Origin of the sequence: Kribbella sp. NBC_01484 (genome assembly GCF_036227145.1) — a bacterium.
Taxonomy (GTDB): Bacteria; Actinomycetota; Actinomycetes; order Propionibacteriales; family Kribbellaceae; genus Kribbella.
Genome location: NZ_CP109437.1, coordinates 5,538,184 through 5,595,250, shown reverse-complemented (window position 1 = coordinate 5,595,250; position 57,067 = coordinate 5,538,184). Strand labels below are relative to the sequence as shown.

53 protein-coding genes, 2 tRNA genes and 2 pseudogenes (2 of these 57 running past the window's edge) are annotated in these 57,067 nt (G+C 67.4%); 24 read left to right on the top strand and 33 right to left on the bottom strand.

The genetic code is table 11. The annotated features are described in order from the left end of the window. Window positions 1-84, bottom strand: the start of a protein-coding gene (locus OG555_RS27575) for a DUF5995 family protein (protein ID WP_329475450.1). It extends 693 nt beyond the left edge of the window; 84 of the gene's 777 nt are visible here — the first part of the coding sequence; the start codon lies at window positions 82-84; its stop codon lies beyond the left edge, outside the window. Window positions 85-110: 26 nt separating this feature from the next. Between OG555_RS27575 and OG555_RS27570 the strand changes: the two genes are divergently transcribed. Continuing rightward, entirely contained in the window at window positions 111-701 is a 591-nt protein-coding gene (locus tag OG555_RS27570) for a hypothetical protein (protein ID WP_328522176.1), read from the top strand. Here OG555_RS27570 and OG555_RS27565 read toward each other — a convergent pair. Together OG555_RS27565 and OG555_RS27560 are read right to left on the bottom strand one after the other, a co-directional pair. Beyond that, the gene (locus OG555_RS27565; RefSeq protein WP_329475449.1) at window positions 698-2,221 is read right to left on the bottom strand and encodes a phospholipase C; all 1,524 of its coding nucleotides are present in this window, start codon (window positions 2,219-2,221) and stop codon (window positions 698-700) included. The genes OG555_RS27570 and OG555_RS27565 overlap by 4 nt on opposite strands. A gap of 105 nt (window positions 2,222-2,326) precedes the next feature. Continuing rightward, window positions 2,327-3,409, bottom strand: a complete 1,083-nt coding sequence (locus OG555_RS27560; RefSeq protein ID WP_329475448.1) for an aldo/keto reductase — start codon at window positions 3,407-3,409, stop codon at window positions 2,327-2,329. Between OG555_RS27560 and OG555_RS27555 the strand changes: the two genes are divergently transcribed. Further along, entirely contained in the window at window positions 3,408-3,908 is a 501-nt protein-coding gene (locus OG555_RS27555) for a mycothiol transferase (protein ID WP_329475447.1), read from the top strand. The two genes, OG555_RS27560 and OG555_RS27555, sit on opposite strands and share 2 nt — an antisense overlap. Here OG555_RS27555 and OG555_RS27550 read toward each other — a convergent pair. From OG555_RS27550 to OG555_RS27540, 3 genes are all read right to left on the bottom strand, one after another. Continuing rightward, the gene (locus OG555_RS27550) at window positions 3,901-5,019 is read right to left on the bottom strand and encodes a hypothetical protein (protein ID WP_329475446.1); all 1,119 of its coding nucleotides are present in this window, start codon (window positions 5,017-5,019) and stop codon (window positions 3,901-3,903) included. The two genes, OG555_RS27555 and OG555_RS27550, sit on opposite strands and share 8 nt — an antisense overlap. Next, window positions 5,019-5,888, bottom strand: coding sequence for an exodeoxyribonuclease III (locus tag OG555_RS27545; protein WP_329475445.1), 870 nt, complete (start codon window positions 5,886-5,888; stop codon window positions 5,019-5,021). Before OG555_RS27545 ends, OG555_RS27550 begins: the two co-directional genes overlap by 1 nt. A 71-nt stretch (window positions 5,889-5,959) precedes the next feature. Then, window positions 5,960-6,736 (bottom strand): uracil-DNA glycosylase family protein, encoded by a 777-nt coding sequence (locus tag OG555_RS27540; RefSeq protein ID WP_329475444.1) that lies wholly within the window; start codon window positions 6,734-6,736, stop codon window positions 5,960-5,962. Between the two features lie 79 nt (window positions 6,737-6,815). Here OG555_RS27540 and OG555_RS27535 point away from each other — a divergent pair, with 79 nt between their 5' ends. From OG555_RS27535 to OG555_RS27510, 6 genes are all read left to right on the top strand, one after another. Then, window positions 6,816-8,381 carry an amidohydrolase family protein gene (locus tag OG555_RS27535; RefSeq protein ID WP_329475443.1) on the top strand — a complete coding sequence of 522 codons (1,566 nt, stop codon included), beginning with the start codon at window positions 6,816-6,818 and terminating at the stop codon, window positions 8,379-8,381. Between the two features lie 117 nt (window positions 8,382-8,498). After that, window positions 8,499-9,383, top strand: coding sequence for a sigma-70 family RNA polymerase sigma factor (locus OG555_RS27530; protein ID WP_329475442.1), 885 nt, complete (start codon window positions 8,499-8,501; stop codon window positions 9,381-9,383). A gap of 46 nt (window positions 9,384-9,429) precedes the next feature. Continuing rightward, a complete protein-coding gene (locus OG555_RS27525) occupies window positions 9,430-9,969 on the top strand; it encodes a hypothetical protein (RefSeq protein ID WP_329475441.1) in 540 nt (179 codons plus the stop codon). 103 nt (window positions 9,970-10,072) lie between these two features. Further along, window positions 10,073-10,145: transfer RNA gene (locus OG555_RS27520), tRNA-Asn, on the top strand. A gap of 88 nt (window positions 10,146-10,233) precedes the next feature. After that, window positions 10,234-10,809 carry a DUF4232 domain-containing protein gene (locus tag OG555_RS27515; protein WP_329475440.1) on the top strand — a complete coding sequence of 192 codons (576 nt, stop codon included), beginning with the start codon at window positions 10,234-10,236 and terminating at the stop codon, window positions 10,807-10,809. A 126-nt stretch (window positions 10,810-10,935) separates the two neighbouring features. Next, entirely contained in the window at window positions 10,936-11,592 is a 657-nt protein-coding gene (locus tag OG555_RS27510) for a hypothetical protein (RefSeq protein WP_329475439.1), read from the top strand. Between the two features lie 90 nt (window positions 11,593-11,682). Here OG555_RS27510 and OG555_RS27505 read toward each other — a convergent pair whose 3' ends face one another. Next, window positions 11,683-11,820 (bottom strand): hypothetical protein, encoded by a 138-nt coding sequence (locus tag OG555_RS27505; protein ID WP_328522188.1) that lies wholly within the window; start codon window positions 11,818-11,820, stop codon window positions 11,683-11,685. Between the two features lie 143 nt (window positions 11,821-11,963). Between OG555_RS27505 and OG555_RS27500 the strand changes: the two genes are divergently transcribed. Continuing rightward, window positions 11,964-12,037, top strand: a tRNA-Ile gene (locus OG555_RS27500). Between the two features lie 156 nt (window positions 12,038-12,193). Here the strand turns inward: OG555_RS27500 and OG555_RS27495 are convergent. The 3 genes from OG555_RS27495 to OG555_RS27485 all read right to left on the bottom strand — a co-directional run bounded on the left by OG555_RS27495 (window position 12,194) and on the right by OG555_RS27485 (window position 14,496). Next, window positions 12,194-12,544: a hypothetical protein gene (locus OG555_RS27495; protein WP_329475438.1), complete on the bottom strand. Its 351-nt coding sequence runs from the start codon at window positions 12,542-12,544 to the stop codon at window positions 12,194-12,196. Window positions 12,545-13,522: 978 nt separating this feature from the next. Then, window positions 13,523-14,122, bottom strand: coding sequence for a dihydrofolate reductase family protein (locus OG555_RS27490; RefSeq protein ID WP_329475437.1), 600 nt, complete (start codon window positions 14,120-14,122; stop codon window positions 13,523-13,525). A 74-nt stretch (window positions 14,123-14,196) separates the two neighbouring features. Continuing rightward, window positions 14,197-14,496 carry a hypothetical protein gene (locus OG555_RS27485; RefSeq protein ID WP_329475436.1) on the bottom strand — a complete coding sequence of 100 codons (300 nt, stop codon included), beginning with the start codon at window positions 14,494-14,496 and terminating at the stop codon, window positions 14,197-14,199. A gap of 179 nt (window positions 14,497-14,675) precedes the next feature. On the opposite strand from OG555_RS27485, the gene OG555_RS27480 reads away from it, so the two are divergent. Further along, window positions 14,676-15,743, top strand: a complete 1,068-nt coding sequence (locus OG555_RS27480) for a sigma-70 family RNA polymerase sigma factor (protein WP_329475435.1) — start codon at window positions 14,676-14,678, stop codon at window positions 15,741-15,743. A gap of 514 nt (window positions 15,744-16,257) precedes the next feature. Here OG555_RS27480 and OG555_RS27475 read toward each other — a convergent pair. After that, window positions 16,258-17,088 carry an alpha/beta hydrolase gene (locus OG555_RS27475; RefSeq protein ID WP_329475434.1) on the bottom strand — a complete coding sequence of 277 codons (831 nt, stop codon included), beginning with the start codon at window positions 17,086-17,088 and terminating at the stop codon, window positions 16,258-16,260. A 264-nt stretch (window positions 17,089-17,352) separates the two neighbouring features. Between OG555_RS27475 and OG555_RS27470 the strand changes: the two genes are divergently transcribed. Next, complete coding sequence (locus tag OG555_RS27470; protein WP_442914449.1) at window positions 17,353-17,502, top strand: hypothetical protein; 150 nt, start codon at window positions 17,353-17,355, stop codon at window positions 17,500-17,502. A 525-nt stretch (window positions 17,503-18,027) separates the two neighbouring features. Here the strand turns inward: OG555_RS27470 and OG555_RS27465 are convergent. From OG555_RS27465 to nadA, 7 genes and pseudogenes are all read right to left on the bottom strand, one after another. Beyond that, the gene (locus OG555_RS27465) at window positions 18,028-19,014 is read right to left on the bottom strand and encodes a DUF6884 domain-containing protein (protein WP_329475433.1); all 987 of its coding nucleotides are present in this window, start codon (window positions 19,012-19,014) and stop codon (window positions 18,028-18,030) included. A 153-nt stretch (window positions 19,015-19,167) separates the two neighbouring features. Beyond that, a pseudogene (locus OG555_RS42970) lies at window positions 19,168-19,314 on the bottom strand (DUF7662 domain-containing protein); the annotation flags it as partial. Window positions 19,315-19,789: 475 nt separating this feature from the next. Next, a complete protein-coding gene (locus OG555_RS27460) occupies window positions 19,790-20,737 on the bottom strand; it encodes an alpha/beta fold hydrolase (RefSeq protein WP_329475432.1) in 948 nt (315 codons plus the stop codon). A 1,067-nt stretch (window positions 20,738-21,804) separates the two neighbouring features. Next, complete coding sequence (locus OG555_RS27455; protein WP_329475431.1) at window positions 21,805-23,088, bottom strand: alpha/beta hydrolase; 1,284 nt, start codon at window positions 23,086-23,088, stop codon at window positions 21,805-21,807. 545 nt (window positions 23,089-23,633) lie between these two features. Beyond that, window positions 23,634-23,927 carry a DUF1330 domain-containing protein gene (locus OG555_RS27450; protein ID WP_329475418.1) on the bottom strand — a complete coding sequence of 98 codons (294 nt, stop codon included), beginning with the start codon at window positions 23,925-23,927 and terminating at the stop codon, window positions 23,634-23,636. A gap of 139 nt (window positions 23,928-24,066) precedes the next feature. Further along, a complete protein-coding gene (nadB, locus tag OG555_RS27445) occupies window positions 24,067-25,578 on the bottom strand; it encodes an L-aspartate oxidase (RefSeq protein ID WP_329475430.1) in 1,512 nt (503 codons plus the stop codon). Next, the gene (gene nadA / locus OG555_RS27440; RefSeq protein ID WP_329475429.1) at window positions 25,575-26,555 is read right to left on the bottom strand and encodes a quinolinate synthase NadA; all 981 of its coding nucleotides are present in this window, start codon (window positions 26,553-26,555) and stop codon (window positions 25,575-25,577) included. Before nadA ends, nadB begins: the two co-directional genes overlap by 4 nt. 70 nt (window positions 26,556-26,625) lie before the next feature. Here nadA and OG555_RS27435 point away from each other — a divergent pair, with 70 nt between their 5' ends. Then, window positions 26,626-27,330 (top strand): NUDIX hydrolase, encoded by a 705-nt coding sequence (locus OG555_RS27435; protein WP_132195477.1) that lies wholly within the window; start codon window positions 26,626-26,628, stop codon window positions 27,328-27,330. A 6-nt stretch (window positions 27,331-27,336) separates the two neighbouring features. Here the strand turns inward: OG555_RS27435 and nadC are convergent, their stop codons facing one another. Then, entirely contained in the window at window positions 27,337-28,224 is an 888-nt protein-coding gene (gene nadC, locus OG555_RS27430; protein ID WP_329475428.1) for a carboxylating nicotinate-nucleotide diphosphorylase, read from the bottom strand. A 452-nt stretch (window positions 28,225-28,676) separates the two neighbouring features. Between nadC and OG555_RS27425 the strand changes: the two genes are divergently transcribed. Then, entirely contained in the window at window positions 28,677-29,495 is an 819-nt protein-coding gene (locus OG555_RS27425) for an LLM class flavin-dependent oxidoreductase (protein WP_329475427.1), read from the top strand. A 213-nt stretch (window positions 29,496-29,708) separates the two neighbouring features. Beyond that, window positions 29,709-32,939 carry a S8 family serine peptidase gene (locus tag OG555_RS27420; protein ID WP_329475426.1) on the top strand — a complete coding sequence of 1,077 codons (3,231 nt, stop codon included), beginning with the start codon at window positions 29,709-29,711 and terminating at the stop codon, window positions 32,937-32,939. Here OG555_RS27420 and OG555_RS27415 read toward each other — a convergent pair. Continuing rightward, a complete protein-coding gene (locus OG555_RS27415) occupies window positions 32,924-33,145 on the bottom strand; it encodes a hypothetical protein (protein WP_329475425.1) in 222 nt (73 codons plus the stop codon). The genes OG555_RS27420 and OG555_RS27415 overlap by 16 nt on opposite strands. 123 nt (window positions 33,146-33,268) lie before the next feature. Then, window positions 33,269-34,996: a hypothetical protein gene (locus OG555_RS27410; protein WP_329475424.1), complete on the bottom strand. Its 1,728-nt coding sequence runs from the start codon at window positions 34,994-34,996 to the stop codon at window positions 33,269-33,271. A gap of 472 nt (window positions 34,997-35,468) precedes the next feature. On the opposite strand from OG555_RS27410, the gene OG555_RS27405 reads away from it, so the two are divergent. Further along, a complete protein-coding gene (locus OG555_RS27405) occupies window positions 35,469-35,873 on the top strand; it encodes a nitroreductase family deazaflavin-dependent oxidoreductase (RefSeq protein WP_329475423.1) in 405 nt (134 codons plus the stop codon). A gap of 90 nt (window positions 35,874-35,963) precedes the next feature. On the opposite strand, the gene OG555_RS27400 is transcribed toward OG555_RS27405, so the two are convergent. Further along, on the bottom strand, window positions 35,964-36,929 hold the full coding sequence (locus OG555_RS27400; RefSeq protein WP_329475422.1) for a cyclase family protein: 966 nt from the start codon (window positions 36,927-36,929) through the stop codon (window positions 35,964-35,966). A 364-nt stretch (window positions 36,930-37,293) separates the two neighbouring features. Further along, on the bottom strand, window positions 37,294-37,833 hold the full coding sequence (locus tag OG555_RS27395; protein ID WP_329475421.1) for a GNAT family N-acetyltransferase: 540 nt from the start codon (window positions 37,831-37,833) through the stop codon (window positions 37,294-37,296). 351 nt (window positions 37,834-38,184) lie between these two features. Between OG555_RS27395 and OG555_RS27390 the strand changes: the two genes are divergently transcribed. From OG555_RS27390 to OG555_RS27380, 3 genes are read left to right on the top strand one after another with little or no spacing between them, the layout of a single operon-like run. Then, window positions 38,185-38,643 carry a MarR family winged helix-turn-helix transcriptional regulator gene (locus OG555_RS27390; protein ID WP_329475420.1) on the top strand — a complete coding sequence of 153 codons (459 nt, stop codon included), beginning with the start codon at window positions 38,185-38,187 and terminating at the stop codon, window positions 38,641-38,643. After that, window positions 38,640-40,067 carry an MFS transporter gene (locus tag OG555_RS27385; RefSeq protein WP_329475419.1) on the top strand — a complete coding sequence of 476 codons (1,428 nt, stop codon included), beginning with the start codon at window positions 38,640-38,642 and terminating at the stop codon, window positions 40,065-40,067. The genes OG555_RS27390 and OG555_RS27385 overlap by 4 nt, the downstream gene beginning before the upstream one ends. A gap of 33 nt (window positions 40,068-40,100) precedes the next feature. Further along, complete coding sequence (locus OG555_RS27380) at window positions 40,101-40,394, top strand: DUF1330 domain-containing protein (protein WP_329475418.1); 294 nt, start codon at window positions 40,101-40,103, stop codon at window positions 40,392-40,394. Between the two features lie 298 nt (window positions 40,395-40,692). Here the strand turns inward: OG555_RS27380 and OG555_RS27375 are convergent, their stop codons facing one another. Beyond that, entirely contained in the window at window positions 40,693-41,238 is a 546-nt protein-coding gene (locus tag OG555_RS27375) for an adenylyl-sulfate kinase (protein WP_329475417.1), read from the bottom strand. A 445-nt stretch (window positions 41,239-41,683) separates the two neighbouring features. Here OG555_RS27375 and OG555_RS27370 point away from each other — a divergent pair, with 445 nt between their 5' ends. From OG555_RS27370 to OG555_RS27360, 3 genes and pseudogenes are all read left to right on the top strand, one after another. Next, complete coding sequence (locus OG555_RS27370) at window positions 41,684-42,601, top strand: aminoglycoside phosphotransferase family protein (RefSeq protein ID WP_329484881.1); 918 nt, start codon at window positions 41,684-41,686, stop codon at window positions 42,599-42,601. A gap of 257 nt (window positions 42,602-42,858) precedes the next feature. Further along, window positions 42,859-42,990 (top strand): annotated as a pseudogene (locus tag OG555_RS27365) (IS701 family transposase); the annotation flags it as partial. Window positions 42,991-43,000: 10 nt separating this feature from the next. Continuing rightward, on the top strand, window positions 43,001-43,351 hold the full coding sequence (locus tag OG555_RS27360; protein WP_442914539.1) for an AMP-binding enzyme: 351 nt from the start codon (window positions 43,001-43,003) through the stop codon (window positions 43,349-43,351). Window positions 43,352-43,419: 68 nt separating this feature from the next. Here OG555_RS27360 and glnII read toward each other — a convergent pair whose 3' ends face one another. After that, on the bottom strand, window positions 43,420-44,439 hold the full coding sequence (gene glnII / locus OG555_RS27355; RefSeq protein WP_329475416.1) for a glutamine synthetase: 1,020 nt from the start codon (window positions 44,437-44,439) through the stop codon (window positions 43,420-43,422). Window positions 44,440-44,573: 134 nt separating this feature from the next. Here glnII and OG555_RS27350 point away from each other — a divergent pair, with 134 nt between their 5' ends. Next, window positions 44,574-46,169 (top strand): amidase, encoded by a 1,596-nt coding sequence (locus tag OG555_RS27350; protein ID WP_329475415.1) that lies wholly within the window; start codon window positions 44,574-44,576, stop codon window positions 46,167-46,169. 145 nt (window positions 46,170-46,314) lie between these two features. On the opposite strand, the gene OG555_RS27345 is transcribed toward OG555_RS27350, so the two are convergent. Further along, window positions 46,315-46,671 carry a phosphotransferase gene (locus OG555_RS27345; RefSeq protein ID WP_329475414.1) on the bottom strand — a complete coding sequence of 119 codons (357 nt, stop codon included), beginning with the start codon at window positions 46,669-46,671 and terminating at the stop codon, window positions 46,315-46,317. A gap of 361 nt (window positions 46,672-47,032) precedes the next feature. Between OG555_RS27345 and OG555_RS27340 the strand changes: the two genes are divergently transcribed. Next, a complete protein-coding gene (locus tag OG555_RS27340) occupies window positions 47,033-47,914 on the top strand; it encodes an alpha/beta fold hydrolase (protein WP_329475413.1) in 882 nt (293 codons plus the stop codon). 121 nt (window positions 47,915-48,035) lie between these two features. Here OG555_RS27340 and OG555_RS27335 read toward each other — a convergent pair whose 3' ends face one another. The 5 genes from OG555_RS27335 to OG555_RS27315 form a co-directional block, all read right to left on the bottom strand. Next, window positions 48,036-48,914: a hypothetical protein gene (locus OG555_RS27335; protein WP_329475412.1), complete on the bottom strand. Its 879-nt coding sequence runs from the start codon at window positions 48,912-48,914 to the stop codon at window positions 48,036-48,038. Then, window positions 48,911-49,405: a SigE family RNA polymerase sigma factor gene (locus tag OG555_RS27330; protein WP_329475411.1), complete on the bottom strand. Its 495-nt coding sequence runs from the start codon at window positions 49,403-49,405 to the stop codon at window positions 48,911-48,913. Before OG555_RS27330 ends, OG555_RS27335 begins: the two co-directional genes overlap by 4 nt. A 254-nt stretch (window positions 49,406-49,659) precedes the next feature. Next, on the bottom strand, window positions 49,660-53,568 hold the full coding sequence (locus tag OG555_RS27325) for a carboxypeptidase regulatory-like domain-containing protein (protein ID WP_329475410.1): 3,909 nt from the start codon (window positions 53,566-53,568) through the stop codon (window positions 49,660-49,662). Between the two features lie 190 nt (window positions 53,569-53,758). Continuing rightward, window positions 53,759-54,733, bottom strand: a complete 975-nt coding sequence (locus OG555_RS27320) for a phage baseplate protein (protein WP_329475409.1) — start codon at window positions 54,731-54,733, stop codon at window positions 53,759-53,761. Between the two features lie 235 nt (window positions 54,734-54,968). Further along, the gene (locus OG555_RS27315) at window positions 54,969-55,514 is read right to left on the bottom strand and encodes an AAA family ATPase (RefSeq protein ID WP_329475408.1); all 546 of its coding nucleotides are present in this window, start codon (window positions 55,512-55,514) and stop codon (window positions 54,969-54,971) included. A gap of 151 nt (window positions 55,515-55,665) precedes the next feature. On the opposite strand from OG555_RS27315, the gene OG555_RS27310 reads away from it, so the two are divergent. After that, entirely contained in the window at window positions 55,666-56,241 is a 576-nt protein-coding gene (locus tag OG555_RS27310; RefSeq protein WP_329475407.1) for a GNAT family N-acetyltransferase, read from the top strand. Window positions 56,242-56,360: 119 nt separating this feature from the next. Here the strand turns inward: OG555_RS27310 and OG555_RS27305 are convergent, their stop codons facing one another. Both OG555_RS27305 and OG555_RS27300 read right to left on the bottom strand, forming a co-directional pair. Then, complete coding sequence (locus tag OG555_RS27305) at window positions 56,361-56,741, bottom strand: RidA family protein (protein ID WP_329475406.1); 381 nt, start codon at window positions 56,739-56,741, stop codon at window positions 56,361-56,363. Window positions 56,742-57,021: 280 nt separating this feature from the next. Then, window positions 57,022-57,067: the final stretch of a YggT family protein gene (locus OG555_RS27300; protein WP_329475405.1), read on the bottom strand. It continues 230 nt past the right edge of the window; 46 of the gene's 276 nt are visible here — the last part of the coding sequence; the start codon falls outside the window, past its right edge; its stop codon occupies window positions 57,022-57,024.

Sequence of the window (57,067 nt, the reverse complement as noted above, 5' to 3'; positions counted from 1 at the left end):
CCGGTGCGTGAGTTCGGCCGGCAAGTCGTCCAGCCGCTGCCGCATTCGCGCGACGACACCGGCCACCGGTTTACCATCGTTCATCGGATCTCCCAAGGGGGGAGGGATCAATGCGGGGCAGAACAGATCCACTGTCCTTCGACCCGGTGGTCGTCGGCAACCGTGAGACGGACGCCTGGGCGGCCTACTACCGGCACGAGTGGCGGCGGTTCATGGTCGCGTCCGTCGGGATGGTCGCGGCCGGCTTCGGGATGTCACCGGGCCGCACACTCGCCGGAGCCTGGTATGTACTGCGCGCGAACCAGATGTGGTCGCCGTACCCGGACAACCAGCCGGATGCGGCCCGTGCGTACATGCGCCGCTTCTACGAGCTGGTCGCACGCGCCAACGGTCTCCACTTCGACCCGGCGCGAGCCGCGCGCCTGGAGGTCGAGTGGTGGCGCGTCCACCGGGCGAACCAGCACGACGAGTCGGTCACCGAGGAGCAACTCGAGGACGCGCTGATCGATCTCTACGCCTACGTGTACGGCGCCGCCGACCGTGAGACGCTCCGCCCGGCCGCGAGCAAACGGGTCGAGGCGATGCTCCTGTCCGACCAATGGGTCCAGGCAGGCCGGCATCGCGACGACCCGTTGCTCGCGGCCGAGCGGCGTGCGCTGGTTGCGTCGTACGCCGCTCTCCGCGCTGCTGTCGAGCGTTAGTGCTGCACGGGCTGGCCGGAGACCGGGTCCAGGTAGAGCGACTTGTTCTTGTGGTGGAAGTCGAACAGGTTGCCCAGTGAGCCGGCCTTCTCGTCGAACGAGTAGTTACCGATCGGACCGGTCTTCCAGTTCTCCTCGACGAACTTCAGGATCGACGTCTGGTCGGTCGTGCTGTGGTCGACGAAGTTCTGCTTCGCGTACGGCGAGACGACGAGCAGCGGCAGCCGGGGACCGTAACCGCAACGGTCCTGGTAGCCGCCGGCGATCCGGGCGGCGTTCGTACCGCAGGTCCTGTCCATGGTGAGCCCGTCGTGCGCGGGGTCGTTGGACTGGTTCACGACCGGGCCGACCTGGTGGTCGTACCAGCCGTCGCTGTCGTCGTACGCGATGACGACCGCGGTGTTCTTCCAGTCCTTGGTCTTCTGCAGCCGGTTGATCGTGTCGACGACGAAGTTCTGCTCGTCCAGCGGGGTCGAGTAGCCGGCGTGACCGTCCTGGTACGCCGCCGCCTTCAGGTAGCTGACCGCCGGCATGCTGCCATGGTCGACGGACGCCCAGAAGTCCGTCAGGTCGTACTGGTGGTTCGCCGGGCCGTTGTTCCCGATCTCCGTGACCGACGCCGGACGGACGTGCTGCAGGTTCTGGGTGCTCTGGTAGTACTGGAACGGCTCGTGGTGCGGGATGTAGTCGACGCTGCTGACCCCGCCGATGTCGGTGTGCTTCGCCGTACAGTCCGCGAAGCCGCCCTGGAACCAGCCCCAGCTCACACCCTTGGCGTTGAGCAGGTCACCGACGTTCTTGTTCTTCTGGTCCGTCACCGTCGAACTGTCCCGGGTGTTGCACTTGTCGCCCGCCGGCTGCGGGTCACCGATCATCGTGCCGGTCGCGGCGGGCACGGCCTCCCCGTCGGCGCTGAAGCCGTGGGTCTGACCCGACACCAGGTTGATCGCGCCGGGCGACGACGGACCGTAGTTGGTCCCGTACGAATTGTCGCTCATCGCAAAGTGCTGCGCGTAGTTCCACAGGCCGGTGACGGTGTTGCCGTCGTAGTACCCCATCACCAGGCCCTTGCCGTGGCCATAGTCCGCGCAGGTGCCGGCACCGCGGCCGACCGTCTCGACCACCTTGTCCATCAGGCCGGAGTGCACCGCCAACTGCTCGTCGGTGTAGCTGTGGTCCTGGTCGCAGGTCTGCGCCTGGTCGCGGCCGAGGCGGAACGGCTGGGCGGAGTTCGGGTTGTTCGGCGCGGCGAGCGGGGTGTTCAGCCCGTTCACACTCGGCGTGCCGGCGGCGGCCGCGAACCGCGGTTCGCCCGCGGGGTTGGCGGCGTTCGGGTACGTGGCGAAATAGTGGTCGAACGACACGTTCTCCTGGAAGATCACCACGAGGTGCTTGATCGGGGTGGCGGTCGGCGCCCCCTGATCGTGGCCCAGGGCAACAGCCGGCACCGTGGCGGCGGCGACCAGTACCGCCCCGAGCCCGGCGGCCAGGGGGATCCTGCGTTTGGTCCGGACGAACACGTCTGACTCCTTCGAGGTGTCGCGGGCCGGGAGCCACCGGATTGATGGCTCGTCAGCCCACCTAGCCTCTCCCCCATACCCCGGCCGGACCCAAGCCATTCCAGGTCAGGCGCGCCCACCGATGATCGGCCGGCCCCGCTGGGTCACGCCGGGGCCGCCGTACGGGTAGTCGGCCGCGCCGGGGTCGCTGGCCTGGTCGAGCTTCGCCGTCTCGTCCGCCGTGAGGTGGAGATCCGCGGCGGCGAGGTTGTCGTCGAGCTGTTCCAGGGTGCGGGCGCCGAGGATCACCGAGGTCATCGCGGGACGGTCGACCAGCCAGGCGAGAGCGACCTGCGCCATCGAGTTGCCGCGTGCCACCGCGATCTCCCGGACCGCTTCGACGACATCACGCACCCGCTGGTTGCGGCTCCGGCGGTGCCATGACTCGACCCCGCGGTCCGGATTCTCCCCGAGCCGGGTCGCGCCGGTCGGCTCCTCGTCGAAGGAGTACTTCCCGGTCAGCCAGCCACCGCCCAGCGGCGACCACGGCAGCAGGCCGAGTCCGTTCTCCTGCGCGGCCGGCACGACCTCCCACTCGATCTCCCGCACCAGCAGGTTGTACTGCGGCTGGAGGGTGACCAGCCGGGACCAGCCGCGGTGCGCGATCAGGTCGCACGCCTTCTGCAGTTGCCACCCGGTGAAGTTCGACAGACCGCCGTACGAGATCTTCCCTCCGCGTACGGCGTCCTCCAGGAAGCCGAGCGTCTCCTCGAGCGGCGTGACCGGATCCCACGCGTGCAACTGGTAGAGGTCGATGTGATCGACGCCGAGGCGCTGCAGCGACGCGTCCAGGGCGCGGCGGAGGTGCCGGCGGGACGTCCCGACGTCGTTCGGTCCGCCGCCGGTCGGGAACCGGCCCTTGGTGGCGAGGACGACGTCGTCGCGCGCGGAGCTCTTCGCGAGCCAGCGGCCGACGATCTCCTCGGACCCGCCACTCGAGTACACATCCGCGGTGTCGATGAAGTTGCCGCCGGCCTCGACGTACCGGTCCAGCTGCACGTGTGAGCCGGCCTCGTCGGTCTCGCTGCCGAACGTCATGGTGCCGAGCGCGTAGGTGGAGACGACTGCGCCGCTCGTGCCCAGGGTGCGATATTCCACGATGATCCCTTTCTCGGAACTGTCCCACCCGCAGACTACGGTGGCGGTCATGAAGACGAGTGAACTGCTGATCGACGCACACAGCCGGATCCAGGAGGTGCTGCACGACGTCGTGGAGGGTCTCGACGACAAGACGCTCGCGACCCGGCCCGGTGACACGGCCAACTCGATCGCGTGGCTGGTCTGGCACCTGACCCGGGTGCAGGATGACCATCTGGCCGACGCCGGTGGCTACGAGCAGGTGCACACCGCGGACGGCTGGCACGAGCGGCTCGGCCTCCCGCTGTCCGCCGGCGACACCGGGTACGCGCACAGCTCGGAGCAGGTCGCGCTGGTCCAGCTCTCGGCCGAGCAGCTGCTCGGGTACTACGACGCCGTGCACGCGCGCACGGTCGAGTTCCTGAAGACGGTCACCGACGAAGGTCTGGACCGGATCGTCGACCGCCGGTGGACCCCGCCGGTCACGCTCGGCGTGCGACTGGTCAGCGTGATCGACGACTGCGCCCAGCACGCCGGCCAGGCGGCGTACGTGAAGGGTCTGCTCAGCTGAGGGTGGTCTGCCAGAGCGAGGTGCCGGCGATCAGGTAGAGCTTGTGATCCGGCATCTGCACGGTGTCGGTCACCTGACCTTCCGGGCCTTGTGACTCCTGGACGGTCCAGTGCCCGTCCTGGCCGGTGAGCACCTTCACCTTGTTGTCCTGAGCAACGATCTGGACGATCTTGCCGCCGTCGACGACCGGCGGCGGCAGTTTGTCCTTGTCACCCACCGGGATCGACGGGACACCCGGGAGCCGCTTCGCCGTACCGGAGGCGTCGAGCTGCCAGATCGCGAGCTGACCGTCGACGTACCCGGAGATCACACAGTCCTTGCTGCAGGTCGCGGTGATCGCCTGGCTGCGGTTGCCGGGCTCCGGCAGCGCGATCCGGGACCAGCCCTGGTTGAGCTTGGTGGATCGCCAGACGGCCGCCTCCTGGGCGACCACGTTCGGCGCGAGGCGGACCTGGGACCCGACCAGGACGATGCTCTCGCCGAGCGTCGTACCGAAGCCGGGACCGACCAGGAGGGACGGCGTGCTCTGGAGCGCGGTCTTCGCCGGGTCCTGCCGGGTCCATTTGGCGTCGCCCTGCGGCAGCCACACCATGGCGTCGTTGCCGGTCTCCACACCGCCCCACGAGCCGAGCAACGCGCGGCCGCTCGGGGTGATGACCGCGCTGTAGAGGTCGCCTGCGGTCTCTCCGCCGAAGGTCCAGAATTCCTGTGGACGCTCGATGAGTCCGGTCTGCGGCGTGCCGGTCCACACCGTCCAGCGGGTGTTGGAGTGGGCTCCGCCGGCTGCTCCACCGAGGGCGAGCAGCTGCTTGCCGTCGTACGCGATCGAATACCAGATGGCCTCGAAGGCGTACGGGCTCGCGCGGTTGGGCTTCACGACGATCGACTTGCGCTGACCGGTGTGGTCGAGGAGCTGGAGCTCGGGGACGACCTCGGCACCGCGATGGCGCAGGCCGATGAGCAGCTGGTCGTCGTAGGCGGTGAGCGTGACGGGCTCCGCCGTACCGACGTCGACCTTCGACCAGGCGACCGCCGCCGGGGCGGCGGGCTTCTCGTGACTACAGGCGGCGATGGTCGCGAGCAGCAGCGCGACTGCGAACAGGCGTCGCATCAGCGGCTCTGCGGGAGTTTGGTGGTCTTCTTCCGGCCGGTCCGCGGCGCGGACGGCGGTGGTACGACCGGGCCGATGTCGCCGTCCGGCGCGGTGTCGAGGTCGATGATCACCGGCGCGTGGTCACTCGGCCCGGTCCCCTTGCGAGCCTTGCGATCGATCCACGCCGCCTTCACCCGCGCGGCGATCGGATCGGTCGCGAGCATCAGGTCGATCCGCATCCCGAGGTCCTGGTGGAACATGCCGGCCCGGTAGTCCCAGTAGCTGAACACACGCTGATCCGGCCACCGGTCACGGACGACGTCGTGCAGATCCTTCGCGGCCATCAGGTCGGCCAGCGCCTGCCGCTCGGGCGGGGTCACATGGGTCTGGCCGACGTACGCCGCGGGGTCGAAGACGTCGGCGTCGGCCGGGGCGATGTTCATGTCGCCGCAGACGATCTGGTCAGCCGGGCCGGAGGAGACGACGTCTCTGAGGGCTTTGAGCCAGGCCAGCTTGTACTGGTAGTGATCGGAGTCCGGGACGCGGCCGTTGGGCACGTAGAGCGAATGGATCCGGATGCCACCGCACGTCGCCGCGACCGCCCGGGCCTCGGGATGCGGGAACCCGGGCGCTCCGGCGATGCCGGTGACCACGTCCTCCAATCCGGTCTTGGACAGCAGGGCGACGCCGTTCCACTGTGGTTCGCCGTACAGGGCCGTCTCGTAGCCGCGGCCGGCCAGCTCGTCGCCGAGCAACGCGGTGAACGCGTCGTCGGCCAGCTTCGTCTCCTGCAGGCACACCACGTCGGGCTGCCGTTCGTCCAGCCAGCCCAGCAATCGGGGCATCCGCTGCTTCACCGAGTTCACATTCCAGGTCGCCACTCGCACTGGACCAAGGTAGACCCGACTACGGACCATTTTCATGGTTCCGTCGTCTGACGAGGGACAGCCGAGCGTGATCAGCCGAGCTTTGGTGCCCGCCAGACCAAGGTGTTGAGGAGATCGGTCGACGGTCGTTCGACGCTGTTGTTGTGCTTCGGCTTGTCCTTGCGGCCCCACGCGTCGTCGCCCAGCCACGGCGGTACGCCGAACGGCAGGTCGCGGGCCGGGATCGGTGCGTAGTCCGACTCGAGGAACTTCGGGCCATAGTTCGGTACGGCGAGATCACCGTCGGGATCCGGGGTCACGATGGCCCGCAGGTCGGTGATCGCCTGCCGCCAACTGTCGACCAGCTTCTGGGGCTCGCGGCTCGACGGATGTGGCACCTCGAACACCGGCACGTCCGGCTTCCTGTCCCACAGCCGCACCGCGGACCGAGCCTGCGCGCCGAACGCGACGATGGCCTGCAACTGCTCGCCGGTGATCATCTGGAGCAGGGTGTTCCGCCAACTCAGGTGATCTGGCTGCGACAGCAGCGGCGCGGCTTGCTGGGCAAGCGACGGCCGCAGCGCGTACGCGTAGGCGTTGACGAGCGAGTAGCTGCGGGTCAGGCCGAGCTTCGTCAGGAAACCCTGCACCCGTTGGCCCGCGTCGCCGACCAGCGTGCGCCCGGCGACACGTTCGGTCGGGCCGGGATCGGAGGCGATCGCGAGCAGCCGGGCGCTGCGGTTCAGCCGGCCGCGGTAGAACACCGGGCCCCAGTCGTACCAGAACAATTCCTGGAAGTCCGCATAACTCGGCACTTTCGCGAAGTGCCGCGCCACCACGGCGGGCGGGCCGGGATCGAAGTCAGCCATCGCAAATACCTCCCCCTCGACGATTCGTGACCTACTCTCGTGATCAGGGGCGGCAAGGGGATTCTACGGGAGGGAAGCCATGTTCGTACTGCGTGGAACCGTGGTGACGATGCGGCCGGACGGGCAGGTTCTCCCCCAGGGCGAGGTGTACGTCGGCGACGACGGACTGATCGCGGCCGTCACCCCGATCGACGCCGTACCCGCTGGTTTCGAGAACGCTCCACGGATCACGGCCGGTGGTCTGATCTATCCCGGGCTGATCGATCTACACAATCATTTGATGTACAACAGCCTGCCCTTGTGGACCGAGCCTTCGCGCACGAAACCGTGGACCTCGCACAACCAGTGGGGAAAGGCGCCGACGTACAGCGCGCAGATCAGTCAACCGGCCCGGCTGCTCGGTGCAGCGGCCGGTCGAGCACTCCTCAGGTACGTCGAGACCCGGGCGATCGTCGGCGGTACGACGTCGATCCAGGGCAACCCGCGAGGCGCCGTACCACCGGACAACGACCTGATCCGGAACGTCGACTCCGAGAAACTCGGCACCCACGACGATTTCATCCGGGTCAGCACACTGGTTGCCGACAGCAAGGAAGCGCTGGCGCCCTATGCGGCGGCGGTCGCGCAGGGGCGCGGATTCATCGCGCATTCGGCCGAGGGCTCGGATCCGAAGCTGCGCTCGGAGTTCGAGTTGCTGGACCAGGTCGGGGTGGTCAAACCGCAACTGGTCGCCATTCACGGTGCCGCGCTGAACGCGGAAGACTTCGCGAAAATGAAGGCGGGAAATTCAAGCCTGGTCTGGTCACCTTTCTCCAACTTCTGGCTGTACGGCGCGACCGCGGACGTTCGTAGCGCAAAGACTGCCGGAGTGCGGTTGTGCATCGGCTCGGACTGGGGTCCGTCGGGGACGCGCAATGTGCTCTGGGAGTTGAAGGTCGGCGATCTCTGGAACAAGGCCCACTCGGTGTTCACCGATGAGGAACTGGTGCGGATGGCGACGTCCAACCCGGGCGAGGCGTTGTCCGAGGTCTGGCCGCATCCGATCGGACGCCTGGAACGCGGCGCGCTGGCCGATCTGATCGTCGTACGGCGATCCGGGGCCGATCCGCACCGCAACTTGATCGAAGCCACCGAGGCCGACATCCGGCTCGTGGTCGTCGGCGGACGGGTCCGGTACGGACTGCGGTCCTTGATGAAGCCGCTGGCTCCGACGGCGACGCAGATCTCGGTCGGCAAGCTCTCCCGCTCGATCGACTACGGCGACGCCGCGGTCACCTGGAAGACAGTCGTCGCCGAGCTCGAGCGGATCCGGAGGGATCCCGCCGGTGCCGCGGCTCGGGCTGCGGAAACCTTCGCCGCCCTGGCCGCCGCCGACGAGGCCGGCTTCACCGACCTGGTCACTGCGGACGCCTCCCCCGGCGGAGCTCCGGCCTTGCTGGCGGCCGGCACCTTCGTGCTGCTTCCGGACATGCCGGCGCCGGAGCTCAACGTCGAGCTTCGCCGCCGCGGCGCGGCCGGCGCCACGCCGGAAGCCGTGACCATCCCACCGCTCGAGCCCCTGACCACCGGCGACAGCTGGTTCGACGCGGTCGACGCGAATCCCTTCCACGACGGGTTGCTGAGCGGACTCCGCGCGTACGCCTGAGAGCGCGAGCGCCTGCGACTTCCGGTTGTCACGTCAGGTAGTTATCCACATACCGAAAGTCGTTGCGTTCCGGCGGGTCCGATCACGGCACTCTCTTTGACAAGGAGAGGGGCACGGATGGCTGAACTGGACTGTGAACCGGCGGACGTTTCCGCGCTGGTGGCCTACCTGCGCGACATCGGGCGGCACGAACTACTGACTCTGGAGGAGGTGAGCGAGCACTCGTACTGGATCGAGGCCGGGCTGCTGGCGGCCGAGTGGCTGCGCGTCGATCCGGGCCGGCACGATCCGGCCGACCTGCGGCAGGTCGTCGCGCTCGGGAAGCACTCGTGGCGGCGGATGGTCGAGGGCAACCTGCGGCTGGTCGTCTCGCTGGCCCGGCGGTACACCGGGAAGGGCATCTCACTTCTGGATCTGATCCAGGAGGGCAACATCGGGCTGATGCGAGCGGTCGAGCGGTTCGACCACCGGCTCGGTCACCGGTTCTCGACGTACGCGATCTGGTGGATCCGGCAGTCGATCGGCCGCGCCATCTCGGACCGGTCCCGATTGGTGCGGATGCCGGCGCAGGCGTACACCGACGCCTGCCGCCTCGCGTCGCTGCGCCACGACCTGACCCAGTCCCTTGGCCGCGAGCCCACGACCGCGGACCTCGCCACGGCAAGCGGCCTCACCGCGGCCCGGGTCGAGCGCGCCGAGGCCTGGCGAATCCACCCCGACACCCTCGACGCCGACGACTCCGAACCAGTCATCGACGACGCCCCGATCGTTCTCCGCGCCGCCCTCCGCCGCGACATCGCCCACCACCTCCAGTTCCTCGACGACCTCCACCAGGCCGTCCTCGTCCACCGCTACGGACTCCAGGACCACGCCCCCTGCACCCCTGAAGAAACCGCCAGCGCCCTCCATCTGACCCCCGACCAGGTCCGCACCCTCGAAAAGGAAGCCCTCCGCCACCTCCGCCGCCAAGCCATCCCCCACCTCCGCGACTACGCGGCCTGATCTGCCCCCCACACACAGCGTTTGGAGCAACTGGAATGATGAAGATGTGAAACTCCGGCGTACGTCCTGGCCGCGCGAGTTGGCTGACGCAGTGACGGTCGCCTCGCGCGACGCGTCCGGCGCGAAGGACGACATCCTCGCGGCGGTCCAACTGACGGACGGGCACTGGGTCGCCGGCACGAGGTCTGCCGTCTACCTGCCGACCGACTCTCCGGACACCTTCCGCCGGGTCGGCTGGGAGAAGATCGAGCGCGCCGGGTGGGACTCTGAGGCGTCGATCCTGAACATCTTCGAGACCACCGACTTCGGTACGCCGTTGCGCGCGACGGAGCTCAAGGTCGACGACCCCGGCCGCTTCGGCCAGCTCCTGCGCGAACGCGTCGACGCGAGCATCGTCATCCAGCGCCACGTCCCGCTCGCCGGCAAGCGCGGCGTCCGGATCATCGGCCGCCGCAACCCGTCCACCACCGACGCCGCGGTCACCTGGAACTTCGTTCTGGACAAGGGATTGGAGCCCGACCACCCCGGCGTACTGGACGCCGCGGAAGCAGCCCTCCGAGAAGTCCGCGAGGAGTTCGGAATCTGATGCAGAAGCCAGCCTCCAGGTGGGCGAATCCCGTTTTTGTAGTTCGGGTCGCGCCTGCTAACCTACTCAGGTCCTCGGGGTTCGGGGCAGGAAACACCCACGATCCCGCGTAGCTCAATTGGCAGAGCAGCCGGCTGTTAACCGGCAGGTTACTGGTTCGAGTCCAGTCGCGGGAGCAACACACCAAGCCGGTCTCCTCAGGAGCCGGCTTTCTTCATGCCCGCACCCAGCGGCCGTGAGCCCAGAGGCGGGTAGGTTCGGCAAGTGGATCGACGGCTGTGGGTGGGGCTGGCCGGAGCATTGCTGCTGGTGACCGGATGCGGCACCGAGAGTGCAGTCGGCGGAATACCCGAGCGGACGCCGCCCCCGTCCGAGCACTCAGTGCCGACACCCCGGCCGACGCCCACCCCGCCACCCCGTACGTGCCCCAGCACCGGGGCGTCGATCTCGGTCGGCCAGGTCGACGCGGCCCTGGGACACCGCGCCGTCGTCATCAAGCTGACCAACTGCCACTCCGGCGTTTTGACCGTCAACGGCTACCCCGACGTGACTCTCCTGGACGCCAAGCGCAGGCCCATGAAGGTGACCGTCACGCACGGTCTGTCGTACATGGCCATCGACCCCGGACCCACCAAGCTCCGCCTGCGGAAGGGCGAATCCGCCCTCGCGGCCGTCTCATGGTCCAACACTGTGGAAGCCGGCGAAGACAAAGCCGCCGGCACCTACCTGTCCATCGCCAGAAGCACGCGGGACAAGCCAGTGGTCTGGCCTGTCGACACCGACATCGGCACCACGGCCAAGATCACCCTCACCGCCTGGTGCCTGACGTTCCCGACCTGACGTCCTCCACCACGGGCGCTAGTCCAATTCCCGCGACACGCGGTTCCTAATTTGGCCTATACCAGCTATTCCCGTACCGTGCTCCTGATCCCGAGGGGGGCCTCGGGGATGAGGGGAAGGAACCCTGTGAACATCAAGAAGATCCTGAACAGCAAGAGCGGCCGTCTGATGGTCGCCGCTGTACTGGGGGCCGGCGTGCTGGTCGGAGTCTCCGTCGCGGCGAACGGCGCCGTGAAGCCGGACTGCAAGTCCCTGTCGTACCCGCTGTGCCCGCGGTCGGTCGCGGCGACCCAGGTCGTCGACAACAGCCTGCCGGCGAGCAAGCTCGCACCTGCGGACCGCGCTGCGTTCCTGAAGGACTCGAACGGCAAGCTCGGCGTTTCGAAGACGTTCGACCCGGTCGTGATCGCCCACATCGGCGGCTCGTTCAAGACCGGCAAGACCAAGGTCGGCGAGTTCACGCTGCCGTCCGGCACCTGGCTGATCAACTCGTCCGCGTTCTTCGCCCGCACCGCCGCAGGCCCGGCGGGCACCCGGCCGCAGCTGGCTCTCCGGGTAGGGGCATCCGACACCGCGTTCGGTGACGACTACGGCACCATCCTCGGCGCCGAGATCTCCCCCTCGAAGGACCGGGAGCTGACCGGCTCGACCGTGAAGGTCGTGAAGGTGACCGCTTCGACCAAGGTCGAGGTGTTCGCCTTCGGCTACAACGACGACGCCGGTTCGGCCGGATCCGGCGACATCACCGCCGCGGCTGACGTGGTCGCAGTACAGGTCGGCTGACCCGTCCGCAAGCCATCGGGGCCCCGACCGCAGCCTGCGGTCGGGGCCTTCGCACGTCCGCCCTCCGGAGGAGGGCTCCGGGGCCGGCGCCTACTTGCCCTTCCGCCGGTCGATCGCGCGCTGAATACGCTGCTGCGGTTGCCCGGTCAGCTTCGCGATCAGCGGCACCCGATACTTGTACGCCGCGATCGCGCCCACCACGAGCACGAGGAAAATGAACCAGCCCATCGGCCTTCCCTTCCACGGAACAGCCCTGCACAGGACCTGCCTCCATCATGCCCGGTCCGACCCAACCACCACTCCGTCAAACCCCTGACCCACCCCTGGTTTCCCACCTCTCCCACTCCCACCAGATACGATCCTCCGAGCACGGGGCGGTAGCTCAGCTGGTTAGAGCAGGGGACTCATAATCCCTGGGTCGCGGGTTCGAGTCCCGCCCGCCCTACGGCATGAACCCGCAGGTCAGAGCAACTTCGACCCTCTGGCCTGCGGGGTGACACCGAAGCGCGTGCCATGGGCCTGCCATGAAGCCCGTGCTACCGTCCGTGCACGGCCGATGAATCCCGTAGGTCGAGGCGACAGCGTGGGTCGATCCGGCGCCTCAAGTCGGGATCGCTCCAGCCCGCGCCAGGAGAGGGAAGCAGATAAGGCGCGCACCCGGCTTCTCAGCCAGGTCGATGAGAAGCGAAATCCCAAGACGCGTGCAACGGTCGCGCAGTTGATGACGAGGTACTTCTCGGTGCTGGACGCGGACACGCAGACAGTCCGTGGCTACCGGTCGAAGTACGAAACTCACATCAAGCCGCTGCTCGGCACGACGCAGCTGTCGCGCCTCGACGTTGAGACGCTCGACAGCTTCTATGCCGAGCTGCGCAGATGTCGCATTCATTGCCAGGGACGAAAGAAGGACATCGAGCATCGAACAACCCGTCCACACCAGTGCGACGAGCATGTCCGCGACCGTTGCCCGCGCAACAATCCTGAGAGATGCCGTAGATGCCGTCGAGTGTGCAAGCCCCACGTCTGCCCGGCAGCATGGTGCCCGACCAGATCGCGAAGGTGGGCCAGTCGGCCGCCGCGTCGCAAAGCGACATCTTGGAGCAGGAACCGATGACCTTCTCATTACGAGGGAGAACTACAGCGTCGGATCTGCTCTCTACCAGCGCTTCTAACAACACGGCCGCCCCCAGCGAGCGCGAGATTCCCCATGAGTATCCGTCGTTTGGTGCCACGAGTCATGCCATGCATCTCGACCACCCTGGTCGCAGCTCAGGCCTGGTCGTGCCCGACCAAGTGCACCGGCCCGCCTTCTAATCTGTAGGACCCGCCCGGCTTCATTCCTGACCGGGTGGCCCCAAGAACTCCCGTCGCCCGCGGTGCCGAACTCCCTGTCATTGGTGTCGTTGGAGTCACGCTGGGGTCAGCCTGAACAACAAGGTGCCGGTTCGACGTCGCCCTTGACCGACCTTCCGGCCTGCGGGACGATCGCAGCTCGCTACGGTGACCGCGCGAACGACGAACCGGTGACCATCAAGCTCACACACGACCAGGCCCTGGTCCTCTCGGACTGGCTGTACGCCGTGACGATGAGGTCGGATCAGCTGAACGCGATCGTGCCCGACCGAGCAGCCTGGCGCCGTTGCGGAGGATTGCCGGCACGCTCGACAAAGCGCTGCCATAGATCTTCGCGCCGGATCGTAGAGTGTGGTAGCAGATGACGGCGGCGATGGTCAGGGCCATGGTGGGGTCGAGCCAGTTTGAGCTGCCGGTACCGCGGATGACCGCTCCCGTGACGGCGACGCCTGCGGCGGCCGTCGTGGCGCGCATTGCATCCGGCGATGTGGGTTGAGCTTGGAGCTTCCATCGCTCGGGATATCGCTTCCTAGCGCGCTGCCCTGCGCTGGATGGCGCAGGGGCAGCCGTTCTCGATTTAGTTCTTCTCGAATTCGTAGGTGTAGAACACCAGGCCGTCACCGATCTTTCGTGTGCTGACGAGGTTCAGCGCCTTCTTGTCGCTGGTCTCGTCGAAGACACGCTGGCCGATTCCCAACACGACCGGGAAAACTACCAGCCGCAGTTCATCGACCAGGTCCTGTTCCAGCAGTGTGGGCACGAGCTGGTAGCTGCCGTAGACCAGGATTTCGCCGTCCACTTTCCGCTTCAGCTCCGAGATCTCCTTCACCACGTCGCCGTTGAGGACCGTGGCGTTGCTCCACTGAGGATCTTCAAGGGTCGACGACACGACGTACTTGGGGATGCTTTTCACTCGGTTCGCCCACTCGGGGCTTACGCGGACATCCGCGCCATCGCGCGACAGCATCCGGGCCGCGAACCACTCGCTGGTCCGCCCGCCCAGCAGTAGCGCCGCGGCAGCCAGGGCTTCCTCGGTCTCGCGGGCGACCCAGTCTTCGAGGTCCTTGCCCCCCACGAACTGGTGGAACCAGCCGCCCCGCTCGAAGCCCTCCTCACCGTCGGGGTCTCGGACCACTCCGTCGAGGGTGACATTTGAGCTGATGACGATCTTTCCCATTCCGTGCTCCTTTGACGATGTTGTCGGCCATCACTGATCTAGACGGCGCGCCGTCGCTGCGGTCATGGCGTTGCTCATGACCCGGCGGTTTCCATCGCGGGGCCGACCTCGACCCCGCCGCCGACCCGCATCACCGGACAGTCTTTGGCCAGCGCCACCGCGGAGTCCATGTCGTCGGCGGACACCACCGAGTGGCCGATCATCCGGGAGCCGCTGCCGCCGACCTCGCCGAGCGAGGCGTAATCGGTCACAGCGTGGCCGATGTCCACCAGCGCCGCGCCCAGCCCGCCGAACCAGGCCTGCCACTCGGCCGGCGTCTCGGCGTCGGGCTTGTAGTCGGAGGGCACACGGTAGGAGAAAACGTACGTGGCCATGATCTGTGGTCCTGTTCTGTAGTCGGGCGCGCCCCCGGACTGGGACCGCCTCTAACCGGGTAGACGGCGGCACGGTAATCAATTGGGCGCGCAGACACCGCCCAATTCGCGGGACCGGCGGCGTCAGTATCAGTAAGCAAGTTGAACGCGGCGCGCGGAAAGAAGAAAGGCGAGGATGCATGCCGATGGAGATGGACACGACGGACCTGATCGCTCGGGCTCGGGCCGGCGACCACAACGCGTTCCGCGACCTGGTCCAGGGCCACTCCCACGAGTTGCAGGTGCACTGCTACCGCATCCTGGGATCCCTGCAGGACGCCGAGGACGCACTCCAGGAGACCCTCGTGTCCGCCTGGCGTAACCTCGGCGAGTTCGGCCAGCGGTCCTCGCTGCGGACCTGGCTGTATCAGATCGCGACCAATCGGTGCCTGGACATGTTGCGCGCCGACAGCCGACGCCCCCGCATCGCACCCCCGCTGCCCCAGGCCACCCTGCCCGAACCCACCGGCGCCGGCGACCAGCCCTGGTTGGAGCCCTACCCCGACGTCCTGCTCGACCACCTCCTCGACCAGCGCCCCGGACCGGAAGCCCGCTACGAGACCAGCGAGGCCATCTCCCTGGCCTTCATCACCGCCCTGCAACTGCTGCCCCCACGCCAACGCGCCGCGCTCGTCCTGCGCGACGTCCTGGGCTACCACGCCGCCGAAGTCGCCCAGATGCTCGATGCCACCCAGGAATCGGTTCAGAGCGCCCTCAAACGCGCCCGCGCCACCGTCGACAACCACCTCGCCGACTCCAGCAGCACCAGCAGCACCAGCAGCACCGGCAGCACCGGCAGCGGCAGGCCTGCACGCCAACCCGACACCGCGGCCGAACACCGGGTCGTCGCCCGGTTCACCGACGCCCTGGAACGCGCCGACCTGGACGCCCTGATCGAACTGCTCGTCACCGACGTGAGACTCTCCATGCCCCCCGTCACGCTGGAATACCGCGGCATCGAATCAGCCCAGCGCGTCTTCGCCGCCGTCGTCTTCCGCCCCGGCCTCACCTACCGCGTGGTACCCACCCGCGCCAACGGACAGCCCGCCTTCGGCTTGTACCAGGCAGACCCCCACGCCGGTGTCTACCGCGCCTACGGCCTCCAGGTCATCACCACCGCCGACGACCACATCACCGCCATCACCTGCTTCAACACCAACGTCATGACGTGCTTCGGACTACCCCGAACCCTCCCCGACACAGATTGACAGACTTCTGGCGCCACCCTGTTGTCCCGCGCTTGAAGGCAGAGCTCGGATGGTTGCCTCGGGCTGCTTCAACGAAGTTCCGGCGCGGGGCGCCGTCCGCATAGCGTCGCGTCGCCGGCGAGCCGCGGCAGCAAGCCGGGCGGCCCGCGTCGGTGCACGCTCGAGTTTCCGCGTCCGGCTCTGGGCCTGGCGCAGTTCGCGGCGGGCCTGCCGCACCACTCAGTTCAGCGTGGGAACACCTGGGAACGAACAGGTGTCGATTCGAGTCATCTGGAGACGGAATCGGCCGAACTGACGTTGGCTGGCCAGGCCTGGAGGGGTTGGTGTCGACGGTGTACCTCGGTTTCCTAAACCGAGCATCATCCGCTGAGCTGCGGGCCGCGCTGCCCGATCAGCCTCGGCGCTGTAGCAGGCGGCCAGAGTGAGATCATCTGTAGTCCACACGGCTCCGGACCATCAAGAGGTCGCCGCGCGACCGTCCACGACCGCCACACCACCAGATCACGGCCTGCGGCTAGGTTCGCGCGTTGCGCACGGCCCAATCGAGCGAGTAGTCCGCCACTTCTTCCCAGCCGTCCTGGGAGAATGTGGAATGGGAGCGGTCGGGGTACTCCTTGAGCTCGGTGAGTGCGCCCGTCTTCTTCTGGATCTTGTAGGCGGCGCGGGTCGACACCGCGGGCACGGTGTGGTCCTTGCCGTTGGCGAGGAACAGCAGCGGCGCGCGGCTCGAGTTGTGCCGGTTAACCCTCGTCACCGCGTGGGGTGTGAAGTTGGCGAGCGCCGCCTGGAAAAGCGGGCGCCCCGGCCCGGGAACCGCGAGCCTGTCGTAGATCGGTCTCGACTCCTCGAGTGTGCGCGTGTTCGTGAAGCCGTAGTGGAACTCCTCCGGTGTGAGCATCTGAGTCCTGTGGCGGTTGGCCGGGTTCTTCAGCGCCACCGACGCGACCTTGGCCTGGGCGAGGGGCAGGGTGTATACGCCGTGGATCTGCGCCGGGCTGATCGCCACGGCCGAGGCGCCAAGGCCGCGGTCCAGCAGGAGCTGCGTGATGAGGCCGCCGAAGGAGTGGCCCATGATGATGGGCGGGGCGTCGAGACCGCGGATGATCCGGTCGTAGTGGTCGGTGATCTCCTTGATCCCGAGCCGCTCGTACTTGGAGGTGTTTTGGCGGACCTCCTCCACCGTTCCCTCGAGTCCCGGCCAGGCCGGTGCTAGCACGGTGTGGCCCTTCGACTCGAAGCGCTGCTTCCAGCCTTCCCAGCTGAGCGGCGTGAGCCAAAGACCGTGAATGAGGACGATGGTCGGCTTCTGCGCCGCCGGGGTGGCCTCGGGTGTGTTCGTGGTCATGAGGCTCCGATCCAGGGAAGGGGTGCGGGTACTGACGCGGGATCACAACGCCTCGCGCTGACCTTCAGCACTCATTCGTGTTCCCTTGTTCACGGTGCGCGCTTCTCGTACCCCGCCGCAGCGCCCGGGTACGCCCAACCAGACTGGTCCGGTCCGCCAGGACAGGCATCATCCGGTGCGGGTGAAGCGCCGCGCAACCCACGACGTGACCACTGTTCGGGTACATGAGGGCTACTTCCGCCCGATCGTTCGAATCAACAATCGATGTTCGCCGCCCTCGCGGTCTCACGCTGGATCGAGGACACCACCGAATGGTCGATCAAGAAGTTCGTCCCCACCACCCGCCGATACCACACCATCGCAATCCAGGCCGGCGCCCACACCATCACCGCCGCCGACCCGGCGCACAACTGATGTTCCGGCTCGTGGCCGCCGCCTACGAACGCCGCGCGCTCGGCATCGCCAACCACTGGCCGTTCGAGTCGTAGGGACGTTTCCTCCCGAACAAACCACCGCGGTCGGTCTGCTCGACCGGCTGTCGCACAACGCCAACGTCGTGGTCACGAACGGCGAGTCCCACCGCATGCGCGAGGCGCTGGCGAAGGCGAGGCGCCACCCAGAAGAAACGCCGATCAACCCGAGGGTAGGGACTTCCAGATGGCCACCACCGGGGACAACAACTTGTCTGGTTTCTTGAGACGTACCTGTCAACTTCTGACGGGCCAGCTGTGCAGAACAGCATCCAGGATCGTGTCGCTCGGCCGCGAACCCACGGGCCGCAGGTGACCGCACGGACCGACTACTGACCGGGCTTCGACGCTCACCGTTGCGATCACCAGTTCCCACCGAACTCTCACCAGCCGGGGTTCCCCCCGATGGCCCCCCGTTCATGCAGGTCAGAGCCGGTGACCGCGGGATCTCTTGGCCGGGCGATTCGCGTCAGCGTGATCGCGTCTTGCGGCCGTACTGCCGTCTGAGTTCCGTGAGTCGCCCGCGAATCGGACTCGGCGGCATCTTGTCGAGGTTGAGCGGTGGGTCTAGTTCGCGGAGAACGGCGCTCTCCAGTCCGTCGAGGGCGTCACCATCATCAACAGGTATTGTCACGAACCGCAGGTGCTCGTGCATCCATGCGGTTAAGCGCTCTTCGTCAATCTCTGTCTCCGTGCGAGCGCTTGCAAGGATTGATCCGAGGCTCAGACGGAAGGTCGAGAAGTCATGGCGGCCACCAAGGTGCATGCCGCGGATGCGGCCCCACAGCGTGTTGCTCGACTTTGGCCCGCTGCGTGGCCGCGTGGCACCAGCGAGCCCGGCGTAGATCAGGCCTGGGCGGACCGGTTGACCGAGCCCAGCCGTAAGGTCGCGCGAGCCATCGTGATCGACCCACCAACTGTAGAGCCCAGGCGACCGAAACTCGGTGACTCCGGTGACTGGGACCTCACCGGGCGTCCGCGCGCCGCCGCCCGGGCCGAGACGCGCAACGAGATCCACCACTGCTGAAAGCGGTAGAGCGCGCTGTGTGTCAGACGCGTCGAGTCTCGACTCGCGGTACCAAGCCAGCTGCCGCCCCATCGTGAGCCCGAAAAGCGGCTCGACGACCTGTGCTCCAGCTGCTTGGAGCTGATCCCGAATCGGCTCGCAGTATGCCGCGCCGGCGTGAACCTCGATGACCTTCCCGGCGAGCGGCCCCACCTGGTCCTTGAGTTGATCGATGACCTGCGCGCCCCATGCGCGTCGATACTGACGCGACGTCTTGGACAGGCGCAGGTCGTATGGCTCCAGGACGGTTTCTGGCGCGACGAGCCCATGTTTCGCTGACAGAACAAACCAGGCAGCGCCGGAAGCCTCAGCATAGGCGCGTTCCTTCCGGAACAGCGCGGACGTGTAGAGGTCCTGGGCTGGTGCGAGACGATCGAGCTGCTGCTTCACGCACCCGACGAGAACGAGGTCCGCTGAATCTGAAGTGCTGGGGACCGATCGGAGTGTCGGCGACATGCCGGGAGACACGGCTTGCCCCCCGGAGCGTCGTACGAAGGTCACGGAGTCCCCGACCCGGACGTCGATCGTTGTGAAGCCGGGCCATCCCGATCGGTCGCCCTTCCAGAAGGCGGCGTAATCATAAGCCGAGCGCGGTAGCCCACCTACGAGTTCGTCGAGTTCACCCCACGTGTAGGTGACTCGATCGTCGACCGATGCGAGCGCCTCGCGGAGGGGGGACCACTTCGCCATGACTCAAGTGTGGCCCAGCCGACAACGGCACGAAACGGCGAGCGCTCGGACAATCGGCGCGCACCGTATCCAGACAAGCCCCGGCTATTCATAGGGTTCAGTGATGGCGACGTTCGGGATGTCGGTGGGGCCGGCTTCGTGATGGTGGTGCTTCGCGGGTACGTCGCTTGGCCGGCTGGCGCTGCCGGATGCGGTTCCCCGAGGTCCTCGTTGCTGGTGTCAAGTGGGCTTCAGGCGGGTTCTGGGATCGCCACAGACTCCGCAAACGGGGGCACGGTGTGCATCGAGGAATACCGCGACATTGTCTATCTGTGCGACACGGCAGCCGATGGACTGGCACCCAGGATGAACGTCGCCACCCAGAGCTCGTCCGGTCAATACAACACCCGCTACACACTGACCGCCTCGGGCGGGAACGGAACATGCGTCCATGCCCAGGAGTCGGATGGCGGCTCCCACGACCTGCCTCGCGACATTAGCGACGGCCCAGCACGGTGTCGGTCAGCAAGGCGTTGAACTTCGCCGGCTCCTCGAACGGCATCATGTGAGCCGACTTCTCGAACCAGTGCAGCTCCTTGACTGGTGCGTCGATCACGTCGAAGTACTCCACCGCCAGCTCGGCGGGCGTGTTCTGGTCGTGCCGCCCGACGACGAAGTAGACCGGGATTTCGAACGTACGCGCTGTGCGATCGAGGTCGGCCGCGAGGATATCCGGCAGCAGGCAGCCGAACGAGAACTCCTGCGCGACCGCCGAGAGGTCGCCGAAGTACTGGTGACGAAGCTCCGGCACTATGCGGTCGAACAGCGCCGCAGTGTCCCCGTTGACCACGCCGCCGAATCGATCGAGCCAGGCCCGTTGAACGACGAGATCGGCGAACGTCAATCCACCCGAAGGGGTGTACCGATCCTCAATCGCCCGCAGCGCGCTGATCGCCTCGCTGTTCTGGCGTTCGATCGCCCTCCGCAGGGTGAACGCGTACGACGCCTGCTCGTTGCGCATCCCGGCGACGAGCTGACCCGCGCCGACGAACGCGTGCAACTTGGCCGGCCGCTCGCTGGCGAGCATCGCGCCGACCAGGCTCCCCCACGAGTGCCCGAGGAGGAAGACCTTGTCCTGGGCGAAGCATTCGGTCAGCCAATCGATCAACTCGAGTGCGTCGGCGACGAACTGGCGCAGCGTCATCGACTCGGCCGGAATGTCGGAGGCATAGGACCTGCCGGCGCCGCGCTGATCCCAATGCGCCACAAGGAAGTGATGCTCCAAGTCCGCGTTGTATGCCGTGAACAGCGGCATCTCGGCGAACCCCGGACCGCCGTGCAGGATGAGCAGCAACGGATTGCCGACATCGGCGCCTCGTATCAAGACCTCTTGTGCAAGTCCGCCGAGCAGCACTCGCTGCCGGAGTTCCACGCGTTCGTTCACGGCGTGCCACACTACCCGCCGCACCCATCCAAGGTGCGGCGGAGCGGGATAGCGACAGCGACGACGACACCGTGAGCACGAACTACGGCTGGAGTACTAGGCCCGCTCCCGGGGTCTTACCACTACGGGAAAGAGTTCTACATCAACGGCTGACCGACACAAGCCACCAAGCCGCCTCCGGCAGGCTGCCCTCGACGCCACCTCCCAGGCAATCTGCCGGTGTCTGATGGCACGCCTGCCAACTCTGCGCGTCGGAGTTCGTGGAGCAACTGTGGAACACCTTTTGGAACGAACTGGCGAGTAACAGAGTTGCTGGAGACGACGAACGGCGAACTGAGCGCGGCTCCCGAGGCTCAACTCGACTCCTGTCGATGCGGTCCGGCGGCCTTCTAATCCGTCGGTCGAGTTGGAATCCTCCCGAGCGCGGCAAGCAGTCCCCCGGCGGTCAGCGGCTGAGCGCAGGCCGCCAGCTCTGGTGCTGCGCGCCCCCGGAGCACAGACAGGCATGCGACGCCAAGCCGCGGGTCAGCTTCGATCGTGGCGACTCAGCTGGTCCGAGCGAAGCGCCGACATGACCGCAACAATCCGGCGAGCGGGAGCGGGAGCGCGACCTACGAGGTTCTGACAAGCGTGAGCTCCTCGTCGGCTAGATCGACGAGGCTGGCCTTCCAACCGGCGTCGACGATGGCGCGAGCGACCGCCGACCCGTCGCAGCTGTGCCAGTGGCGCACATGCTGGCGACACGAGTTCTTGAAGAGGCGCTCAGCTGGCACCGGCCGCCATCCGTCGCTCACCGTGGGATCATTCGTGGCGCGAAATGGAGTCGAAGAGGGTTGGTCAGCGGGGCCAGAGTCCCTTCGAACACAGACTTCTGACGCCTGAAGAGCTGGTTACCAGGCCATCATTGGCCCTTTTTATCCGCAGGCTCAGGGCTCGAGCTGACATACCTCTCTGAGCCAATTCGGCATCACGCGCGTCGCATACCAGTCGCGCTCGCGGTCGGCGCCGATGTCTGCGGCATCATCCGTTCGGCCAACCTTTCGCATCTGCGGACGGCGAATGCCGCGTCAGGGACCCTTGAGGGGTTCCCCGGTCTGCACGGATACGACCACGTCGTGGATCGCGCGGGTGACCGCGGCGGCGTGAGCTGGGTTTTCCACGAAGGAAGCGTGGGTCGACCCCGACTCGACGCGATGAAGGCTGTTGGTCGACAGCGTGGCCATCTCGTTCTGAGCAGCGATCCATCCCTTGGCGTTGTCGAGTTCGGCGGTCAGGACGACCAGTGGCTTCGCGTCGAGGCTGCGGAGTTCCCCGGCCTCGGCTTCGGACCGGTTCGCGACGCCGAACTCGTCGAGGAAGCCACTCATTTCCTTCCCGGTGGCGGCAGTTGCACGCGCATCGTCGCGGTATCTGGGCGGTAGATCCGAGAAACCGGTGTCGGCGACAAGGTGCCCGACCCCCAGCCGAGAGGTCGTTGCGACCAGCGAGGACAGGTGCTTCAAGACGCTGTAAGAACTCGCCTTCTGCGGGGACACGCGGGTGCTCTTGGCCGCGGTGGAGTCGACCAGCACGAGACCGGCGACCTCCTCGGGATACTTCGCGGCGTACGTCCTCACGTACAGGCCGCCAAAGGAATGCCCGGCCAGTACGTACGGACCCGGAACGTGTGCGCGATCCAGCAGATTGTGCAGATCGGTGGCGATCTGCGCACCATCGGGCGGACTCGCGGCAGGATCACTCCAGCCACGCCCCGCCCGGTCGTACACGCACACTCTGCTGTCGCGGGCCACAGCGGGTGCGATCAGCCCCATCGAGGCCGCGGAGCCGCCGCCACCCGGTTCAAGAATCACGATCGGGCCGCGTGAGCCAGTGCACTCCAGGTGGAGTCGGTACGGTCCCACATCCACGAGCTGACCGCGCATGGCGACCGCAGGTCCGGTCGACTGGCGGATCGTCTCGTACGCCCCGCCGAGAGCAAAGATCACCAAGATGACCAGCACCGGGTTCAACAGCCACACCCTGGTCCGGCTGTGCAGCTCGCGCCTGGCGCGGGTCCAGGCCCAGACCACCAAGACCACCAGCGCCGGCGGCCAGACCCACCCCAGCGCATCCACCACCGCGTCCGGGGCCAACAGCACCAGCGCCCCGGACAACGCCATGAAGATCGCCGGCGCCACAGCCCAGCGTTGTGGCTGATCGGTGAACCGAGTAGACAAAACCGCCACCAGCGCCCACCCGAGCGCAAAACCGAACAGCACCATCGCGGTGGCGAAGTCCACATCTACCCTGCCCACTGGCAGGAACGGCAGGATCACCGCCGCAACGAAACCCGCGGCCAGCGATCCGGCCACGACCCCGCCAACGTGCGAGCGCCCTCGCCCCTGCGGCCCGGCGGGAACGTCCGTGTCTGGTGGCGGGTTGGAGACGCCCTCGGGGATCAAAGGATCGTGAATTGTCATCCTCGATGGCCTGTCTCCAGCGCAGTCACAGCCGGCTTCAATCGTTCGCCGGGGCGACGCCGAGCGGAGTCAGCGCGCAGGAATTCCTCGGTGCCTCCAACCTACGCCGAGAAGCTACCAAACACGACACTTGGGAGTCCCGCCGTGCGCAGCATCTTGCCAGCGGCAAGATCGGACACAAGTTCAAACATTCACCGGCGAAGCTCGCTCGCGGGCGAGCCCTCCGTGACTTGACATCAGGCCGGCTGTCGGCGCTGGAAGCACGGGATTTGCATGTAATGCAGAGGCTCCCGTCTGGTCGCGATTTCGGCGTCGTTGCAGGTCAGGGCCCGCATCGGTGGCGCGCCGTGGGATGGTGTGTGTCGTTGCTCCGGGCAAGTTGCACCAGCGAGAACCAAGAGGGTGGATCTTCAGTGACGATCCGGCTGGGGCCTCGGTCAGTCGATGCCTTCGACGATGCGGAAGTCGCGCTCGACGCCGTCGGACAGGGCGACCAGCGCGTCCTGGTAGGCCGCGCTGTCGTGCGCCGCGACGGCCTGCTCGAAGCTGTCGAACTCGATCAGGACGGTGCGCTCGGCGATTCCGGCGTCATGTGCCACGACTCGACCGCCGCGGACGAGGACCCGACCGCCTCCGGCCTTCACGGCCGGGGCGGCCAGCTTGTTGTAAGCAGCCAGCTTCTCGGGGTCTGAAATGGTGCGGTAGACGCTGACCCAGTAGCCCTTGGGCATGGAACCTCCAGTGTTGGGATGAGTGCATCTGACTTACGGGTTGGTCTCGGACGAGCGTCGGCGGGCGAGAGCGAGGCTTGTCAGCGTCGTGATCGCCGTGGCGCCGATGGCGCTGCCCAGGGAGTACCCGACGCGGAGCTCAGGTTGCGGCTGAGTGGAGAAGCTGACGCACAGCTGGGAGACCCTCCTCGTCGAGACGGATGACAAGATGCCGGTTCCACCGTTCGTCGGTACGGGGGTGGTCGGAGCGCCAGTGACACCCGCGGCTGTCCTCCCGGGTGATCGCTGCCGCGACGACCGTTCGCGCCACCGTCGCCAGGGGGCCGTCTCCCGCCGACTCGAGCTCGTCGAGGGCGGTCTGCAATCCGGCGCCGTCGCGGCGGATACCGGCGTGTTCAGTCAGGATCGCCCGGATCCTGTCCGGTTCGCGGTCCTCGCCCAAGGTCAGCCAACTGGGCTGCCCGTACGACTCCGCGGGCAGGTCGAGGGTCAGAGCCGTGGCGACGCGCCGCCCGAAGACCAGGCCTTCGAGCAGGCTGTTGGATGCCAGTCTGTTGGCTCCGTGGACGCCACCGCCCGCGGCCTCGCCGACGGCGTAGAGACCCGGCACATCGGTTGCGCCGTCGCGGTTCGTCCGGATTCCGCCGCACAGGAAGTGTTCGGCCGGGGCTACCGGGATCGGCTCGCTCAGCATGTCGACGCCGATTCGCCGGCAGGACGCCAGGACGGTCGGGAACCGCCGGCGGATGGTGTCCTCCGGGATCGACCGGGCGTCCAGCCACACGTGCTCGCACCCGTCGCGCCGCATCGTCGACTCGATGGCCCGGGCAACGATGTCCCGCGGAGCAAGGTCCGCACGCGGGTGCACGTCGGTCATGATCCTGCCGCCGCGCAGGTCACGGAGTACGGCGCCTTCACCGCGGACGGCCTCGGTGACCAAGGGGAGCTGACCTGTGCTCTCGCCGGTGAAGAGTGCGGTCGGATGGAACTGTACGAACTCCATGTCGACCAGCGACGCCCCGGCCTGCAGCGCCAAGGCGATGCCGTCGCCGCGGACGGTCGACGGATTCGTGCTGGCCAGGTAGGCGTTGCCGATCCCGCCGGTGGCCAGCACGACGGCGCGAGCGTCGATCTGGCTGACGTCCGCGTCCTCCTCGACGAGTACGCCGGCGATGTGTCCGGAGCCCGACTTGATCAGGCCGACGGCCCGTCCTGTCACCGTCCGGACGCCGGCGAGCTGCACTGCCTGGTGGAGCGCGCGATGAACTTCGGCGCCGCTGGCATCGCCGCCGGCATGGACAATCCGGTGGCGGTCGTGGCCACCTTCGAGGGTTCTCGACAGTGAACCGTCGCTGTCGCGGTCGAAACGAGCGCCCAGGGCGATCAGTTCGGCCAGGCGCTGTGGACCTTCCTCGACGAGTGCGCGGACATTGCGCGGGTCGCAGAATCCTGCGCCGGCGATCTCGGTGTCGTGGGCGTGATCGAGCGGGTCGTCGTCGCCGTACGCGGCGGCGATCCCGCCCTGTGCCCACGGTGTACTCCCGGAACCGGCACTGACAACGAGTACGTTCCGGGTCGCCGCCAGGCCCAGCGCGGCCGACAGGCCGGCCGCACCGCTGCCGATGACGACGACGTCGGCGGATCGTCTCACCGAGCACCACCGGGTCTGCCGATGGCAACCATCCGCTCAACCGACTGCCGGGCGCGCTCGGCCACGTCGAATGGCACCTCCACCTCGTCGCGGCCCTCACGGAGGCACCGCAGCAGCAGTTCAGGCGTGATCATCTTCATGAAGCGGCACGAGGCCTTCGGGTTCACCGGCCGGAAAGTCGTACGCTGGTTGACCTTGCGCAACTGATGGAGCATGCCGATCTCCGTCGCGATCAGCGCCGTCTTCGCGGTCATGTCGCGAGCGGCGCCGAGCATCCCGGAGGTCGAGAGAATCCGGGTCCGGTCCGCGGGCAGATCACCGACGCCGGCGAGCCAGATCGCCGACGACGCGCAGCCGCACTCCGGATGCACCAGAACCTCGGCCGTCGGATCGGCCGCCACCTGGGCCCGCAGATCGGCCGCACTGATCCCGGCGTGGACGTGGCATTCACCCATCCACACGTGGATGTTGTCGCGCCCCGTCTGCCGTCGCACGTGGTTGCCGAGGAACTGGTCGGGCAGGAACAGGATCGGCTGGTCCGCCGGGATCGACTCCACCACGTCCACAGCATTCGACGACGTGCAGCACACGTCGGCTTCCGCCTTGACCGCGGCGCTGGTGTTGACATAGGCAACCACCGCAGCCCCGGGATGCTCGGCCTTCCATTTGCGCACCTGATCGGCGTCGATCGTGTCGGCCAGCGAACACCCGGCCTGGGCCGTGGGGATCAGCACGGTCTTGTCCGGACTGAGGAGCTTCGCGGTCTCGGCCATGAAGTGCACGCCGCAGAAGACGATGGTCGATGCGTCGGTGCTGGCGGCGAGCCGCGACAGTTCGAGCGAGTCGCCGACATGATCGGCCACATCCTGGATCGCGGGGTCCTGATAGTTGTGGGCGAGGACGACCGCGTCCCGCTCGCGGGCCAGGCGTCGCACCTCTCCCGACCAGGTCGTCGCAGTGCTCTGGGCAACGGACATTGCCTGTTCCCTTCCCTCGGATAGTTTTCGCCCGTTAGGCGATAACTAGGGTGACGGTATCATCGGCGACATGCCCGTCGCCAAGAAAAGTGATCCGGTCAACATCCCCAGCTATCCGCACGAGGTGCTGGCCGTGGTGCTTTCCGTCCGTGACGGCAATCTGTGCGTCCTGCTGTGGCGGCGCGGGCAGAGCCCGTTCAGGTATCGCTGGGCGCTGCCCGGGGGTGGCGTGCAGCCCACGGAACGGCTCAGGGAGGCGATCACCGGTCATCTCGCGGCGAAGGTCGATGTGCGTGATGTCGCCCATCTGGAGCAGTTGGCCACCCACAGTGCGATCGATCGAGATCCGCGGGCGCGGGTCCTCGCGACCGCGTACCTCGGGCTCGTTCCGTCCGACGTACAACCGAATCTGCCGGCCGACACGGCCTGGCACCGGGTGGACGAGTTGCCGCGTACGGCGTTCGACCACCACTACTTCATCGACGCGGCCGTGGGGCGGCTACGGGCGAAGCTCTCGTACACGAACATCGGGTTCGCTCTGGCTCCGGCTGAGTTCACCATCGCCGAACTACGCGACCTGTTCAGTGCCGCCTTGGGCTATGAGCTCGGCGCGACCAATCTGACCCGAGTTCTGACCCGGCGACAGGTCATCGGCCCGACCGAGCGGACCGCCCGGCCCGGACAGTCCGGCGGGCGCCCCGCCGCGGTCTACAAGTTCGTGGCCCGCGAGTTGACGGTGACCGACCCGTTCGCCGTACTGCGCCCACCTCGATGATCCGGCTCACGGCCGCACAGTCTGCTCCTGAGGCTCGAACGGACTGATCAGCAGGCTGGTGTCGAGCGCCGGTGCCGAGTGCGTCAGCGCGCCGACGGACACGGCGTCGACTCCGCTGGCGGCGATGTCGGCGACAGTCTCGAGACTGATGGTGCCGGAGGCCTCGAGCCGGCATCCGGATCCGGATGCGTCACGCTGCTCGACCACTGACCTGATGACGTCGGTGGACATGTTGTCGAGCATGATCCACTCGACCTGGCAGTCCAATGCCTCGTAGGCCTCGGCCAGGGTGGTGACTTCGACCTCGACGGCCAGGTGCCGGCGGGTCGCAGCCATGCCGTCGCGGACCCTTCGGACGGCTGAGCGGACGCCACCTGCGGCAGCCAGGTGGTTCTCCTTCAGAAGCACCATTGCGGCGAGGTCGAGTCTGTGGTTGGTTCCGCCGCCGCAGGTCACCGCGTACTTGTCCAGAGCCCGGAGGCCGGGCGCTGTCTTGCGGGTGTCGAGAAGCTTCACCTCGTGCTGCCCGATGGCGGCCACGAACGCGGAGGTCAGGGTGGCGATGCCCGACATCCGCTGGACGAAGTTCAACGCCGCCCGCTCGCCGGTGATGATCGAGCGCGCCGGTCCACTGATCCACGCGAGCGGCTGCCCGGCGCGAACCGGGTCGCCGTCGGCAACGGCCGGTCGCACCGCAACGGACGGGTCGATCGCGTCGTACACGCTTTCTGTCAGTGGTAGGCCCGCTACTCGTCCCGGCTGCTTCGCGATCATCACTGCCTCGACGTCCATTTGCTCAGGGACGCTCCATCGAGTGGTCACATCGTCTGCTGCGTGGTCCTCCGACAGTGCGGTGCGGACGGCGGCTCGGATCGTGTCGGTAGCCAGTTGCATGAGTTCGTCTACCTGCCCTCGCTCGTGGTGTTCAGGTGTAGCACCTCCGCATCTTGCCATCAGCAACCGTGCGTCTTTCGAGGTGTTTTCGATCATCAGGCGATAACCGCGTATCACGGTACCATCGTTTATGGAAATGGTCGGCCAGCCGGTTCAGCCGACCGGCCGCCCACCTGGACCTCCGGCGCCGGGCAGACCCCCCAGCTGTGGCAACTCCCGTCACTCCAACACCCGCCGGTACCAGTTGGAAGTGGGTGGGATCGTTCGTCGGGTAAGTTTCCGGGACGGAAGATGCCCGGTGATCTTGCGATCTGGAGACTGATCGCCGACCACGGCGGTTCATCTCCGATCGAAGTGTCGACGTTCTTGGGCGGGGTTGTCGAATCCTGGGAGGCGGGTTCGTGGATAGAGCAACCAGACCGAACAAGGTCCCAGCCTCAAGGAGAACCACGATGAACGACCAGGCCAGCCGGGTAACCAAACCGTTCCGATTCGGGGTCGTTGCGCCGATCGGTTCTGACCTGCCGACGTGGCGAGACCGCGTGCGCCGCATCGCCGACAGCGGCTACTCCACGTTGCTGATGCCCGACGTCCCTACATGGCAACCAGCAATTGGCCCCACGCTGGCAACCGCTGCCGCGCTCGCTGACCTGCGGATCGGCTCGTGGGTCTATGCCGCTGCGCTGCGCGAACCATGGAGCACAGCCTGGGAGGCCCACTCACTCTCAGTACTCACGGAAGGTCGCTTCGAAATGGGCATTGGCGCCGGCCGACCCGGGATCGAAGTCGAGCTGGGGCGTCCTGCCGTCTCCCCAGCTGAGCGTCGTGCCAGGATGCGCGAGACCGTGGCCGCCCTGCGTAGGTTCGACGGCCCCGATCTGCACACGCCGGTTGTCATGGCGGTGAGCGGACCGAAGTCGCAGGCGCTGGCGCTCGAAGTCGCTGACGCAGTCACGTTCGTACTCTCGCCGGAAGATGATCGGGTCGAAACCACGAACCGGGTACGCGACTTCCCTGGTGGCCGGAACATCGAACTCGCCCAGCACGTCGCCGCTGTCGGTGACGGTGTCGCTCCGTTCATGGCGCCGCCCAACCTCGACACCGCAGCGCTTCGCGCGGCCGACTCGCTCGTCATCCTTCCGAGTGACCCCGCGGCAGCTGCCGAAGAAATCCAACGACGTCGCGAGGAGATCGGCTTCTCCTATTTCGTCATCGGCGCCGACTTTGCCGACACACTCGCGCCGGTCGTGGCCAAGCTGGCCGGACAATAGGCGGCGAACGCCTCGCAGGTCAACCAGGCGACAGCGATCGCATCGCCGCTCCCGAACCGGCCCTCGTCCGCCACAGCTTGGTATGGACGCTGGGCCGGTCACAACACCACGCAATCCGTTATTGGTGCGTACCAGATTCGCTGACGATGCAACCCCAGGTCTCGGCCGGTCCGTCTCTGGTCTGTCCACGACCGAGACCTGGGAGGGCCCTAAATGGCTCAAAGATCGAGAACGGGACCTGCGGTTGCCGCACTGGCGATCGCGGGCCTCGCGTTGTCCGGAGTGAACGCGCAGGCAGCGCCACCCACCACAGCTAGGGGAAGAGACGTACAGGTCACGCTGATCACCGGCGACCGCGTGGTGCTGCACGGCGGTGATCCGGCGAAGCAGTCCATCGAGCGAGGACCGGGCCGGGAACACATCGCCTTCCAGACCTTCCGGAACCAGGGTCACTCGTACGTGATCCCGTCGGACGCGGGCAAGTCGATCGGTGCCGGGCGCCTGGACGAGCGGTTGTTCGACGTGACCGGTCTGATCAAGGCCGGGTACGACGACGCGTCGTCCGAGGTGATCCCGGTGCTCGCGGCGTACGACGGGAAGGCGAAGCGCGTCGTACCGGCTGGCACCAGGGTCGCTCGGCAGTTGCCGTCGATCAACGGCGCGGCGTTGAGGGTGGACAAGGCGAAGGCAGGATCCTTCCTGGGAACGGTTTCCGGGAAGATCTGGCTGGACGGCAAGCGTCGCGTGACGCTTGATCAGTCGGTGCCGCAGATCGGTGGCCCGACGGCGTGGGCGGCCGGATACACCGGCAAGGGCGTGTCGGTCGCCGTACTGGACACCGGGATCGACAAGTCGCATCCCGACCTGGCGACACAGGTTGCCGGCGGCAAGAACTTCACCGAGGAGGCGGACGGCGATCTCGTCGGGCACGGTACGCATGTCGCGTCGACGATCGCCGGGACCGGCGCGGCGTCGGGCGGGAAGTACAAGGGTGTGGCGCCGGACGCAAAGCTGTACGACGGCAAGGTCTGTGACAGCAGTGAGTCCTGCTCGGACTCGGCGATCCTGGCCGGGATGGAATGGGCCGCCAAGGACATCAAGGCCAACGTCGTCAACCTCAGTCTGGGCGGGCCGGATACTCCGGAGGTCGATCCGCTGGAGGCGGCCGTCAATCAGCTGACGGCGGAGACCGGCACGCTGTTTGTGGTTGCTGCCGGCAATGAAGGTCCCGGTGACCGGACCATCGCGTCGCCGGGCAGCGCGGATGCTGCACTGACGGTCGGCAATGTGGACAAGCAGAACCAGCTGAACCCGACCTCGAGCCGCGGTCCGCGAGTGGGCGACAGCGCACTGAAGCCCGACGTGACGGCACCGGGTACCGACATCGTTGCGGCGAAGTCGAAGGACTCGATCATCGGCGAGCCGGTCGGTGACCAGTACCTGCGGTTGTCCGGTACGTCGATGGCGACTCCGCACACTGCCGGCGCTGCCGCGTTGCTGGTGCAGGAACACCCGTCGTGGAAGGCAGGTGAGCTGAAGAGCACGTTGATGGGTTCGGCGAAGGTGATCGCGGATCAGACGGTCTTCCAGCAGGGTGCTGGGCGGATCGACCTGACGACGGCGATCAAGCAGAACGTGATCGCCGAGACGAGCAGCATGTCGTTCGGACTGGCGTCGTACCCGCACACGGACGACGAGCCGGTGGTGAAGAAGCTGACGTATCGCAATCTCGGTGACCAGGCGGCGACGCTGAACCTGGCGGCAACATTCAACGACGCTTCGGGCACCGCGGCTCCGGCGGGTGCGTTGGTTTTGAGCGCCAGCACTGTCACGGTGCCGGCCGGCGGGACCGCGTCGGTCGACGTCACGTCGACCACCAAGGACAACGGGCCGGACGGCCTCTACTCCGGCCGGATCACAGCCACGGGATCCGGCACGGCGATCGGCGTACCAGTCACGGTGGAGCGGGAGGTGGCGAGCTACAACCTGACGGTGCAGACGATCAACCCCGCGGGCGCGCCGTCCGACAACCCGGTGCTGATTGTCGACGTCAACCACCCGGAGCTCAACGGATACGACACCGACGGCACGCTGACGCTCAAGCTCCCGAAGGGAGAGTACGCAGTCGACCATATGCTGGAGTACGAGCGGGCTGCGGAGGACTGGGAGGTCTACAAGCTGGTGGCTCCGAGCGTGAAGCTCGATGCCGATCGGACTGTCGTCCTCGACGCCCGCAAAGCCAAGCCGGTGACTCACACCGTGCCCGAGGCCGGGGCGGCAAAGCTCGAGGAACTGGCCGGCTACGTCCGGCGGTCGGCCGAGCCCGATGGGCCTGTCTTCTCCTCGTCCACGGCTGTCGGACGGGATGCGCTCTACACCCTTAGCACCGGGCCGGCGCTTGCGGCCGACCAGTTGACCGGTTTTGTGACGGCGACGCTGGCGAAGCGGGGCGACGACGGGTCGCCCACCAACACGCCGTACGTGTACTCGTTGGCGAAAACCCAACCCGGTGTGTTCCCGACCGGTCTTCAGCGCGTGGTGCGGCAACCGGAGTTGGCGGTGGTGAACTCGACGATCAACGCGACCATCGATACGCCCACCTGGCGGTTCGTCTGGCCGGAGATTCCCGGCACCCTGTTACTTGCCAGCGGAATCAAGTTCGACACGACGCAACCGGTTCGCTACTCCTACGACGAACTGCCGGACGGCTGGACGGCCGGTGCGAGCGTCCAGGCGGACGGCTTCCCGCCGCGTGAGTACTGGAATATGGAGACCGTCTCCCCGCAGGTGTACCGCGCCGGCCGGACCTACGAAGAGCGGTGGAACGCGGCCGCCTTCGGCCCACGGGTCTACCTGGCGGCGAGGACCGATGCGAACCTGTACCTGTTGGTCGGGAACCTGGGTGACGCGGACGGACACTACGGCCGCACGGCCACCGACTCCGCGAGCAGCACCCTCTACCGCGACGGCGAGCAGGTGGCGACCGGGACCAGCTTCGGCGTGATGAACGTGAACGGCCTGCCGGCGGCCAAGGCGGCGTACAGGTTCGTGACCACCGGAACCCAGTCGATCACCGGTTTCGCGACCCGAGTAGACCTGACCGCCACCTTCACCTCCGCGGCAACCACGAAGCAGACAGCGCTACCCATCAGCACCATGCGCTTCCAGCCCAAGGTCGACGACCACAACCAGGCCGCGCGGACCACAGTCACCGACCTGCCACTGACGATCGACGGCGCCAAGCACCTCAGGTCCCTCGAGGTCGAGGTCTCCGGCGACAACGGCACCACCTGGACCACAACCACGATCCGCAAAACCCCGACGGGCTACGCGGCCACCTTCTCCACCCCGGCCGGCCCCACGGTCTCCCTCCGAGCCCACCTCACCGACCGAGACAACAACACCACGGACCAAACAGTCATCTCCGCCTACCACCTGAAGTAGCCCAAAGCAGCCGCCGCCCCTCGGCGGCGGCTGCTTTTGGTGCCCCAGTCCTGCTTCACCTGCAGTCGCTCCGCGCGGCGCGCGATGGCGGCGCGGACGAAGTTGACCACCACAAGTGCGGGCAGGAAGAAGGCCTGGAAAAACATCCAATAGCTCTCGGCCTGGCAGATGAAGCCGAAATAGATGCCATAGGCAAGAAACCCCACCCCCCGCCGAGGCGCTGACCAATCAAGCCCCGTCCGACTGCTCAACATCCTTCATCACAGCGAAGGCCCGCTATCGACGCGCGGATGGACTACCCGCCTGGTGAGCCGGGGTCTCCCGCTCGGTCAGGGCATTGCTCCTGTCGGTCGCGACGTCGATGGAGGCTGCAGCACGCGGTCCAGCGTCCCGGCGAACGACGGTGCGAGATGACTAGTGAAGTTGCCGGGGGCGGCGCGGATCTCGGCGTCGGAGGCGTCGGTCGGCAGGAAGGTCGACGGTATGCCTTTGCTGTCGAGGAATCCGATCACTCCGGACTGGCTCGGATCGATGCCCGCGGCGTCGCTGAGCCATACGGCAGGCTCAGTGGCCGGGTAGCCGACCGGGACCGGCAGTTCGCCGGCCTTCCGTTGGATCTCGGCTGTCGGCGCGGGATGCTCCTTGTCGCCGACGGTGTCCCAGGTCAGGCCGATCACGGTTGGCGACTTGCCGCCGGAGGTGAGCTTGGCCAGGCGACGGACTGCGGGGGCAACGTCGGTGACGTCGCCGGCGGCCACGACGACCGGTTTCCCGTCGTAGTCGGCCCAGCGCAGTTGTCCGCCGCCAAGACGCGGCACGGTGAAGGCCGGCATACCGTCGGAAGCCGGGTTGAGGGCCGGATCGTCGTACAGGCCCGGCCCGTGCTCGCCTGGGCGGCGGCCGCATGCGGCGTCGATGAGCTTGAGTTTCGACGCCGGCGGAGGTGGCAACGTCCCTGCCGCGGCCGACTCACCAACCCGGCGCAGTTCTTTCGCGGCCTGCGCGGCCAGTTCGACGTCGCCGGGCGTCGTACCGACGCGGATTGCGAGCGGGCCAGTGAAGAGGACGACCGAGTCACCAGCGAGGGAGACGGTTGGTACGCCGTGAATCGGGGTCAGTCGTGAGCACCCGACAATATTCCCGCCAAGCGGGATTTCCTCGGCGCCGACCTCGATACGAGAGCTGCAAGAGCCTTCGCTGCAAAAAGATCCGTAGCCGACGTTCAATGACTGGCCGGGGTCGAGGGAGGTATCACCCTGCGCCTCGGTGTCCCCGGTGAAGATGATCGCGTCCTCCAGCGGCAATCCGTGGAATTCGGCGCCGAGGTAGTAGATCGGTGTCGTCGTGGTGGTCGCGATCTGGCGGAGCCGGGCCTCGGTCTTTGCCGGCCCTGGTCCGGATGGACCGCTGCCTGGCGCTGGACTGTCGCCGCCGGCTGGCATCTTCGTCGAGAACGTGTCAGGAGCGATCACAGGGCCGAACGTCACCTCGGTCAGTTTGTCCGGGCCGCCGCTCGACAGGACCAGACCGGTCTGCTCATCCAGAGCGATCTCTCGCGCGTCCATCGGCTCCACCGGCGAGCCCTCAGCCGCCACCACCTTGTCGCAGTGATAGCGCACCGCTGTCCTGGCGAACAGTGTCGTCGTGCCCAGCCGCTTCGCTGCGGCACACATGTCGGCGAACTCCTTCGTGCCGGGCCTATAGAAGAACGTGGCTCGGGGGAACTCGTCCTGGCTCGGGTTGTCCTGCCGCTGGTACTTCGGATCGCTCTGCGGGTCGAAGGACAGCAACACCTTGCCGTCCCACACGACGTATGCGCCGGCGTCTGGTCCAGTCAGTAGCGTCTGCCGGAACCGCCTGTTTCCGTCCACGATCAACTCGTACGACCCGGCGTCGTCGGCAGCCGTTCCGCGCATCTTGACCAGATCAGGCGGCACCGTTGCCGAAGGCGACGCAGACCCGCCCACTGATCGTTGCCCGCCACAACCACCTGCTGCCGCGACGGCGAGCACGACCGCGGCGACGAACATCTTTGCTTGCTTGGCCCGCACAGTCATGCCGACTGCGCTCCTCCCCTGTCGACGATGCTCCAGGGACCGGCGGTGGCGACCGGCCATGATCCGTGGTGCACCCCAGACCTGCCCTCTTTGACGCACGCAGCACGGCTTCAGCTCAGTCTGCGCGCGGAGACGCCGGCGCGGGCTGAGTAATAGTGCTCAATTCGCCGGGGGATCGTCCCAGATTCGGCCTAGTACTCCATCGCCGCTGTTTGTCCGGCGCCGTGGGATCAATCGTGGTGCGAAATCGCGTCAAAGAGAATCAACTGGCGCGGCCAGAATCCCTTTCGAACCCAGACTTCTGACGCCTATCCGTGGTGCGAACCAGGGGGTGACATGGGTCAATTGGAGTGATCAGAGCCAGCCGCCGAGGATCCCGAACGCCATGTCTTCTGCGTCAGCAACTCCGCAACCGTCACCGGCTGGGTCTGACGACGTACTCACGCCCGCCAGGTCTCGGTAGCGTGGTGGCATGAGCGCAGATGGGCGGACGCGGGTGTGGCGGTTCCGGCATGTCGCCACGCGGTACGTGAATCCGGTGTCGCGACATGTCGCGGGATGGCTGCCGGGGTTCGGGATCGTGACTTACAGCGGACGGCGCAGCGGGCGGATCTACAGCACACCGCTGAACGTGTTCCGGCGGGACGACAGGTACTTCTTCTTTCTGACGTACGGGTCCGAGGCGCAGTGGGTGAAGAACATCCTCGCGGCCGGTTCGTGCTCGCTGAAGACCCGTGGTCAGGTCGTGCATCTGGTTGACCCCGAGCTGGTCACCGACCCCGAACTCCGCCCAGCACCGTTCCTGGTCCGGCTCATCGAACGCCGTGTCGCCGGAGTCACGCAGTACCTGACGATGCGGCCGGCGCCGAGTATCTGAGCGTGTCCTGCCAGGTACGGGAGGCCCGCTCCGGCCCGAAGCGCTACCCCGTGGCCGCCGACCACTCCGCGGCCTCGGGCGCGTGGGTGGTCACAGTACGGCGATGGGGTTGATCGGCGACCCGGTCGCGGTCGGCAGCCGGAGCGGCGCGATGACGCACAGGAAGGTCCAGTGCGCCGTTTCCTCGCATATCCGCACGAGGTCATCGAACTGGAGGTAATCCAGCAGCATCACGCCGAGCGCGTTGATGGCAAGGACGTGGACGGGGAAGGCCACCCCGTCGGTCAGGCTCGGCGCGGTGTCGTTGTTCCCATCACCGCCCAGGACCGCGATCTGCCGCTCGGCCAGCAGCGGCATCACCTCCGGGTGCAGCCCGGCCCGGGCCGCGGCCGCATCCCAGGGCCCGCGCTCCTCCCGCCGCCGCCGGTGACCCACCCGCACCAGCAGAATGTCGCCACGGCCGACGTGGACGCCTTGGTCGCGTTCCGCGGCCAGCAGGTCGTCGACGGTCACATGGTCGCCGGGGTCCAGCCAGGCCACCCCGCGAGACCGTGGTACATCGAGGAGCACCCCGCGGCCGACGATCCCGTCGGCGGCCACCCCGACGGACAACTCGGTCGCGCCGCTCTCGGTGATGGTGTCCGCGGGCACTCCGTTGTACAGCTCGCCGTCGAAGATCACGTGGCACAGGGCGTCGAGGTGGCTGTCGGCATTGCCGTGAATGTTCATCTCGATCCGGTCCATGCCGAACGCGACGCCTCGGCCGGCCTCCGCGGCCGGTGGCCCTTTCATCTGGTGCCGGGCGGGTTCGGGGTCGTCAGCCGTCACCCGTCCCTCCACCGGTGCGGCGAGCGAGACCGCCCGGCCCAGCCTGACTTCACCTGCGCCGGCCATGGTTCCGGCGGAAGTGAGGTAGTTCAACGCCCCTCGCCGGTCGTCAGACCCCCAAGGCCGCTGGTTGCGCAGCTGCTCGTACAGCGAGCGGAACTCCGCCTCGGTCATCCGGCCCGGCGGCAGTCTGCTCTCCCCGGTGCCCGTACGTCCCCTACCGGTCATGTCGACAGCCTCCCCGTTTTGCGCGCCTGTGGGTAGCCCGTCACCAGATAGCCCGCTGCCCAGCGAGTCCGCCGATCGCACGGCCACCCAGAGCACGTGCCGCCACGCATCTCGACCACCCCAGGACACTGCTCACGCCTGGTCGGCTCCGGCCAGGCGCCGCCGGCACCTTCTGATCCGTAGAGGCAGGCACTCTGATCGCGACCCGCTGGTCTGCCCTCCGGAGGTCGTCAACCAGGTGCTCGTCGTCGCTCGCCGGTGCAGGTCGTTGGGGTCAGGTATTGCCTTCGGGCCATTGCGTACATCACCGACTCGTTGCCCTCGCCGAAGGACTCGACAAGCCCGGCTCCGATCGCGTTGCACATCACGTTGGGTCCGGCTCGCGCATCGTCCATTCGTGCGGCAGCGCCGCGAACCACATCACGTCGATGCGCTCGCCCTGCCACACGCTGTGTGCGCGCATCGTTCCCTCGTGCACGAACCCCGCTCGGCGGGCCACTGCAGCTGACGCTTCATTGTCCGCCTCGACCGTCAGGAAGGCGCGAGCTGCGCCGAGCTCGAACAACCACCGTGTGAGCAGAACCACCGCCCGAGTCGCGTACCCGCGCCCTCGCGCGCCCGGCCCGATCCAGTAGCCGAGCTGCGCTACGTCTTCCTTCGTCCAGTCATCGACGCCGCAGCAGCCGACCAGACCACCAGAGGCTGCGTCCGTGATCGCGAATGCAACACCAGCTGGTGATTCCGCCGCGACGAACGCCCTCCAGCTCGACGCGAACTCGTCGATGATCGCTTCAGCGTCCTCGATCGAGAGCGGCGGAGCCGGTCGTCCGAGTCGGTCGTGGGCCCCGTTGTAGCGTCGGATCGCTGGGATCGGCGAATGCTTCCGCCATGAACCCGGCGTCATCTCTCGACCAAGGCCGGAGAGTGACCACGCCATCCGAGAGCGACACGACCGGAATGTCGGCATCCGCTTCACGCACGTCTATCGGCTCCTTTCGTTCCGGTTTGACCCTCCACACGTCGAACCCGGAGGTTACCCCGAGCCTCCTCTGGGCTCACCGCCGCCAGCCTCGGGTCCGCGTCGACGACAGCGCCGCCGGCTGGCCACGTGTCGAGCTTGAACTGACGGCCTTCTCATTACGAGGAGGAACGCGACCAGGCCCGCTGAGGCGGCTCGACCTGCCCGCTGGGGGGTCTGCCCGTGACGTCCGACCACTTCCATAAACGATGAATATAAAACTGCTATGCTTCGAGCATGAGTCGTCAAGACACCACTCCTGGCGCGTCCGCTGCCATCGGGGCAACCCTGTACGGCCTGGCCACCAGGGCCGTGAGACGCCTGCCCCGGGACATGAGCCTGACGTCCGCCGCCACCCTGGCCACCCTGGACCGGACCGGCCCGCGGCGCATCACCGACCTGGCCGCGGTCGAGGGCGTCACCCAGCCCGCGATGACCGCCCTGGTCCGGGTGATGGAGGAGTCCGGCCTGGTCGAGCGGTGGGGCGACGCGTCCGACAAGCGGGTCACGCTGGTGTGCCTGACCGAGGCCGGCGCCTCCTATGTCCGGACGCGGCGCCAGGCGGGCGTCCACGCGTTCGAGCGGTTGATCGGCGAGCTCACCGGCGACGAGGTCGAGGCGCTGGTGGCGGCCCTTCCGGCGCTGAAGCATCTGGCAGAGCTCGAAAGCCAGGACCGCGAAGGGCCGAAGCAGTGACCGGGCAGCCGGTCGGCGGGGTGAAGGCGTTCCCGGTGGCGCGTTCCGAGGCGCGGCCGCTGGTCCCCGCTTTGATGTTCATCGCTCTGGTCGTGGCGGCGGTCGCCAGCCTCGGGACGCCGCTCATCACCAGCGTGGCGACCTCGTTCCACGTCTCGCTCGGCAGCGCGCAGTGGACGCTGACCGTCGCGCTGCTCAGCGGCGCCGTCGCCACGCCGGTCCTGGGCCGGCTCGGAGCCGGCCCGCACCGGCGGGCCACGATCCTCGCCACGCTGGCGGTCGTCGTCGCCGGCAGCGCGCTCACCGTGCTGCCGCTGCCGTTCGCGTGGCTGCTGGCCGGCAGGGCGGCCCAGGGCGTCGGGCTCGGGCTGACGGCGCTGATGATGGGCGTGGCCCGGGACCACCTCCCCGAGGAGCGCAGCGCGGCCGTGATCGCCCTGATCTCGGTGGTCTCGATCATCGGGGCCGGCGTCGGCTACCCGCTGGCCGCACTGCTCGCCGAGCTCGGCGGGGTACGGGCCGCCTACGGCCTCGGCCTGGTCGTCACCGCCGCCGCCCTCCTGACCGCGTGGCGCTCCATGCCCGAAGCCCCCGAAGGCCGCTCCGCCCACGTGGACGTGGCAGGCGCGGTCGTCCTGGCCGCTGCGCTGCTCCTGGTGCTGTTCCTCGCCGGCGAACGGAATCTATGGAGCCGGCACCTCGCCGTGGCGGCGGGCCTCGCCGTCGTCGCGGTGGTGCTGCTCTGCGTCTGGGCCGTCATCGAGCTGCGCAGCACGACGCCCCTGGTCGATGTGCGGGCGGTGCGGCACCCGGCGGTCGCCGGGGCGAACCTCGCCATGTTCGTCGGCGGGATCGGCATGTACCTCCTGCTCACGCTCATCACCCGGTACGCGCAGACACCGCACGGCGCCGGCTACGGCTTCGGGCTGACGACCTTCGTCGCCGGGCTGGTCCTCATCCCGTTCTCGGTGCTGGGGTTCGTCGCCGGCAAGCTCACGCCGCGGGTCCGGACGCGGATCGCCGACCCCCTGCTCCTGGCCGGCAGCGCCGTCGTGGTCGGCGGCGGGTTCGCCCTGTTCGCGGCGGCCCGGTCGGACCTGGCCGAACTGTTCGCGGCGATGGGCGTGCTCGGCTTCGGCGTCGGCGGCTTCTCGGCCGCGATGCCCGGCGTCATCCTGGCCGCCACCCCCAAGAGCGAGACGTCGAGCGCCATGAGCTTCAACTACGTCGTCCGCAGCGTCGGGTACTCCCTGGGCAGCGCCATCGGTGGCCTGATCCTCGCCGCGGGCACTGGCCCCGGCCACCTCGTCCCCGACGACAGCGCCTACACCACCGCGGCGCTGGTCGGCATCGGCGCCATGGCGATCACGACGCTGACAAGCCTCGCTCTCGCCCGCCGACGCTCGTCCGAGACCAACCCGTAAGTCAGATGCACTCATCCCAACACTGGAGGTTCCATGCCCAAGGGCTACTGGGTCAGCGTCTACCGCACCATTTCAGACCCCGAGAAGCTGGCTGCTTACAACAAGCTGGCCGCCCCGGCCGTGAAGGCCGGAGGCGGTCGGGTCCTCGTCCGCGGCGGTCGAGTCGTGGCACATGACGCCGGAATCGCCGAGCGCACCGTCCTGATCGAGTTCGACAGCTTCGAGCAGGCCGTCGCGGCGCACGACAGCGCGGCCTACCAGGACGCGCTGGTCGCCCTCTCCGACGGCGTCGAGCGCGACTTCCGCATCGTCGAAGGCATCGACTGACCGAGGCCCCAGCCGGATCGTCACTGAAGATCCACCCTCTTGGTTCTCGCTGGTGCGGCTCCTGGTGCGGCGGGGTCCGTGGGTGCTCGTGCCGGTCCTGGGCGGCTGCCCAGGCCCCCGAGCGAGCATCTGCCTACGCCAGCCGTCGACCACCGCCTCGAAAACCCGAAATCGCGACCAGACGGGAGTCTCTGCATTAGATGCAACTCCCGTGCTTCGAGAGCCGATAGCAGGTCTTATGTCCGGTAAAGGACGATGAGTTGCATCTGATGCGACAACTCGTCGCTGCGGGATGCCTTCAGGCCGAGTGCGCCCAACCGACCGCCCGCATCACGCGTCGCGCCACCTGTGTCGGCGCGTCGAGCCCCGGGTCGACAAGAACACAGTCCCCATCCAGACCTGCGTCCAAGATCAGATCCAGTTCGCCACTACGCCGAAGGTGCCAGTCCCGATCGGGTCCCGGCGCGTGCCGTTCAGTCAGCCGCGCCTGGACGCGTTCCAAATCGGTCTTGAGCCGACAGAGCTTCATCGGCATCGCCATGGCCGACTCGTACTTGCGTGCGGCGGCGCGGCTCTCAACTGCTCCAGAAACGACCACACGCATCGCCCCAGCAGCACGGTAGTTCTTCGCCACACAGGCCAAGTTGGTCAGTTCGAGCTCCATGTTGAAGGGATCCTCGGCCGGGGCTGGCCATCCGCGCGCCAACTCGTCCAGATCAATAACCGCATGCGGGATCCCCAGCTTCTGCAGTTGCTCACCGATCACCCGAGCGGTTGTCGTCTTGCCGACGCCAACGGTGCCAGTGATCAGGAGTGCTTCTACCGTCGCCGGTCCACCATGCATCGAACAAACCTAACGGGATGGCCCTCGAAACTCGATCGACTTTGCCGCCCTCAGCGAACCCTGCCCACAATCGATCCACCGCCCAGTTCGTTCCGGCCTGCGCTACCAACGGGCAGCCTCGCCCGGAGTGGCCATGAGGCTGCACCCGACGGATGCTGCAAGTCGAATAGGAGTGGTCCCAGTAGTCTCCTGACCGGGAACCGCGCAAAGGTTGGCGTTACGCGTCGACCAGCGCCGGCTCTCCCGGTCGACCAGCGCCGCACAGGCACCGGACAGTGGCAGGTATGTCTCGTCACCGCCAACGGCACCAGCGGCGGCGTGCACGTCGGCTGGCACGAACCCGGCCAGGTCCGGCCCGTCACCGACGACCGCGCCGACCGGCAGGCACCGGCCTGACGTTGGCCCAGACTGGTGATCGAGTCTCGTCCCATGAGGAGCCCGCGTGATGCTCGACATTCCCGATGAAGTGTGGAACAAGGTCGTCGCCGACGGAAACGCCGCGTGGCTCGACGAGCTGCCCTCGATCGTGGAATCTCTAGCGCAGGAGTGGTCATTGACCATCGGCGCCACGTTGCGCGGCGGCCACGCGGCGCTCGTCGTCGAGGCGACGCTCCCTGACGGAACGGTCGCTGTCCTCAAGGTCGGCCTTCCGGGGACTCAGCGCGATCTCACCTTCGAGGCGACCGCGCTGCGCCTCGCCGACGGCGACGGCTGCGCGAGCCTGCTGCGCGAGGACCTCGACCGCGGCGCACTCTTGCTCGAGCGACTCGGGGCTGCCATCTACGACGTGGTACCTGATCCAGCGACACGGCACGACATGATGTGCGATGTCGCCGTCCGGTTCTGGCGGCCGGTCAGCCCCGATGTCGACCTGCCGACAGGCGCCGACAAGGCACGCGAGTATTCCGACCTGCTGCCGCGACTGTGGGAACAGACGGGTCAGGCGTGCTCGGAAGCGACAGTCGAGGACGCTCTCGTGTGCCTGGACCGTCGCCGCCGCTCCCACGATGACCGACACGCCGTGCTCGTACACGGCGACGTCCACGACCTCAACGTGCTTCAGGCGGCGGACGGCACGTTCAAGCTCATCGATCCGGGTGGCCTGCGCGCTGAGCGGGCATGCGACCTTGGCACCATCATCCGATGCAATCCCGACGCCGGCGACGACCTGCACGCCAGGGCGAAGCGGCTGGCCACCCACACTGGTGTAGACGCCACGGCGATCTGGGAGTGGGGAACGATCCACCGCGTCATCAGCGGCCTGTACAGCCGACAGATCGGGTTCCAGCCGTTCGGTGATCTGTTGCTCGCCGAGGCAGATCGACTAACAGTCAACGGCGACGGGCCGGGCGGTGGTCAGTAGCGGCGAATCTTCTCGATCCGCCGGTGATCTCGTCGTCGGTCAAGAGCTCGCCGTTGTCGCAGCTTTCCCGGCTGGCGCTCTGAATCTCGTCGTATCCGATCAGGACCCGCTACTTCGCCTGGCGCTGCGCGAGTGATGTTCGCACCGGCATCCGTTCTGAAGACGAGGACAACAAGGGACTCCTGCACGCCCCGAAGCGCTCTAGGCATCCCGTCCTAGTACTCCAGCCGTAGTTCCTGATCAGGGGAGTTGGGCCGGTGGCCGGACGCCGGTGGACGATCGAAGAGTCTTTCCAAGCGGGTAAGGGACTGACCGGCCTGGATGAGCACCAGGTCCGGCGCTGGACGTCATGGCACCGATGGACCATCCTCGCGATGCTGGGCCACGCGTGCGGACCGAATACGCGCCCCGACGGTCGCCGAAGCCACCGTTGTCGGTGCGTCCGACCCGGCCACCGGTCAGGCGATCGGCGCCTTCGTGATCCTCCGCTCGGACGCCGGGGACGTCGGTCCGGACGTGGTCCAAGAGCTCCGCAACCACCGCACTGAGGAGATCGGACCGATCGCGAAGCCGCGCCGGATCACGGTCGCCGCCGAACTCCCGAAGGCGCGCTCCGGCAAGATCATGCGCCACCTCCTCCGCGACGTCGCCGAGAACCGCGAGACAGGCGACGTCACCACCCTCGCCGGCTCCACCGTCACGGACCTCATCAAGTCCAACCTCGAATCCGGCAAGACCGACGAGGACTGACGTCGCATGCCGAAGGCCCCGCGGTTCAGATTTCCCGGGGGCCTTCTTGTGCTTTTGGGGTGGGGTGGTCAGACCTGGCCGGCTCTTTCCAAAGCGGTGCAGCAGGTGTTCACCAGGAGTCGGGTGACGTTGTAGGGGTCGATGTTGGCGTTGGGGCGGCGGTCCTCGATGTAGCCTTTTTTATCTACCTCTACCTGCCAGGGGATGCGGACCGAGGCGCCGCGATCGGAGACGCCGTAGCTGTAGACGTCGTGCGGGGCGGTCTCGTGGGCGCCGGTCAGGCGCTCTTCGATGCCGTCGCCGTAGCCGGCGATGTGCTCCTCGACCTTGCCCGGGGCGCCGAGGGACTCGCAGGCGGTGATGATCGCGTCGTAGCCCTCGCGCATGGCCCGGGTGGAGAAGTTGGTGTGCGCACCGGCGCCGTTCCAGTCACCCTTGGCCGGCTTGGCGTCCAGGGTCGCGGCGACGTCGTACTCCTCGGCGATGCGGTAGAGCAGCCAGCGGGCTACCCACAGGTGGTCGGCGACCTCGACCGGACCCACCGGGCCGATCTGGAACTCCCACTGGCCGGGCATGACCTCAGCGTTGATACCGGAGATCTTCAGGCCCGCCTCGATACAGGCGTCCAGATGCTTCTCGACGATCTCGCGGCCGAAGACCTCGTCGGCGCCGACGCCGCAGTAGTACGGCCCTTGCGGGGCGGGGAAGCCGACGGCCGGGAAGCCGAGCGGACGCCCCTCCTGGAAGAAGGTGTACTCCTGCTCGATGCCGAACCAGGAATCCTGCTCGGCGTACCGTTCGGCGATCGGGAGGAGCTTGGCGCGGTTGTTGGTCGGGTGCGGGGTGCCGTCGACAAGGTAGACCTCGCACAGCACCAGCTTGTGGTCGCCGCCGCGGATCGGGTCGGGACACGAGAAGACCGGCTTGAGTACGCAGTCCGAGTTGTCACCGGGTGCCTGGTTGGTGCTCGAACCGTCGAAGCCCCACTCCGGCAGTTCGGCGCCGTCGGAGAGGATCTTCGTCTTCGAGCGAAGCCGCGCGCTCGGCTCGGTACCGTCGATCCAGATGTACTCGGCCTTGTAGGTCAACCGTCTGTCCCTTCGTCGCGGCCGTCCCTCAGGTGGTCCTGAACCGACCGACGTCGACAGTGTCAATCGGCCATTACGGACCTGTTGCCCGATTGTGAACAGCGTGTTAACCGCGCCCTCTGACCCCTGTGCCAGTGGAGTTTCCCACTGCCGAATCGCTGACCTGGGTGGGCCATCTTCGATGGCAGAACGAGTGCGTGACCAGGTGGCCCGTTCGGCTTCCCGTTGCGCGAAGCGCCATTTTATGGCCGCTGCGGCAGGCCGATAGCGTCGGATTCATGGAGTGGAGTTTTCTTTCGACCGAAGAGCTTTCGGCCGCTTTGCGTGCCGGTGAGACGACCTCAGTGGAACTGACCGAGGAGGCGATAGCCCGTATCGAGCGGGACGACAAGGTGATCAACGCGATCTGTGTGCCGGACTTCGACCGCGCACGGGCTGCGGCGCGCTCGGCCGATGAGGCGCGGGCCTGTGGCGAGGATCGGCCGCTGCTCGGTATTCCGGTGACGGTCAAGGAGTCCTACAACCTCACCGGGCTGCCCACGACCTGGGGCATGCCGCAGCACCGGAACTATCTGCCGGCCGAGGACGCGGTACAGGTGTCGCGGCTCAAGGCCGCCGGCGCGGTGGTGCTCGGCAAGACCAATGTTCCGTTGGGGCTGCAAGATATCCAGAGCTTCAACGAGATCTACGGCACCACCAACAACCCGTGGGATCACGCCCGCACGTCGGGTGGATCCTCCGGCGGATCAGCGGCGGCCCTGGCGGCTGGATTCGGCCCGTTGTCCATCGGCTCCGACCTCGCCGGCTCGCTGCGCACTCCCGCGCATTTCTGCGGTGTCTACGCACACAAGCCGACGCTTGGGCTGGCGGCAACCCGCGGCATGGTCGCTCCGTCCGCGCCCGCCTTGCCGGTCGATCTCGACCTCGCCGTTGTCGGCCCGATGGCGCGCACCGCCCGCGACCTCATGCTCCTGCTCGACGTGATGGCCGGACCGGACCCGCTGACGCTCGGCGTCGCGTACGACGTGACGCTGCCGCCCGCGCGCCACGAGCGGCTCCGCGACTTCCGGGTCCTGGTCATCGAGGAGCATCCGCTCATTCCGACCGGGTCCGCCGTACGAGCGGGCGTGAACCGGGTGGCCGACGCGCTTGTCGACGGCGGCGCCCGCGTCGAACGGCACAGTCCGCTGCTGCCCGATCTGACTGAGGCCGCGACGCTCTACATGCAGTTTTTGTTTTCAGGCTCCGTTGCCCGTTTTCCCGTCGAAGCGTACGAACAGCTGCGGACCCGAGCGGCCGGACTGAGCGCGGCCGACCAGAGTCTGGACGCGGTGCGGTTGCGCGGCATGGTGTCCAGCCACCGTGACTGGATGGAGGCGAACAGCCGTCGCGAGCTCCACCGGCACGGCTGGCGGCAGCTTTTCGCCGAGTTCGATGTCGTGGTCTGTCCGATCACGCCGACGCCCGCGTTCCCGCACGACCACAACCCCAATCCGCTGGAACGCCGGATCGACATCGACGGCGTCGAGTACCCGTACTTCGACCAGCTCGTCCTGGCCGGTCTGGCCACCATGCCCGGCCTGCCCGCCACCGCCATCCCCGCTGGCCGGTCCCCCGAAGGCCTGCCGGTGGGAGTGCAGCTCATCGGTCCGATGTTCCAGGACCGCACCCCGCTACGGCTGGCCGAACTGCTCGAGCAGAAGATCGGCGGCTTCCAGGCACCCAGGTAGGGCGTACTCCCGGGTGACCGTCGAGCACGAGGTACGGATCAGGCCCCTCGAGGACGCGATCGCCGGGACCGGCGTCGTCCTGCCGACTCAGTGCAGGGCCGCTGATGACCGCGGCAGGGCCGGGCACTGTTGATTTCGGACGTGGTCAGGTGGCGTTCAGGAGGGTCCGACCCGGCAGATGCGTCATCAGCAGCGACGGGTACTCGCACTCCGCAGCGAGGGGATCGACCCCGACCAACTCGGGAGCCGTCACCTCTGTTGCTGCAAGCATCGTCAGTGCGGTGGCTTCTCTGGTCAGGGCGTGGTTGGCATTGCCCACGCCGACGTACGAACGCAGCACCAAGGTGCGGGTGTCTCCGTTCAGACTGCCGATGGTCAACCGTCGCATCTCCGCGGTGATGCCGCCAAGCAGAACATCGGCGCGGACGATCCGTTCACCGGCGGCGAGGCGACTGGCTGCCCAGGCCAGGGTATTCGCTCGCACAGCCGTGTGGTCGCTCACGTCACCACCTCATCATTCGGGCGGCCATGCGCGGAAACGGTTTTCGGTTCACCCGCGGCTCGCGGAGACCCCCGATGCCGCCACATGCTCGAGCTCGCGACGGGGTCACGCGGGCGACGCACGACCGTAGCCGGCGAGGAGCCGGGTGTTGCCTCGGTCACCTCTCGGTCTTGCCGCAACAGTCAGATCCACGAGGGCGACCGGCTGCCCTGAAGGCGGGCCTTCGACTCGCGTCGAGACGATAAGGCACGGAGGGGCGTCCCTAGCCCGCCTCGCCGGTGAACTCGTCGTGGTGAGGCGACGTCTGCTGGCGGTGAAGTTCCGTCGGCTCGCGTCGATGGATCGCCTAGTGTCAGGTGTCATGACCGAGATGTTCGTGACCTCCGGTCCGCTGCGCTTGTGGACCGAGCGGATCGGAAACCCCGATCATCCCGCCGTTCTGCTGATCGCGGGCGCGTCAGCTCAGGGCATCACCTTCCCCGAGGCGCTGGTCAACCGCCTCGTCGTTCGCGGCGTGCAGGTGATCCGGTTCGACCATCGCGACACCGGGCGCTCGAGCATCATCGACTTCGACCGGCATCCGTACGGCCTCTCCGACCTGGCCGTCGACGCTGTAGCCATCCTGGACGCCTATGAGCTGCCGTCCGCCCACGTCGCCGGGGCATCGATGGGCGGCGTGATCGCGCAGTGGCTGGCCGTGCACAAGCCGGCCCGCGTACGCTCCTTGACCCTGCTCTCGACCACTCCCATGAGCCACGATCCCGGTCCGGTTTGGCAACGAGCCATGGCCGGGCAACCCGCCGACCCCAACGACCTGCCCCCGCCGACCCCGCGTTTCCTGCAGCACGTGGCCGACTCGGACGGCACTCCGCCGGGTGTGGATGCCGACGTAGCCATCTTCCAGGTCATGAACGGCGACGTCCGCCCCTTCGACGAACCGGCCGTCAGAGCGATGCTCCAGCGCTGCTGGACGAGGGCCACCGACCCGTCCGCCGCCGCCCACCACGGCCTGATCGGCCGGAAGAAGGGCCCGGACCTGCTCACTCCCCTGTCGACGATCACCGCGCCGACCACGATCGTCCACGGTGACCAGGACCCGATCTTCACGCTGGCCCACGGCGAGGCTCTGGCCGCCGCCATCCCGGATGCACACCTGCACGTCGTCCCTGGCATGGGACACGTCTACTTCTCCCCCGGCCTCCCGGAGCAGCTCGCCAACCTGATCTCCGTGGATACCCCGTAACCCGGCCGCCAGGTGCCCGAGCTGCAGGCCTTCGCGACCGGCCAGAATTTCTCGGCCGGTCGCGTGCCCAGCGCCCTTCGCTCCGCCGGGAGCGGTTCCCCTCGCGGTGCTGCTGCCCTGATCAGGTGCTGATCTTGAACTTCGCCGACGTCACCAGCTCGGCCAGCTGGTTCTTGGTGAACACCGGTTGCGTCAGCGGCGACCGCCGCTGATCGCCGCTCTGCTTGGCCTGAGCGAGGTACACGACGGTGCCGTCGTCGTGCCGGTACGCGGCCCACTGGTCGTAGCTGCCGCGCCCATTGGTGGTCAGTAAGCCGACCTTCTTGCCGCCGACGACCACGATGGTGCAGGGACCGGTGCCACCCCAGAACTTCTGCGCCAGCTTGCAGGGGTCCATCGCCGCTTTCCCGTCGGGCGTGGTCGACTGCACCAGCAACTGGCCGACCCGGTCGTCTTTCTGCACCGGGATGGAGGCCTTGTACTCCCAATAGTCCTGCTCCCCGGCATTGGACGCGTACTGGCTCTGCGGCCATCTCATCGAGCGACCGTCCGGGTACTTCAGGTTCGGCGTGCTGAACCCCGGCGGCACCGACGAGCTCAGTTCGTTCATCAGAGTCACGGACCGAGCGGCGCGAGGACCCGCGGTCGCCGTGCGGTCCACCTGGCCGTCCGGCCACGGGTCATTTGTCTTCCGCGTCGTCGGCGTCGTCGTCGGCGTCACGGTGGAGACCGGCGGCGGTGTAGACACTGGCTGCGTCGTGCTGGTGCCGCTCGCCACCATCTGGCCCGCCGACCGGTTACCGGTGTAGTTCGCGACCAGTGCGGGACCGGCCCCGACGCCAACCACCAGCGGCACGACGGCGACCCCGGCCCACGCCACCCTGCGCCGCCTGCGCGCCCGGCGGCCCTGTTCAAGCGCGTGCGCAGGATCCATCGACGGCGGCGGACTGCTGCGCACCATGACGTCATGCAATGCCTCGTTGAGATCCTCTTCGTTCATCGAACCCTCTCCTCTTCAAGCAGACCGCGCAGCGTCGCCAGCCCGCGCGCAGCCTGGCTCTTGACAGTTCCCGCCGAGCATTCGAGCAGCGCGGCCGTCTGGTCGACGGACGCGTCCTCCCAGTACCGCAGGACCAGAACGGCGCGTTGCCTCGGCGGCACCTTCGCGAGTGCCTCCAACAACACGAGCCGTTCGTCGGCAAGGCCAGACGACGGCGCCGCCCGATCGGCCGACTGAGACCCGACCGACTCGTACCGGAACCACCCCCGGCGCCGCTCGGACAGGAACGTACGTACGAGGGTCTGCCTGGTGTAGCTGTCCATTGCCTCGTGCCGCTGGATCCGGCGCCACACCAGGTAGATCTTCGTGAACGTCTGCTGGACCAGGTCTTCCGCGCGATGCCAGTCGCCGCACAGCAGGTATGCCGTGCCGCGCATGGCGTCGGAACGTGCAGCGAAGTACGCCTCGAACGCTGCGTCCCGATCACTCATCTGTCCTCCTCATCCTCGGTACCGGGTTAGACACGCCTACGAGGGTTGAGTTGGTTGCATCCACGGACCGATCCGGCACACACGACGTCACCAGGCATCCGCACGGGTGCAACGGCACATCCACGCGCTGATGGACGAGGTCGGCGCGGCCACCCGGTTGCACTCGGCATGGAACTGGTCCGCCGACCAGCGCCGGCGGGGTCAGACCGTAGTGGATGCCGTCGTTCGGAGGCCTTTCGGCAAGGCGGTAGAGGTCACCTGCGGGTCAGCGTGACCGCCACCGGTGTCACGTCGTACGGCGTATCGGTCACGAACGCGAAGCGGGCGGCATAGGCACCGGCCGTCGAGGTGGCAGCGGGATCGAATCGCACGCGTACTGTCACCGACCCGCCGGGCGGCACCGTGAGCTGCGTACGGTCGGTCGAAAGCCATCCCACGTCGGAGCCGGTCACGCAGGCATCCTGGCCGGGCAACTGCTCGGCGTACGGCGATGCGGTGAAGGAACCGATCGAACCGCCGATCCGGCTCAGCCCACAGGCTGCACCGCCGCGGAACATGGTGTACGTCGCGTTGGGCAGCGCCGACCACGCACCGCTCTCGGGGTCGAATTCGACGGCCTGGTTGGTGATCGAACCGCTGGTGATGCCGCCGACGAGCTGCAGCTTGCCGCCACTGCCCGAGGACGCCATTCCCCAGACGGGATAGGGCAGGTCGGCGATCCGGGTCCAGGTGTCCGAGCCGGCGACGTACTGATACGCGCTGGCAACCGGGAATTCGTGCCACGGGTCGTCCGACGGCACCAGACCGCCGGCGCAGATCACACTGTCCGCCGAGCCGGTGCAGCCCTGCATCACCACGTGCTCGGGGTACTCCGCCAGCCGCGTCCAGGCGTCATGGCCGGAGTCGTAGCGATACGTGGGAGCCGTCTCGGCGCAGGCCACGGCTTCGCAGCCTGCGACGACGTACAGCTTCCCGCCGGCGACGGCGCCTGCCGCCGCACTGCTCGGCGACGGCAGATCCGCGACGCGCGACCACCGGTTCGCCGCCGGGTCGTAGACGTAGGTCGTCGAGGTCAGGTTGCCCTGCACGTCCCAGCCTCCGGCGACGTACAGCTTGCCGCCGACGAAGCCGCCGACCGCGTTCTCGCGCGGCTCGGGTAGGTCGGCGATCCGCCGCCAGGACTTGGCCGTCGCGTCGTACGCGTACCCGGCACCGGTCAGGCCGTTGTCGGTTGCTCCGGCGACCGAGTAGACGATGCCGTCGTTCGCGGCGACGACGTTGTCCATGATCGGTGTCGGATAGTCCGGGAGAGCGGACCACGCCGGGTTCTGCGAGACGTCACGCGACGGTGCGGGTTCGTGTCCTTTCCCGTGCTGCTGGGCGAACGAGAGCGGCGCAGCATCCACCTTCTCTCGTCGCAGCGGTGCACCGGGCGACGCCGTACGGCGCTGAACGCCGGCCGGCGTGAATCCGCGGTCCTGTTCGACGATGGTCACCTTGGCCGGCTCGGTGCCGTGGTTGGTGAACGTCACGGTGCGCGAATCCACCGGCCGTCCTCCAGTGCTGACCGACATCGAGTGTGGGGTGACAGTCACCTGTCCCGCCCGCAGCGACCAGTCCTGGCGGGCCGTCCGATGCTCGGCGACGGCCGCAGTGGCGGCAGCCGACGCATAGCGACGCCCCGAAGCGGTCAGCGGGACCCGGCCGGCGTGATTGCTGAACAGCCAGTAGTAGCCGTCGCCGAGCTGCGCGTCCTCAGGTGTCGCCTGGCTCACGGCCGGCGTTCCTCCGGAGATCTGTACGCCGGTCAACGCCGCGCCGGTGTTGTGGTCGCGCACGAAGCCGGCCACGAGTCCACCGGGCGTCGCCTCGCACGAGCGAGTGCCGACGTACACGTTGTCCAACTCCCAGTAGTTGTCGTTCTCACCACTGAAGCGGAACCGCACCCGGACGTCCTTCGCGTTCGCGGCTTGTGGAACCGGGACTTCGACATGCCCCTGGACAAACGCATCCGGCGCGCGCCAGACGTTCCCCCAGGTCGCCCCGCCGTCGAGGCTCAGGTCGACGTACCCGTCCTGCGTGCCGAAGCCGTAGTCGTAGTAATAGGTGTCGAAACCGATCACCGGCTTCGACTGCCCGGCCAGGTCAACGGCCGGGCTGGTCAGGCTGGTGTCGTTCCGATCGACGGGTGACGTCCAGTTGTCGACGACCGCGAACTGGCCGCTGCCCCCGGTGAGGTTGCCCTTGGCACCGGGATCGCCGAAGGTCCAGGTCTTGCCGGTCCCCGCGTCGTCGCTCACCTGCCAGTTGTCCTGCGCATCCGACCATCCCTCGAAGCCGGTGCCGGCGCCGTGGTAGGAGTACGCGTACCCCGCCGCGGTACAGGCCGAACCGTCGACGGACAGCGCGACGTCCTGCACCAGCGAGCCTCGCCCGTTGCTGACGGCAACAGTGCTGTGCGCCGGCGCGTAGCCTGGCATGTCGACCGCCTCGACGTGCAGCTTGTACGTCGTACCGACCGGGAGGTCGACGCGATAGCGGCCGGTGAACGGGTCGGTGTGGACGGCTCCGTTCGGATCGCCGTCGACGGAGATCTTCGCGTACACCGGCCAGCCCTGGCCCGACCCGTCGGTCACGGTGCCGGTGACGGTCCGGCTGGCGAGGGCTGGCAGCGTGAGGTTCTTGCTGGTGGTGGCGCCCGCGGACACGGTGACCTGGTCGACGGTCGCGTCGGCGTACCCGAACTTGGAGGCAACGATCCGATAGGTCCCTGCCGCCACCGCGAGGCTGTAGCGACCATGGCCGTCGGCAACGGTGTGAGTGGCATAGCCGCTCGCGTCGGTGAAGGTGACGGTCGCGCCGTCGAGCGCGTGCTGGCCCGATCGCACCGAGCCCGCGATTTGTCCGTGGGCGCCGAGGGTCAGGGCCGAGACACCGTTGGGCGTACCAACGCCGGTCGGACCGTCCCAGCCCGGACCAGCCGTGCACCGGATGTCGCCACAGGTGCCGTCGGCTCCTTCGGTGACGTCGTGCAGCGAGATGTTCTTGCGATACAAGTACGTCGCTGGATTGCTCCCAGGGACCGGGGTCCCGGCGAGCGCGTACATCGCCGCGACGAGCGGCGAGGAGAGGGAGGTCCCACCCCATTGCGCCCAACCGTCTTGCCCGAAGGTGTTGTAGACGGCGAGTCCGGTCTCGCTGTCGGCGTCGGCCGCGACATCGGCAGTGGCTCGCTTGCCGGCGCACCCGGTGTCGAGACCTTCCTGGAACTCGGGTCGCGACTCGTAGCGCGAGCAGCCGCTACCACCATCCACCCAGGCAGTCTCGCGCCAGCCGCGCGTCGTGGACTTGTCCCGGGTGAGCGTCGTACCGCCGACGGCGATCACGTTCGGCGAGGTAGCCGGGTAGCTCTGCACGTTGCCGAGGTCTCCGGACGACACTGTGACCGCGACGCCGGGGTGGTCGTAGTAATGGTCGTAGTACGACTCGAACGGCAGCTCGCCGTCGATGCCGTACGAGTTGGAGATGGCGACCGCGCCCAGCGACGCCGCAGTGTCGACGGCCTGGCCCAGATCCGGCGAACTGTTGCTGTCGGCCTGGACGAGCAGAATATGGCAGCCGGGGCAGGCCGACGAGACCGCGTCGAGGTCGAGGGCTGTCTCGATGGACCAGTCGGGATCCTCCCGCGGAAGGTCGGAGCCGCCGCGCTGGTCGACCTTGGTGAAGCAGCCGTTCTCCGTCGTACAGGGCGCGAGGCCGTAGTGCGCGCGGAAGACGGCGAGGTCGGACTCGGCGTTGTTGTAGCCGAAGGCATCGACAATCGCCACAGTCCGGCCTTCGCCGCCCTCGGGCAGGTCATACGCATCCTCGATCTGTGCCGGTCCCAGCGAGGTCGGCAGCGGCCCGTCCTGCTGTTGCAGCAACGCCCCACGCTGATCGGCGCGACCTACCGCGTAGCAGCGAGCAAGCGGTGTGGTCGCGTCGGATGAGGTCTCACCGACGTTGCACCCGGCCGGAACCGAGTAGCTCCCGTGCGGGGCACCCGCCGTGTCTGCTGGTGGCAGAGCCGCCGCTACCGCCGTGGTCGCTGTCGCGGTCGAGATCGCGAGCACGATGACCGCACCCGCCCGGAACGCCCGCCCTCTGTGGATCCTGCGTAGCACGCACTCGCCCCTTCAGCCACTGCCCCGACACGACAAACCGCTGGATCATGTCACCCCGATCCAGCCGGTGACAATGCAGTTCCAGGCGCCTGTTCCTGCCACCTGTCACGTTCCTGACAGGCGGGTCCCGCGCCTCCCTCGAGCTCATTGGTGCCCGGCGGCCGACGGGCGGTCGCCGGGCGGACATGGCTCAGACCAGCACATTCTTGTAGAAGATGCTGGAGCGCCGGTGGTCCTTCTTGCCGGTGGCGAAGCCGATGAAGAGGCGGACCTCGCCACCATCGGTTTTGTAGATTGCCAGGCCCTCGGGCTCGCGGTACCAGAGCTTGCCGCCGGCCTTGGTGAGGACCGGCTTTTCCTTCACGGTACCGGTGTTGATGTTGATGCTGCTGATCTTCGTGTTGCCGTCGCCGTTGGGGTGGCCGTCGCCGGGGTACGGGTTGCCCGTCAGGTAGTACATGTACGAGCCGTAGAGGGCGTAGCCCTGCGGAGTGCCGGAGATGGTCGGCTGCTTGAAGTCGACCAGCGGCGAACCGAAGCTGCGCGTCTGGAAGGCGGACAGGGGGTACACGGCGATGCGCTTGCCGCCGCTGCTCTGGTAGCGCACGATCATCCGCTGGTAGACCGGATCAACGGAGCAGGTGTACTCGGTGGCCCCCGAGATCGGCCGGTAGGCGGCCGAGGCAGCCGGCGAGCCGAGGGTGGTGTTGGCGGCGTACTGGACGGGGGTGAGCGCGGTGCCGAACCCGTTCTTGTTCTTGGCGCACTCGACCCACAGCTCGGTGCCATTGCCGCGCGGCAGCGCGGCGAAGGCGACGCCGTGGCCGAAGCCGTTGAGGTGCATGTACGAGATGTAGTTCCCGTGAAAGTCCATCTTGCTGATGCACAGGTTGCCGTCGGACTCGGCGGCTCCGACCCGTTTGGTTGCCACGAACAAGTACTTGTGCACCCAGTCGAAGGCGAAGCTCTGCTGGACCCGCGGACCGTGCGTCCGCATGGACCGGAACAGGTCGTACGACGGCTGCGTGAGATCGAACCGCTTGGTGGTGGTCACCGCGGAGGCGGTCTGCGCGCCGACGCCGAGCCCGAGCGCGGCGAGCGAGGCGCCGGCTCCCGCGCGTAGGAGAGTACGGCGGGAGAGGAGGAAGCCAGGGGCGTGGTTCATGCGGACTCCAAGGGTGTGGATGGGGAGACATGTGACGCTATCCATCGCCGGGGGCGGCAGGCGGTCGCCGTTCGCCCCCGTCTGCCTTAGGCAGAAGATCGACCGGCTCGAGCGCAGCCGCAGCTACCTACGGCGCACAAGCACGGTGATTCCTTTCAGGTAGCTCTTGCACCCAACCGACGAAACAGCCTGGACAATCTGTGAGCCACACCCGAATGTGATCTACGTCTCCCGCCTATGCCTTCAAGTAGACGTCGACCTCGGGCAGTAGTTCGGAGAGCGGTCGGTGCATGTCCAGCTGGAGGTAGTTGTCAAAGGGACGTTGAACACGGTCCAGCGAATCGCGGAACAGCGCCTCCCCGTCCACCGGCTGGTCACCGAGGTCCACCGGCGGAAGGTCCACGCCGCGACGGTGGCTTCTCAGCCGCGGCCGCCGACCGAGCCTCTCGTCGAGGAGTTTCAGATCACGAACCTGGCACTCGATGTATCTGTACCTCACATCGTGCGCCCTGGCGATTTCCATGCCCTCGTTCAGGATCCTCGGCCAAAAACACGGACTGTCCATGACCACTGGATGACCCTGGCCGAGCACCTCACGAGCCAGCGCGTATATGACCTCGTACGCCGCCTTGGCACTAGCGGCAACGTCGAAGCCCGCATCGAGAACAGCACTCCTGATGACGTCGTAGTCAACGGCAACCGCACCATGGGTGTCTGCGACGTGGGCGGCGACAGTGGACTTCCCGGAACCTGGAACTCCCGACATCTGAAGCAGGAACATCGCTTCCAAGCCTCCACTCGTCGCTGCCGCGACGCCTCGACCACGACGTCTACATGCCTTATGGCAAGCCACCCTAACAATGGAACAGCGGGATTCGGGATCCCAATGCGTAGACGGCGTGAGGGCCTCGCGGTGAGGCAATATGGCACTCATGTCTCTGCCCTCCCCCACGCTGCACTCCGATCGCCTGCTGCTCCGACCGTTCACCGACGCGGACGCAGACCACCTCTTCGCGTTGCACAGCAACGCCTACGTGCTGCGCTATTGGGACGCGCCGCCGTGGGGCGAGCGTGCGCGCGCCCAGCGCTTCATCGCGGCTTGCCGGCAGATGGCGGACGAAGGCACCGGGGCGCGGCTGGCAATGGACCGTGCTTCCGACGGTGCCTTCATCGGCTGGTGCAGTCTGACCCGGTGGAACCCGGACTACCGCAGTGCTGCGTTGGGCTACTGCCTCGACGATGCGGCATGGGGTCACGGATACGCGACGGAGGCCGCGCGCTCTTTGCTGCGGTGGGCCTTCGACGCGCTGGACCTGAATCGAGTCCAGGCCGAGGCCGATACGCGCAACGTGGCATCTGCCCGTGTCCTGGAGAAGCTCGGATTCGTGCGGGAAGGGACGTTGCGGGAAGACTGCGTCGTGAACGGCGAGGTATCGGACTCGTGGGTCTACGGGTTGCTGAGACGCGAGTGGCGGCCGCCGTCCGGACCGAGTGACGCCCCTCTGTGATGAGCGACATGGCTTTCACGGTCCATCGGCCGTGGGGTTCGCCCTCTTCCTGTTCGCCGTGTCATCCCCGACAGCCCCCGCCATGACGGCCTGACTTGGCTCCGGCTGGGAGCGGGGCGTTACCCGACGAAGGCGGTCATCCGGATCGAGACGAGCAGTCCCGGCAGGTCGACGCCGAGCTTGGCGACGTAGCGAGTCGGCGGGTCAGACGGGAACCATCGCGCATACTCCTCGTTCAGGCCGGCGAAGTCTGCTGGGTCCGTGAGCAGTACGCCCACCTCGAGAACGTCCTCCAGGCCGGCGCCGCCGGCCTCCAGGATGGCCTCACAATTCGTCAACGCCTGCCTTGTCTGAGCTTGGATCGTGGTCTCGACGAGACTGCCGGTCCTCGGATCGATGCCGACGATGCCCGACACGAGCACGTGGGGCCCAGCCTTGACTCCCTGGCTGTAGAGCGGCGAACTCGGCGCGTTCGCGGTCGTGATGATCTGCCGTCCCATGACGTCCTCCTGTGTCTCCCGCATTCCATGCGCCAGGGCAGCATCGCACGGTTCAACGTCCCGGCATCCTCGGATGCCCGTACACGCGGCTAGTCGTTCTCAGGTGCCGCGGGCTACCTCGACGAACGCGGTCGATGAGACCCGCTCGGTCCGACCGGCTACGCCTCACCGTGAAGGAACTGGGTGACGGCAGCGGCCGGCTCCAGCACCCTCCAGCCCGGAGCCTGGGTGGCACCCGAAGGGCCGTACGGCGCGATGACGGCTAACGGCGGTCCTGCTGCTACAGGCTGAAGGCGATTGAGCGCAGGATCAGTGCGGCGATGAAG

Coding starts and splice junctions, on each gene's coding strand:
- OG555_RS27570 (WP_328522176.1), top strand. CDS start 111: ATGCGGGGCAGAACAGATCCACTGTCCTTCGACCCGGTGGTCGTCGGC.
- OG555_RS27555 (WP_329475447.1), top strand. CDS start 3,408: ATGAAGACGAGTGAACTGCTGATCGACGCACACAGCCGGATCCAGGAG.
- OG555_RS27560 (WP_329475448.1), bottom strand. CDS start 3,409: ATGACCGCCACCGTAGTCTGCGGGTGGGACAGTTCCGAGAAAGGGATC.
- OG555_RS27550 (WP_329475446.1), bottom strand. CDS start 5,019: ATGCGACGCCTGTTCGCAGTCGCGCTGCTGCTCGCGACCATCGCCGCC.
- OG555_RS27540 (WP_329475444.1), bottom strand. CDS start 6,736: ATGGCTGACTTCGATCCCGGCCCGCCCGCCGTGGTGGCGCGGCACTTC.
- OG555_RS27535 (WP_329475443.1), top strand. CDS start 6,816: ATGTTCGTACTGCGTGGAACCGTGGTGACGATGCGGCCGGACGGGCAG.
- OG555_RS27530 (WP_329475442.1), top strand. CDS start 8,499: ATGGCTGAACTGGACTGTGAACCGGCGGACGTTTCCGCGCTGGTGGCC.
- OG555_RS27505 (WP_328522188.1), bottom strand. CDS start 11,820: ATGGGCTGGTTCATTTTCCTCGTGCTCGTGGTGGGCGCGATCGCGGCG.
- OG555_RS27495 (WP_329475438.1), bottom strand. CDS start 12,544: ATGCTCGTCGCACTGGTGTGGACGGGTTGTTCGATGCTCGATGTCCTT.
- OG555_RS27490 (WP_329475437.1), bottom strand. CDS start 14,122: ATGGGAAAGATCGTCATCAGCTCAAATGTCACCCTCGACGGAGTGGTC.
- OG555_RS27485 (WP_329475436.1), bottom strand. CDS start 14,496: ATGGCCACGTACGTTTTCTCCTACCGTGTGCCCTCCGACTACAAGCCC.
- OG555_RS27480 (WP_329475435.1), top strand. CDS start 14,676: ATGCCGATGGAGATGGACACGACGGACCTGATCGCTCGGGCTCGGGCC.
- OG555_RS27475 (WP_329475434.1), bottom strand. CDS start 17,088: ATGACCACGAACACACCCGAGGCCACCCCGGCGGCGCAGAAGCCGACC.
- OG555_RS27470 (WP_442914449.1), top strand. CDS start 17,353: ATGTTCGCCGCCCTCGCGGTCTCACGCTGGATCGAGGACACCACCGAA.
- OG555_RS27450 (WP_329475418.1), bottom strand. CDS start 23,927: ATGCCCAAGGGCTACTGGGTCAGCGTCTACCGCACCATTTCAGACCCC.
- nadA (WP_329475429.1), bottom strand. CDS start 26,555: ATGTCCGTTGCCCAGAGCACTGCGACGACCTGGTCGGGAGAGGTGCGA.
- OG555_RS27435 (WP_132195477.1), top strand. CDS start 26,626: ATGCCCGTCGCCAAGAAAAGTGATCCGGTCAACATCCCCAGCTATCCG.
- nadC (WP_329475428.1), bottom strand. CDS start 28,224: ATGCAACTGGCTACCGACACGATCCGAGCCGCCGTCCGCACCGCACTG.
- OG555_RS27425 (WP_329475427.1), top strand. CDS start 28,677: ATGAACGACCAGGCCAGCCGGGTAACCAAACCGTTCCGATTCGGGGTC.
- OG555_RS27420 (WP_329475426.1), top strand. CDS start 29,709: ATGGCTCAAAGATCGAGAACGGGACCTGCGGTTGCCGCACTGGCGATC.
- OG555_RS27410 (WP_329475424.1), bottom strand. CDS start 34,996: ATGACTGTGCGGGCCAAGCAAGCAAAGATGTTCGTCGCCGCGGTCGTG.
- OG555_RS27405 (WP_329475423.1), top strand. CDS start 35,469: ATGAGCGCAGATGGGCGGACGCGGGTGTGGCGGTTCCGGCATGTCGCC.
- OG555_RS27400 (WP_329475422.1), bottom strand. CDS start 36,929: ATGACCGGTAGGGGACGTACGGGCACCGGGGAGAGCAGACTGCCGCCG.
- OG555_RS27395 (WP_329475421.1), bottom strand. CDS start 37,833: ATGACGCCGGGTTCATGGCGGAAGCATTCGCCGATCCCAGCGATCCGA.
- OG555_RS27390 (WP_329475420.1), top strand. CDS start 38,185: ATGAGTCGTCAAGACACCACTCCTGGCGCGTCCGCTGCCATCGGGGCA.
- OG555_RS27380 (WP_329475418.1), top strand. CDS start 40,101: ATGCCCAAGGGCTACTGGGTCAGCGTCTACCGCACCATTTCAGACCCC.
- OG555_RS27375 (WP_329475417.1), bottom strand. CDS start 41,238: ATGCATGGTGGACCGGCGACGGTAGAAGCACTCCTGATCACTGGCACC.
- OG555_RS27370 (WP_329484881.1), top strand. CDS start 41,684: ATGCTCGACATTCCCGATGAAGTGTGGAACAAGGTCGTCGCCGACGGA.
- OG555_RS27340 (WP_329475413.1), top strand. CDS start 47,033: ATGACCGAGATGTTCGTGACCTCCGGTCCGCTGCGCTTGTGGACCGAG.
- OG555_RS27335 (WP_329475412.1), bottom strand. CDS start 48,914: ATGAACGAAGAGGATCTCAACGAGGCATTGCATGACGTCATGGTGCGC.
- OG555_RS27330 (WP_329475411.1), bottom strand. CDS start 49,405: ATGAGTGATCGGGACGCAGCGTTCGAGGCGTACTTCGCTGCACGTTCC.
- OG555_RS27320 (WP_329475409.1), bottom strand. CDS start 54,733: ATGAACCACGCCCCTGGCTTCCTCCTCTCCCGCCGTACTCTCCTACGC.
- OG555_RS27315 (WP_329475408.1), bottom strand. CDS start 55,514: ATGTTCCTGCTTCAGATGTCGGGAGTTCCAGGTTCCGGGAAGTCCACT.
- OG555_RS27310 (WP_329475407.1), top strand. CDS start 55,666: ATGTCTCTGCCCTCCCCCACGCTGCACTCCGATCGCCTGCTGCTCCGA.
- OG555_RS27305 (WP_329475406.1), bottom strand. CDS start 56,741: ATGGGACGGCAGATCATCACGACCGCGAACGCGCCGAGTTCGCCGCTC.